Source organism: Pseudomonas sp. I2 (assembly GCF_040984075.1).
GTDB lineage: Bacteria > Pseudomonadota > Gammaproteobacteria > Pseudomonadales > Pseudomonadaceae > Aquipseudomonas > Aquipseudomonas guariconensis_B.
Genome location: NZ_JBCGFQ010000034.1, coordinates 1 through 55284, shown reverse-complemented (window position 1 = coordinate 55284; position 55284 = coordinate 1). Strand labels below are relative to the sequence as shown.

Sequence of the window (55284 nt, the reverse complement as noted above, 5' to 3'; positions counted from 1 at the left end):
GCCCTGATGGAAGACTCCCGACGTTCGCTCAAGGCGCTGGCACAGATCAGCGGCCTGTCCGCGCCCAGCGTCAGCGAACGCCTGCGCCGCCTGGAAGAACGCGGCGTGCTGCGCGGCTACACCGTGGACGTGGACCCACGCAGCTTCGGCTACCAGCTCCAGGCCATCGTGCGCATCCACCCGCTGCCCGGCCAGTTGCAGGAGGTCGAACGGCAGATCATCGCGATCCCGGAGTTCACCGAATGCGACAAGGTGACTGGCGAAGATTGCTTCATCGCGCGTATGCATGTGCGCTCCATGGAGCAACTCGACACCCTGCTCGACCGCCTCAACCTGCTGGCCGAGACCAATACCGCGATCGTCAAGAAGACACCGGTGAAACGGCGGCTGCCGCCGATGGATTGAGCACGGCGATAGCCTCAGCAGCCCCATTCAAAGGATGAAACGGTCGGCGATTTTTTGTACACAACATTGTCACCATAAGTGCCATTTTTGTGTGCACTTTCTACGGTAACGCCCTATTAAGTTACACACTTCCCGCCTAAAAATTTGACCAAATGATCAAGTAATCATCTACATCAAAAATAAAACCTGTTCATTTGGTCAATTTATATTCCACTTAATTCATCTACTTATCTTTCAACAAGATAGATTCAAAATAATGGCCACCGGACTGTTTGTTGTTCGCCTGGCATGGAACTCGCTTTTGTGTGTTCATGTTTTGTATACAACTTAAACAAAACATAAATACACAAGAACCCGCAGCGCCTGCCCTCACACAGGCCGTTGCGCCCAGAACCCAGTGATGCCAACGCTGCACCGACGAGATGGCGAGCCCGTGCGCATGCCCGCTCATCGCAGTCCACGCGCATCAGGAGCCTGCCGGAATGAGTACCAGCCTCGACCTTGCCCCTGAACTATCCGTTGCCAGCACCCACCCCACCCCACTCGCCGAGCGACTGCCAGAAGTTGAACTAAGCCCTCGCCTGCACAACCACGACCTCGCCCCGACCCGCCTCGAAGGCCGGCGCTGGGGGCGCTACAGCATCTTCGCCCTGTGGACCAACGATGTGCACAACATCGCCAACTATTCCTTCGCCATGGGGTTGTTCGCCCTCGGCCTGGGAGGCTGGCAGATCCTCCTGTCGCTGGCGATCGGCGCGGCGCTGGTGTACTTCTTCATGAACCTGTCCGGCTACATGGGGCAGAAGACCGGCGTACCCTTCCCGGTCATCAGCCGTATCGCCTTCGGCATCCACGGCGCGCAAATCCCGGCGCTGATCCGTGCAGTGATCGCCATCGCCTGGTTCGGCATCCAGACCTACCTGGCCTCGGTGGTGCTGCGGGTCCTGCTCACTGCGGTCTGGCCACAGGTGGCCGCCTATGACCAGGACAGCCTGCTGGGGCTGTCGACCCTGGGCTGGGTGTGCTTCGTGGCGATCTGGATGGTCCAGCTGGTGATCCTCGCCTACGGCATGGAAATGGTGCGCCGCTACGAAGCCTTCGCCGGCCCGGTGATCCTGCTGACCGTGGCCAGCCTGGCGGTGTGGATGTACTTCCAGGCCGACGCGCGCATCGCCTGGTCGGTGGCCGAACCCCTGACTGGCTACGAGATGTGGCGCAACATCTTCGCCGGTGGCGCCCTGTGGCTGGCGATCTACGGCACCCTGGTGCTGAACTTCTGCGACTTCGCCCGCTCCTCGCCGTGCCGCAAGACCATCCGCGTCGGCAACTTCTGGGGCCTGCCGGTGAACATCCTGGTCTTCGCCACCATCACCGTGGTGCTGTGCGGTGCGCAGTTCCAGATCAACGGCCAGGTGATCGACAGCCCGACCCAGATCGTCGCCACCATTCCCAACACGCCGTTCCTGGTGCTCGGCTGCCTGGCCTTCCTGATCGTCACCGTGGCGGTGAACATCATGGCCAACTTCGTCGCCCCGGCCTTCGTGCTCAGCAACCTGGCGCCACGCCATCTCAACTTCCGCCGCGCCGGGCTCATCAGCGCGACCCTGGCGGTGCTGATCCTGCCGTGGAACCTGTACAACAGCCCGCTGGTGATCGTGTACTTCCTCTCCGGCCTGGGCGCCCTGCTCGGCCCGCTGTACGGGGTGATCATGGCCGACTACTGGCTGCTGCGCAAAGGCCGCATCAACGTGCCGGAGCTGTACAGCGAGAACCCGGCCGGGGCCTATTTCTACAGCCGTGGCATCAACCTGCGGGCAGTGGCCGCCTTCATTCCCACCGCGCTGCTGGCCATCGTCCTGGCCCTGGTGCCCAACTTCCAGAGCGTCGCGCCGTTCTCCTGGCTGATCGGCGCCGGCACCGCCGCCGCCCTCTACCTGCTGCTCGCCCCACGCAACCGCCAATACCACGACGTCAGCGGCGAATGCATCGCCGTCGACTCCAGCAGCCACTGATCAAGGAGGACTGTCCATGCGTATTCTGATCGCCAACGTCAACACCACCGAAGCCATCACCGCAGCCATCGCCGAGCAGGCACGCAGCGTCGCGGCGCCCGGCACCGAGATCGTCGGCCTGACCCCCTGGTTCGGCGCCGAGTCGGTGGAGGGCAATTTCGAGAGCTACCTGGCAGCCATCGCCGTGATGGACCGGGTGCTGGCCTACGAGGAACCGTTCGATGCGGTGATCCAGGCCGGCTATGGCGAGCATGGCCGCGAAGGCCTGCAGGAGCTGCTCGACGTACCGGTGGTGGACATCACCGACGCCGCCGCCAGCACGGCCATGTACCTGGGCCACGCCTACTCGGTGGTGACCACCCTGGACCGCACGGTGCCGCTGATCGAGGACCGCCTCAAGCTCTCCGGCCTGTACGAGCGCTGCGCCTCGGTGCGCGCCAGCGGCCTGGCCGTGCTCGAGCTGGAGGCCGACCCGCGGCGTGCGGTGGAGGCCATCGTCGACCAGGCCGAACGGGCGGTGCGTGACGACAAGGCCGAGGTGATCTGCCTCGGCTGCGGCGGCATGGCCGGGCTCGACGAACAGATCCGCCAGCGCACCGGGGTACCGGTGGTGGATGGGGTGAGCGCGGCGGTGACCATCGCCGAGTCGCTGGTGCGGATGGGCTTGAGCACTTCCAAGGTGCGCACCTATGCCACGCCACGGGCGAAGAAGGTGGTGGGCTGGCCGATGCGCTTCGGGCGGTAGATCACACTGGGAGCCACGCCCACAGGCACGACGCTGAACGTCGGCATTGCGCGGTGTCTGTGGGAGCGGCCTTGCCGGGGCGCCGGACCGGTCGGAAAGGGCTGCAAAGCAGCCCCAATCGGCTCGATCACCCCAACATCCTGGCCAACCGCTCCCCACTGCCACAGGCCAGGGTGAAGCCCAGGGCCCCATGCCCCAGGTTCAGCCACACATTGCGATACGGCGTACCACCGATGATCGGCCCCCCCGTAGGCGTCGCCGGTCGCATCCCCGCCCACTCCACCGCCCGCTCATAGTCCGCCGCCCTCGGCAAGGTCTCGCCTGCCAGCCGGTGCATGCTGCGCAACCGCCGCGCGTCCACCGACTCGTCGAAACCGATGATGTCCACCATCGCCGCCACCCGCAGTTGCTGGTCCAGGCGCGCATAGACGATCTTGCGTTCGTAGTCGGTGATGCTCACCTGCGGCGCCAGATGCTCCGCCGTGATCGGCGCGGTCAGGCTGTAGCCCTTCAGCGGATAGATCGGCAGCTTCATCCCCGGCAACGCCAGGCCTGGGCTGCGATAGCCGGCACACAGCACCACCCGCTCCACGTCCAGTTGCTCGCTACCCAGCTCCAGCGCGAGCACTTCGTCATCGCGCCGTACCCAGCCCGTCACCGGCCGCCCCAGAAGCAACCGGCACAGCCCCGAGGCCTGCAACCGCTCGGCCAATCGCTGGCAGAAGCGGTGGCAGTCGGCGACCTCCTCATCCGGCGTGAACACGCCTCCAATGAAAGGCGCATCGGCCAATGCCGGCTCCAGCGCCTGCAACTCGGCCGCACCGAGCACCTGCTGGCTGTCCGGTTCGAGCAGGTGCTCCCGCCCATGGGCAAAGGCCCGCGCCGTGCGAAAGGCGACCAGCTTGCCGTTACGCCGCCAGGCGAAGCCCTGCAGGCCATCGTCCTCGCGCCAGCGCGCCAGGGTGGCCTGGCTGTGCAAGGCCAGCTCCAACAGCCAAGCGGCATTGCGGCGGTTGACCGTGTGCCGGCACGCCATCACGAAGGCCGCCAGCCAGCGCCACTGGGCCGGGTCCAGGCGCATGCGCAAGCGCAGGGGCGACTCGCCCTGGAGCAACCAGCCAAGCGCCTGCCATGGCACGCCGGCATCGGCCAACGGCGCCACGTAGCGATACGAAAGCTGCCCGCCATTGGCGAAGCTGGTGGCGCTGGCCAAACTGCCACGCGCCTCGACCAGGTCGACCGCCAGCCCCTCGCGCACCAGCGCGTAGGCCGTCGCCAGCCCGATCACCCCGCCACCGATCACCGTCACCCGCCGATTCATGCGCGCCTCCTGCGTCAGGCCTTGCAGCCTAGCAGGAAACCGTACGGATCAGCTCGGGCAGGTATGCACCCCATCGTCCAGCCCCTGGCGTACGTTACGGCTGAGCAGGCTCGCCTTGCCGTCGCGCCAGGTCAGGGTCAGCACGTACAGGGTGTCGAAATCATCACCGCTCCAGTCTTCGGTGATCACCCGCTCCTCGCCCAAGGCCTTGCCAGCCACGGCGTTGATCAGGTCGGGCAGGTAGCCATGCGACCAGGCGGTATAGACGGTGGCGTTGCGGTACTTGTCACGCATCAGCTCCTCGGCCAGGTCATCGGTGTCATTGGCACCGAAGTCGATGTTCACCGGCAGGCCCAGGCGGATGGCGCTGGGCGAGATGGTCATCAGCGGGCGAATATAGCTGTAGCTGCGGTCCTGACTGCCCTCCTCGACATGCCGCGAGGGGTTGGCGGCAAACACATAGTCGGCCTCGCCGAAACGCTCAGGCAGCAGCGTGGCCAGGTCCAAAGCACGGTTCAGGCCCTGGCAGTTCAGTTGCCCCAGGCCTTCGCCGGGCTTTTCGGCATGGCGCAGGAACACCAGCGTCTGGGTACCGTCGACCGGTTCGGCCCGGCCTTCGATCGCTTCCAGCGCCAGCGGCACTCCAATGGCGGTGAGCATCACGCCCAGCAACAGGTGACGGCGGCGTCGTAGAAAGAGGGGCAACTTCATCAAAAAGGCAGGCTCTCGTGGCAGAAAGAATGGGGGTTTACCCGCCACGTCGCCCTGCGGCCGAAGCCGCAGGGCATCCCTGTCATGACATCCTTCCGTGGATAGCGGGTGAGGGTCAGAGCGCCCTCGGCCCGTTTGGTTCCTCCCTGGATGCACGTGCCGTTCCGTCGACAAGGCCCAGGTTAAAGGCTGCATGTTGCCGAATCATGTCCACGGACGGCGAATCTCAGTCGTCGCGGGTCAGCACTTCCAGCAACTCGATCTCGAACGTCAGGTCCGAGTTGGGCGGGATCGAACCCATGCTGCGCTCGCCGTACCCCAGGTGCGCCGGCACCTGCAGCCGACGCTTGCCGCCGACACGCATGCCCATCAGGCCCTGGTCCCACCCCTTGATGACCCGCCCGGTACCGATCACGCACTGGAATGGCTTGCCACGCGACCAGGACGAGTCGAACTCGCTGCCGTCGGCCAGCCAGCCGGTGTACTGGGTGGTGATCAGGGCGCCCTTGACCACGGCCTTGCCGTCGCCTTCCTGGATATCGATGACCTGCAGTTCGCTGCTCATGCCTGTTTCCTCGAAGCGGTTTGCGTGGCCGCCCTTTTCTCAGGAATGCACGGGTTTGGCAAGTTCGCGCGGCGCTTCGTGCTGGCGCATCGACCAGAGCACGCCACCGATCACCAGGACGATCGCCGCGGCCTCCAGCACGCTCGGCCCGGTATGCCGCCAGAGGAAGGCGTAGAGCAGCGCGAACAAGGTCTCGAAGACGATCAACTGCCCACTCAGGGTCAGCGGCAGGCGCTTGGACGCCGCATTCCACAAGGCCATGGCCAACCACGAACCGAGCACCGCGCAGCCCAGGCTGCACGCCCAGAACAACCACCAGCGCGACATCGGCGCCTCTACCTGCAATGACTGCGGCTGCCACAACGCCAGCGCCGCGACCATCACCAGGCTGGCCAGCCCTGTCACCACCCCGCACAGCACCGACCACTGGTGGCTGTCGAAATGCCCGCACTGCTTGAGATAGCGGCTGTTCTGCGCGGCGTACCAGGTCCAGCAGGCCAGCGCGGCCAGGGCGTAGAACAGGCCCATGAGCTTGTCGCCCACGTCGCCCGGGGCGAAGGCGAATGTCTCCAGGTTGATGCACAGCATGCCGGCAAGGATCAGCGCCAGTGGGCCGACCAGCCGTGCCAGCGGCACCGCGCCGCTGTCGTTGCGCCCGTACAGGGTGATGGTCAGGGGCAGCACGCCGACGATCAGCGAGGCCGGTGCCACGCCCAGGCGCTGGATCGCCGCCACCAGGCAGATGAAGTACACCAGGTTGCCGATCACCGCCAGGCGCAACAGCATCCATGCATCGCCCAGGGTCAGCTGGCGCAGTTGCCGGGCCATGGGCAGCGCCAGCAACAGCGAGATCACGCCCACCATCAGGTAGCGCACACTGCTCAGCAGCATCGGGTTGAACTCCGGCAACAGCTCCGGAACCATCAGCACCATGCCCCACAATGCGCCGGCCATGCCGGCATACATCACACCGCGTCTCACCTGTCTGCTCCTGTTCGAAGATGCGCGCAGGCTACCTGCCAGGCCGGCACCGGGCAAAAGATCATTCCTCATGCAGCCATTCCCTGGAGGAATGGCTCGCGGCGCCCTATGCTGAGCGCACCCTTTCGCCACGCGACTCCGACATGAGCCGATACAGCCGTCACCTGCCCCCGCTGGATACCTTGATCGCCTTCGAGGCCGTGGCCCGCACCGGCAGCTTCACCCGTGCCGCCGGCGAGCTGTACCTGACCCAGAGCGCGGTGAGCAAGCAGATCCGCCTGTTGGAGGATCACCTCGCCACCCAGCTGTTCGAACGGCGTGCCCGCGGCATCAGCCTGACCAGCGCCGGCGAGCATTTCCATGGCTTCGTCGAGCCCATGCTCGACAAGCTGCTGGCCAACGTGCAGCGCCTCAAGAGCGGCCATGGCGACCGCCATGTCAGTGTCATCTGCACCCATGCCGTGGCGCAGTACTGGTTGTTTCCACGGCTGCTGCGCTTCAACGAGCAGCATCCGGGGCTGACGGTGAACATCCATGCCAGCAACGACATCAACGAGAGCCTGATCGCCGACTACGACTTCGGCATTCTCTATGGGCATGGCCGCTGGCGCTCGTTGCAGGCGAGCAAGCTGTTCGACGAGGTGATCTTCCCCATCGCCAGCACCCGCCAGGACCTGGGCAGCATCGACAGCCTCGCCGACCTGCAGGCGCTGCCACTGATCCAGCTCGACGCCTCGGCCTGGAACTGCCTGGACTGGCACGACTGGTTCGGCCATTTCGGCGTGCGCTACCAGGCACCGGCCGACGCCCTGACCTTCAACCAGGTCAACCTGGTGTTCGATGCGGTGATGCAGGGCATGGGCGTGGGGCTGGGCTGGGAGTCGATGGCTCGCGAGCGCATCAACGCCGGCCTGATCCGGCCGGTGTCGGACTTCGTGGTGCGCACGGGCCAGGCCGACTACCTGGTGCACGACCGCCAGACACTGCCCTCGCCCGCCGCCCAGGTGTTCGCCGAATGGCTGCTGCAGGCCTGAAGCAGAACGCCTAGCCGAGCTGGTCGAAGGCTTGCTGCCCGGTCAGCTCCTGGGTCTGGTTGGCGAAGCAGTACCAGGCGGGTTTCTCCTCGACGAAGATCTGCAGGTCGAAGTCCCAGGCTTGCTCGCCGTCCAGCAAGCCGACCGGGACGGCATAGAAGTCGTTGGCCTTGAGGCGGTAGTACAGGTGCGTGCCGCACTGGCCGCAGAAGCCGCGCTGGGCCCAGTCGGAGGAGTCGTAGACGCTCGGGGCACGGCCTTGGATCGTCGGCGGCTGGCTGCAGTGCACCACCAGCAGGGGGCCGCCGGTCCACTTGCGGCACATGCTACAGTGGCAGGCGCTGATGTGGGTGTTGTCCACGGTGACGCTCAGTTGGGTGGCGCCGCAAAGGCAGGTGCCTTGTTTTTCCAGAGGCATGGCGTGGGCTCCTGTGCGAGGGGTCAGGGATTGGCAAGTATAGCGGTGGCGGTGCCGCCCCCTTCGCGGCGGTCAGAGAAACACGGTCCCCCGCAGGTACAGCGCCCCACGCCCGCTGATGATCACCCGCCCATTGCCCGGCACCTCGCACTGCAACTGCCCCTTGCGTGCCCCGCCCTGCTCGCAGCTCAGGCTGCGCTTGCCCAGGCGCTCGGCCCAGTAGGGCGCCAGCGAGGTGTGCGCCGATCCCGTCACTGGGTCTTCGTTCACGCCCACGCGCGGCCCGAACCAGCGGGTGACGAAGTCGAAGCCACGGACCGGCGCGGTCACGGCGATGCCACGCACATCGAAGGCCGCCAGCGCGGCGAAGTCCGGCGCCAGGGTTTCGATCAACGCGGCGTCGTCGATCACCAGCACATAGTCGTCCGTACGGTACAGCGCGCGCGCCTCGCTCAGGCCCAGCGCCTCCAGCAGCTGGGCGGGGATGTCCACCGCCTGCGGTTGCTTGGCCGGGAAATCCATGGCCAGCAGGCCATCGGCACCACGGCTCACGCGCAGCTCGCCACTGCGGGTATTGAAGCGCAGCACCTGGGCCTGCTCGCCCAGTTGCTCGAACAGTACCCAGGCCGCAGCCAGGGTGGCGTGGCCGCACAGGTCCACCTCCACCGCCGGCGTGAACCAGCGCAGGTCGAAGGTTTCACCATTGCGCACGATGTAGGCGGTTTCGGAAAGGTTGTTCTCTTCGGCGATGCGCTGCAGGAGCGCGTCCGGCAGCCAGCTTTGCAGCGGGATCACAGCGGCCGGGTTGCCGCCGAAGGGTTTGGCCGAGAAGGCGTCGACCTGGAACATCTCGAGTTGCATGCAAAAGCTCCTGATGCTGAAAGAGGGCTCAGTGACGCACGGGGGTCAAAACCGGCTCGCCGGCGAAGAACGCCTGCAGGTTGCGCAGAACCAAGGTCACGGTGTCGCGTGCCGCTTCTGGCGACTGGCCGGCCACATGCGGCGTGAGCACGGTGTTGCCGAGGGATTTCAACGCGTCGGGAACCGCAGGCTCGTCATCGAACACATCCAGCGCCGCCCCGGCGATCACCCCCTGGCGCAGCGCCTCGACCAAGGCCTGGGTATCGACCACGCTGGCCCGCGCGATATTGACCAGGTATCCCTCGGCGCCCAGGGCCTCGAGCACCTGCCCATCGACCAGGTGGTGGGTGCCGGCACCGCCTGGCGTGGCCACCACCAGGATGTCCACGGCCTCGGCCAGGTGCAGCGCGGTGTCGTACCAGGTGTACGGGACATCCTGGCGCGGGGTGCGGCTATGGTAGCTGACGTTCATGTCGAAGCCTTGGGCCGCTCGCTTGGCGATGGCCAGGCCGACCGCACCGAGACCGAGGATGCCCAGGCGCTTGCCGCTCACCGAGGGGCTGATGACCCGGTTCCACTCGCCCCGGCGGGTACTGGCATCGGCCCGCGGGATGTCGCGCAGCAGCGCCAGCAGGATGGCCATGGCGTGGTCGGCCACCGCCGGCGCGTTGGCACCGGCGCCGTTGGTCACCGTGATGCCACGGGCAGCGGCGGCAGCCAGGTCGACCTGCTCGTAGCCAGCACCGATCACGCAGATGATCTGCAACTTCGGCAAGGCCTCGATCTCGGCAGCGGTCAGGCCCAGCGGCCCACGGGTGAGCACGGCGTCGATCTCGCCGGCGTGGCGGACGATGGCGTCGGCGCGCAGTTGCGGTGAGGGTGCGCGGATCAGGCGATAACCGGCCTGCTCCAGCAGCGGTAGGTAGTCGTCGACGGTTTCCACCAGCACCAGGACGGTCTTGCTCATGCCACCTCCGGATCAATACGAAGGGGCATTATGCGCGGGCGCTGTGTTGGGGGCTAGTTGATCTGGGGCCGCTTCGCGGCCCCTGCGAAAGTGAAGCTGACGAGCCCTATTGCGCAAACGCTCGCCCAAGGCCGCCCGGCACGCCACTGCTGTCGGTCTCCTGCCAGGGCCCGTCCGGGCTCAGCGACCAGCTCCAGCCGTTGTTCCAGCGGTAGTAGGTACGCTGGCGGTAGAAGGTGTTGGGCTTCTTCTCCAGCACATAGACCCCCAACCTTGGATCCCAGTGGCTGGCACCGCCCGGTGGCGGGGCGAAGCTGGCGGAGGTGCGCGGCATGGGCTTGGGAATGGCCGCCGGCTTGTCCGGCTGGGGCGCCGGTTGCCCGCCCGGCAGCGGCTTGACCACCGGCCCCTGGCGCGGCGGCACGGTCTCGATCGGGGGCGCCGGTCGCTCGACAGGCTCGCGCACCGTACACGCGGACAGCCCCAGGGCCAGGGTGATCAGGGTCAGGCGGACGGTGCTGTTCATGGATCGCTCTCTTACGAATCAGGGCTGTCGATGGTCAGGTGCTGGGCGGCCTGGGTACGGGTAGACAACGGCGCGCTCTGGCCGATCCACTCGCCCCGGGTCGGTTGGCCGGCGCGCGAGACGCGCGCCACCAGTTGGACTTCGGCGAAGTCCGACAGTTTCATCTGCGGCATCATCGCATCGGCATCGGAGAGCTCCACCTCGATCGGCAACTGGGCCACGGTCACCCGCTTGGCCGCCACCGGCATGGGCGGGCCGTTGCTGGCCCGCGCGAAGATGAACACCGTGTCGTCAGGCTTGACCTTGTCCTTGAGGGCCGCCGCCAGTTCCACCCGCACCTTCAGGCGTGCGGCCACTGGCGCGGAGGCGGGCTTGCCAGCGGCGACCTCGAGCCTCTCGGCGGCGCGGTCGATGCCCCCCTGCAGGGCGGCGCGCGAGGCATCGCCCTCGGGCAACTGGGCCAGCAGGCGCTGCCAGAAGTCGATCGCTTCCTGGTAGCGCTCCCCCTCGAAGGCAGCGATGCCGCGCAGGCCGAGGCTGGTGACCTCCTTGGGGTCGGCTGCGAGGGCTTCGTCGGTCAGCGCCTGCAACTGCGGGCTCCACTGCTTGCCGGCGGCGAAATACAGGGCCTGGGCCCACTGCCCGAGCAACTCGGGCTGGCGCCCGGCCAGGGCCACCGCGCGCTCGAAGGCCTTGGCCGCGTCCGCCGGGCGCTGCTCGGACATATAGGCACGGCCTAGGAAGTACAGCCCCTCGGCCGAGTCCGGTTGGGCCTGGACGGCGCGCTCCAGGCGCGTGGTCATTTCTTCCATCGACTGCGGCGCCTGGGCGAACTCGCGGGTGAGCTCGACCTTGTCGGCGGCACCGAAGTGCAGGTACAGCCCCAGGGCCATGACTGGCACCAGCACCGCCGCCAGCAGCGGCAGGGTCTTGCCCAGGTGCCCCTGGCGCGGCGCCTCGGCACCCTCGGTATCGGCCAGCAGTTCGCGCGCCGCCTCGTCGCGGCCCTTGGCCAATTGCTCGGCATCCAGCACACCCGCTTCCTGCTGGGCGGTGAGCTCGGCGATGCGCTCCTGGTACAGGGCGACGTTGAGGGCGGTGCGGTCTTCTTCCTCCTGCTGGCGACGACGCCCGCGCAGGATAGGGATCAGCAAGAAACCGAGGGCAGCGAGCAGCAGCAGGCCCGCGCTAAGCCAGAAATCAATCATGGGTATTTTCTTTATCCAGCAATTTGGCGAGACGCTCGCGTTCTTCGGCAGACAGCTCCTCGGTGCCGCCCCCCCCCTGGGCGCGACGACGGCGCACGATCAGCGCCAGCACCACGAAACCACCGGCCAGCAGGATGCCCGGGCCGAACCACAGCAACCAGGTGCGCCCGCTGAGCGCCGGCTTGTAGCGCACGAAGTCACCGTAGCGGTCGACCATGAAATCGACGATCTGCTGGTTGCTCTTGCCTTCGCCGAGCATGCGGAAGATCTCCCGGCGCAGGTCGGCGGCGATCGGCGCGTTGGAGTCGGCGATGTCCTGGTTCTGGCACTTCGGGCAGCGCAGCTCCTTGGTCAGTTGCTGGTAGCGCTCGCGCTCGGCGTCGTCGCGGAACTGGTAGGTGTCGATGGCCGCCTGGGCCATGCCGGCCAGGCTCACGCCCAGCACGGCGGCTGCCAGCCAGCGCCTCATGGCCTGGCCTCGTCGACCAGCCCCTGGTACAGCGGCGCCAGTTGCTCGCGCCACACCGTGGCGTCGACGATACCCACGTGCTTGTAGCGGATGATGCCCTTGGCATCGATCAAGAAGGTCTCCGGCGCGCCGTACACGCCCAGGTCCACGCCCAGGGTGCCCTGCTCGTCGCGGATGTCCAGCTGGTAGGGGTTGTGGAACTCGGCCAGCCATTTCAGCGCGGCGGCGTTGTCGTCCTTGTAGTTGACCCCATGGATCACCACGCCCTGCTCGGCCAACTGGTTCAGGTACGGGTGCTCGACCTTGCACGAAGGGCACCAGGTGCCCCAGACGTTGACCAGCGCCGGGCGGCCCAGCAGGTCGGCCTGGGTCAGGGTGCGGTCGCCCTGCACCGAAGCCAGGGAGAACGCCGGGAACGGCTTGCCGATCATCGCCGAGGGCAGCTCGTCGGGTTTGAGGAACAAGCCCTTGTAGAGAAACACCGCCACCAGCAGGAACAGCGCCAGCGGCAACACCATGATCCAACGCTTCATGCAGTCGCTCCAGACATGCCCAGGACATCACGTACCCGGGCCTTGACCTTGACGCGATAGCGCCGGTCGAAGGCCGCCAGGAAGCCGCCCAGCGCGGTCAGCAGACCGCCCAGCCAGATCCAGCGGACATAAGGCTTGATATGCACCCGTACCGCCCAGGCGCCGTTCTCCAGGGGCTCGCCCAGGGCGACGTAGAGGTCGCGGGTGAAACCGGCATCGATGCCGGCCTCGGTCATCATCGATTGCTGCACGGTGTACAGGCGCTTCTCCGGGTGCAGCGTGGTCACCTCGCGCCCCTCGCGGGAGACGACGATGGTGCCCTTGTCGGAGATGAAGTTGGGGCCCTCGAAGTGCTTGGCGCCTTCGAACAGGAAGTGGTACCCGCCCAGCTCCACGCTCTCGCCCGGGGCCATGCGCAGGTCGCGCTCGGCACTGTTGTTGCTCGACAGCACCACGCCCAGGGCGCATACCGCCAGGCCCAGGTGCGCCAGGTGCATGCCCCAGTAGCTGCGCGACAGGCCACGCAAGCCCTTGGCCAGGCCCTTGTGGCGGGTCTTGTCGAGGATGTCGCGCAAGCCGCCGAACACCACCCAGGCAGCCAGGGCGAAGACCGTCAGGGCCGGCCAGTCGAAGTCGTCGACGATCAGCCCGGCGACTGGCGCCAGGATCGCGCTGCCGATCAGTACCGGGGTCAGCATGCCCAGCAGCCACTTGCCAGGGGTGTCCTTCCAGCGCACCAGCACGCCGATGCCCAGCACCACCATCAGCAGTGCCATCAGCGGCAGGAACAGGGCATCGAAGTAAGGCGGGCCGACCGACAGCTTGGCGCCGGTCAGGGCATCGAGCACCAGCGGGTAGAGGGTGCCCAGCAGGATCATCGAGGCGGCCACCACCAGCACCAGGTTGTTGGCCAGCAGCAGCGTCTCCCGCGACCACAGGGCGAAGCCCACCTGGCTCTTGACCACCGGTGCGCGCAGGGCGAACAGGGTCAGCGAACCGCCGACCACGAACAGCAGGAAGATCAGGATGAACACCCCGCGCGAGGGGTCGGAGGCAAAGGCATGCACCGAGGTCAGCACCCCGGAACGGACCAGGAAGGTGCCCAGCAGGCTCAGGGAGAACGCGGCGATGGCCAGCAGCACCGTCCAGCTCTTGAACACCCCGCGCTTCTCGGTGACCGCCAGCGAGTGGATCAGCGCCGTGCCCACCAGCCAGGGCATGAACGAGGCGTTCTCCACCGGGTCCCAGAACCACCAGCCCCCCCAGCCCAGCTCGTAGTAGGCCCACCAGGAGCCCAGGGTGATGCCCACGCCGAGGAAGGCCCAGGCGACGATGGTCCAGGGCCGCGACCAGCGTGCCCAGGCCGCGTCCAAACGCCCGCCCAGCAGCGCGGCGATGGCGAAGGCGAAGGCCACCGAGAAGCCCACGTAGCCCATGTACAGCATGGGCGGGTGGACGATCAGGCCGAAGTCCTGCAGCAATGGGTTGAGGTCGCGCCCATCGGTGGGCACCTGGGGCAGCAAGCGCGCGAAGGGGTTGGAGGTGATGATCAGGAACGACAGGAAGCCCACGCTGATCATGCCCATCACCGCCAGCACGCGGGCCAGCATCACCTGCGGCAACTGGCGCGAGAACACCGAGACGGCCAGGGTCCAGCCGCCGAGGATCAATGCCCAGAGCAGCAACGAGCCCTCGTGGGCGCCCCATACGGCGCTGAACTTGTAGTACCAGGGCAAGGCACTGTTGGAGTTGCTGGCGACGTAGTCGACCGAGAAGTTGTCGGTCAGGAAGGCGTGGGTCAGGCAGGCGAAGGCAAAGGCGAGGAAGGTGAACTGCCCCCACGCCGCCGGCCGCGCCAGGCCCATCCACAGGCGGTCGCCGCGCCAGGCGCCGAGCAGCGGCACGGACGCCTGGACCACGGCGAAGCAGATCGCCAGGATCAGCGCCAGCTGACCCAGTTCGGGAATCACCAGGGCCGCGTTCATGGCTTGGCCTCCCCACCGGCAGCGGCCTGGCCGCTTTCCTTCAGCGCCTTGGTGACCTCCGGCGGCATGTACTTCTCATCGTGCTTGGCCAGGACCTCATCGGCCACCACCACGCCGTCGGCGTTGAGCTTGCCCAGGGCGACGATGCCCTGCCCTTCGCGGAACAGGTCCGGCAGGATGCCACGGTAGGTGATCGGCACCGACTTGTTGAAGTCGGTGACCACGAAGCGCACGTCCAGCGAGTCGGCCGAGCGCTGCACCGAGCCCTGCTCGACCATGCCGCCGGCGCGGATGCGGGTGTCCAGCGGCGCCTCGCCGTTGGCGATCTGGGTCGGGGTGTAGAACAGGTTGATGTTCTGCTGCAGGGCGCTCAGGGCGAAACCGACGGCGACGGCGACACCGACCATCAGGCCGAGGATGAGCAACAGGCGTTTCTTGCGCTGCGGATTCACTGGTTGTTCTCCCGGCGCAGACGGCGCGCCTCTTCTTGCAGGTAGCGACGGCGGGCCAGCAGGGGCGTGGCGACATTGAGCGCCAGCACCGCCAGGCAGATGCCATAGGCCGACCAGACGTACAGGCCATGGTGGCCCATGGCGAGAAAATCCCCGAAGGACGCGAAACTCATTGCGCGGCCCTCCGCCCCAGGCTGTTCAACACTTCCTCCCTGACCCAACTGGCGCGCGCCTCGCGCTTGAGCACCTCGAGGCGCATGCGCAGCAGCAGCACGGCACCGAAGAAGCAGTAGAAACCCAATACCGTCAGCAACAGCGGCAGCCACATCTCGGCGGGCATGGCCGGCTTCTCGGTGAGGGTGAAGGTGGCACCCTGGTGCAGGGTGTTCCACCACTCCACCGAGTACTTGATGATCGGGATGTTCACCACGCCGACGATCGCCAGCACCGCACAGGCCTTGGCCGCGCTGTCGCGGTTGCTGATCGCCTGGCCCAGGGCGATGATGCCGAAGTACAGGAACAGCAGGATGAGCATGGAGGTCAGGCGGGCATCCCAGACCCACCAGCTGCCCCAGGTCGGCTTGCCCCAGATCGCCCCGGTGACCAGCGCCACCGCGGTCATCCAGGCGCCGATGGGCGCCGCGCATTGCAGGGCGACGTCGGCCAGTTTCATCTTCCACACCAGGCCGACGATGCCGGCCACCGCCAGCAGCACATAGCAGGATTGCGCCAGCATGGCCGCCGGCACATGGATGTAGATGATGCGGAAGCTGTTGCCCTGCTGGTAGTCCTGGGGCGCGAAGGCCAGCCCCCAGGCGATGCCGACCAGCAGCAGGACAATGGCGGAGACGGTCAGCCATGGCAGCATGCGGCCGCTGATGGCATAGAACCATTTGGGGGAACCCAGCTTGTGGAACCACGTCCAGCTTATTTTCATCAGGGTACATCCAGGGTATTTGCCGGGCTTGGAAGCCCGGGACTCGTTATTCGCCGACGCTGATCTTCAGGCCGGCCGCTATCGCAAAAGGTGCCAATGTCACCGCCAGGGCAGCCAGGCTGGCGAGCCAGAGCAGGTGGCCGGTGGCCGGCATATTCTGCAACGCCGCTTGCAAGGCGCCACTGCCCAGGATCAATACCGGGATATACAGCGGCAGGATCAGCAACGCCAGCAACAGGCCACCGCGCTTGAGGCCGACCGTCAGTGCCGCCCCTACCGCGCCCAACAGGCTCAGCACCGGCGTACCCAGCAGCAGCGAGCCCAGCAGCACCGGCAGGCAGTGGGCCGGCAGGCCGAGCATCAGCGCCAGCAGTGGTGCCAACAATACCAGCGCCAGCCCGGAAAAGATCCAGTGCGCCAGCACCTTGGCCAGCACCAGCAACGCCAGCGGGTGCGGCGACAGTACCCACTGCTCCAGCGAGCCGTCCTCGAAATCGCTGCGAAACAGGCCGTCCAGCGAGAGCAGCACGGCCAAGAGCGCCGCGACCCAGACCAGCCCCGGCGACAAGGTTTGCAACAATTGTGTCTCAGGACCGACCGCCAGTGGAAACAAGGCGACGACGATCGCGAAGAACACCAAGGGATTGGCCAGCTCCGCCGGCCGGCGACACAGCAGGCGCGCCTCGCGCCGCACCAACAAGACGAATACGCTCATGCCGCCCACTGCCCCAGGTTCAGTTCACGGTAACCCGATGGCTTGCACTCGAGGTGGTGATGGGTGGTCAGTACCACCGTCCCGCCCTGCTCGCAGTGAGCGGCCAGGTGCGCCTCGAGCTGGGCCACGCCTTGCTTGTCGAGGGCAGTGAAGGGTTCGTCGAGTATCCACAGCGGCGGGCTGTCCAGGTACAACCGGGCCAATGCCACGCGGCGCTGCTGCCCGGCGGACAGGGTATGGCACGGCACATCCTCGAAACCGCGCAAGCCCACGGCGGCGAGTGCCTGCCAGATGGCCTCGGCAGTCGCCGGCCGGTGCAAGGCGCACAGCCAGGCGAGGTTTTCCTCGGCGGTGAGCAGGTCCTTGATGCCGGCGGCGTGGCCGATCCACAGGAGGATGCTGGCCAGGGCATGGCGCTGTTCGGCCAGGGGCTGGCCACCGAGCAGGATCTGCCCGGCGGTGGGCTGCATCAGCCCGGCCAGCAGGCGCAGCAGGCTGGTCTTGCCGCTGCCGTTGGGGCCGCTGACCTGCAGCATGTCGCCGGGGCCCAGCTCGAAGTGCAGGTGCTCGAAGAGCAGGCGCCAGTCGCGCTCGCAGGCCAGGCCCGCGGCTTGGAGGTGAAGGGGCACGGTTTCGCCTTATTCAGTGTGGGGGCCATGATCGGTGTCGTCTGGCTTCGCGGACAAGCCCGCTCCCACAGGGTCTGCACTGTATCCTGTAGGAACGGGCTTGCCCGCGAAGCAGGCGGCACCGGCCGAAGCCTTTGTCTCAAGTCGCTTCCGGCCCTGCCGTTATAGTGGCAATGGCAGGCAGCGTGGCCGGCATTATTACATGCGATGTCCCGCTGCCAAGAGGGCCAGGCCCACAGGTTGTATACAATCATGACTGAAATCAATAGTCTCGGCGCACAAACAGCGGTAGGCCTGCAAGCAGGCAAAGCCGCCATGACCGGCGAACTGCTGCGCCTGCTGCAACCGCAGCCAGGCCTGCTGGCGCCAGGCGAGACCGCCAGGGCCGAGGTGATGGCCCTGCGCCAGGTGGGCCAGGACTTCCAACTGTTGCTGCGCCTGATCCAGGCCAATGGCAGCCAGGTGCAACTGCAAGCCACTGCCAGCCAGCCGCTGCCCCAGGGCAGCCTGGTGACCGTCAGCCAGACCGAGAGCAACCGCCTCGCCGTCATGGTGCAACAGGTCAATGCCAACAACGTCGCCACCCTCACCCGCCTGGATAACACCCAGGTCCCCGTCGGTACCCTGCTGCAAGGCAAGGTCCTGACCAGCCAGGCACTTGCGCAGCTCCCGGGCGAGGCCGCCAGCTTTCGCTCCCTGGTCACGTTGCTCAACAGCAGCCAGGCCGGCGCCACCCTGACCATCGACAGCCCACGCGCGTTGCCGGTGGGCAGCCTGCTCAGCGCCGTGGTACAGGGCGACCAGTCGCTGCGCTTCGTGCCTTTGAGCGGCCGCCAGGAGCAACTGAGCATCGTGCAGCAACTGATCAGCCAACAAGGCCGGCAAGCGTCGTTGCCGGGGCTGCTCAATGCCCTGCAACAGGTCGCCCTCGACCCAGGCGGCGTTGGAACGCTGCGCGCCACTGCCGAACAGCTGCTGGCCAGCCTGCCCGATGCGCGCCAACTCGGTGAAGCCAAGGCCGTTGCCCAGGCACTGAACAACAGTGGCGCCTTTCTCGAGGCCAAGCTGCTCGGCGGCCTCTCCACCGAACTGGCCACGGACCTGAAGGCGCAATTGCTCCGCTTGATGGCTCAAGCATCGGGGAATGGGCCCTTCCTCGCCTCGACGAGTGCCTCGACATTGGCCCAAGTCATGCCCGCCATGGCCCGAGGCGCCCTGGGCATGCTCGAACGGGTCGGCCCAAGGCAGCAACCTGGGACGTTTCCGCTCCCTTCCCGGCTGTTGCAGGCCATGGAAAACGAAGGCGACCTGCAGCAGTTGCTGCGCCTGGCCGCCGCCGCTATCGCGCGCCTGCAGAGCCATGCCTTGAGCAGCCTGCAGCAAAGCGCAACCTTGGAAAACGGCAACCTGCAAACCACCTGGCAAACCGAAATCCCCATCCGCCATGGCCAGGAGTTCATCCCCTTGCAGGCCAAGTTGCAGCGCGAGGAAACGCCGCAACAACACGCCGACCGCCAGCGGGAGCCGCAGGATCCGCTGCAAGCGTTGTGGCGTATCGAACTGGCCTTCGACCTTGCCCCCTTGGGGCCCTTGCAGGTCCAGGCGCAACTGAGCCAAGGCCGGCTGTCTGGCCAGTTGTGGGCAGAACGCGAGCAGACCGCGAAGTTGATCGACAGCCAGCTCGGCGGACTGCGCGAACGCCTGCTGGCCCGCGGGCTGGATGTCGGCGACCTGGAATGCCACCCCGGCATCCCGCCACAGGGGCCCCGTACACGGGTGGAACAACGCTGGGTGGACGAGACCGCATGAGCAGCACACAACCCCGTCAGGCCATCGCCCTGAGCTACGACGGCCAAGAAGCCCCGACCCTGAGCGCCAAGGGCGAGGACGAACTGGCCGAAGCCATCCTCGCCATCGCCCGCGAGCACGAAGTCCCCATCTACGAAAATGCCGAACTGGTACGCCTGCTGGCACGCCTGGAACTGGGCGAGCATATCCCCGAGGCGCTGTACCTGACCATCGCCGAGATCATCGCCTTCGCCTGGCAGTTGCGGGGCAAGGTTCCGGACGGTTTCAGCGACCAGGCGCCCTCGCCCCGTGACGTGACGCCGCCAACGCTGACACTGCCAGTTGATTGAAGCTGCATCCGCAAGAACAACCTCGATCACAGGCACTGCCCGTCATCGATCGAACCGGGCGACATAGGTAATTACCGCCCCACCCTCCTGCTACCGGGACATGCTCGCGCCTCCTTGACCCACACAGGTGCTCCCCATGTCCCTACCTTACGTAAATGCCAGCGGCGTCCAGTTCGTGCGCAACCACCTGCAACACATCCCAAGGCCCGATCGGCACGCGGCCGAGGCGATCCGTGACTGGGCATCCCAACAGGGCTTCCCACTCGATCCGGACCAGACAGAGGTGGTAACCCTGCACTACCGTGGCCAGCAGGCCGTGATCATCGACCGTCAGCCCCTCACCCACGCGGTGCTCTCGAACTGGCAGGGCGAAACCAGCAAGGACCTGGTCGGGCAACTGTTGCCAGGGCACTGGGCAGGTACCTTGCCCCAAGGCCCATTGCAACTGGTCGATGAGTTACCCAAGCCTGGCCCGCTGGACAACAGTGCGCCCTACAGCGTGTTCAACGGCTTGTTTCGCGTGACCTCCCCCGCTCGCTATGACGCCACCACCCACCTGCCAGTCGACGTAGAGGCCATGCAGAAGTTCATCTGGTCGTTGGACTTCCATGCTCGCTACAAATCGATGCTGGACGATTACTGGACGCATGCCCTGAAGAGCCACCCGGTCGCGGCACGCATCAACTTCATCGCGGCCTGCAACAAACAGGTGCTGCAGGGCTCCTTGAGCGAAGCCGGGCGCAAGCTGGCCTGGCAGGCGGCCGACCTGATGCCACGCACGCCTGGGTTACGCGTCCGACCGCTGAATGTGTATGGCTACACCGCCACCGACATACTCTGCATCACCGACAGGGCCAGCCCTGAAGCCCTGCTGTACCTGCCAGGCAACGCCTTCCCGCTGCATGAATTCAGCACCCGGGCCGCCCTGCAAGACTGGTTCGGCCGACAATGCCAGAGCGACGAGAAACGCCAGATACTGCGCCAGCACTTCGCCCTGGCCGATACACCAGACGGGTTGGACTTCAGCGGCCTGGACACCGCATTGGCGGGCCTGGGAGCGTACCCCGCGCTTCATTGGCGCTCACCCAATCGTCCAGGCTTCACCACCGATGGCCCCTGGTCGCCTGGTGACTTCGTCAATTACCGAGCGACCAAATACAGCCCTCCGATCAAGGGCGACCTGTTCGAAGCGCTCACTGAACGCCAGCGCCAGCGCAGCTATGCCGATGCCGACTTCATCATCACCAGCGACAGCGAGGTGACCAAGGCCAAGTGGCGAAGCTACCTGACCGCCTCGATCAATCTGCTGGCCCCCTTGGCGCTAGTGGTACCGGAACTGGCCCCCCTGTTCGCCTTGGGTGGGATGGCCCAGTTCGGTCTGGGGCTCGACCAGGCCATCAATGGCAAATCGCTCGAGGACAAGGCCGATGGCGTGCAGAACATCGAGTTTGGCCTGATGAACGCAGCGCCCCTGGTCCTCACTGGCCTTTCCAAGGCCCAGCAGCTCTTCCCACCCAAGCGCGACGGTTTTGTATTCCCCACGCGGGTCAACGGGCAACTGGGCTACCCCTTGAGCCCCATGATGCCGCCACACCTGCCCGAACCTACCCTGCAGTTCTTCAAATCGGCGGTAGAGCCACTGCCTGGCGGCGATCTCACCACTGCACGCTGGGTGGTCAGGCTCCCGCTGACCGAGGATGGCCCAGGACAACTGCAGAGCATGCTCGACGGCTACAACACGGATGTGCTCTACAGCGCCGAATACGATGCGTTCATTTCCGGCAGGGCCCTCAATGACGTGGACCCCACCTATTACCAGGTGTCCGATAGCCATCGCGGGTTGGTGCGGATCGACATCGGAGAACGGCCGGTAACCGACCAGATGCGCATGAACAGCCTGCGGGCCATGGGTGTGGATCTGCAGTTACCCATCGCGCTGCCCTCAGTCGAGGCGCAGATGCTGCAGCCCATCCCGAAGCACATCCTCAGCATCTGGGTAGGCGACAAGGTGATCCCTTCCGAGCTGCTCGCTACGCTGGCCAGCAACAGTCGCCGCCTGACATCCAGCCAGTACCAGCTGAAGCTATTGCTGTCGAACGCAAGCCCGGCCGCGTTCGAGGAGAATCTACAACTGCTGGGCACACAGGCACCGAATATCCGCGTTCTGCCTCTGGAGGAGCAGCCGTTCTACCGTAGCTTCAGCCAAAGCCCGAATTTCGCTCAATACCAGCACGCACTCAACGGCAGCGGTGCCAATTTCTCCTCGGCCTCGGACGTGTTGCGCTACCCGCTGCTCGAGCACGAAGGCGGCCTGTACCTGGACGTCGACGACGTCCTGCTGCCAGCCCCCTCTGCACCTGATGACCCTGAACAAGCCGCCCTCGACAGCCTGACATTGGCCACGTCCCCCGACGGCTTGCTGCTCGGTATACCGGCGAGCAACGAGACGTTGGGCATGCACTGCCAGTACAACACCAACATGCTCGGTAGCCATCCCAACAACCCGACGCTGCAGGCCATTTCGCAGGAGATACATGCACGCTACCAAGCCGATCGAGCCTTCTACGACAGCAAGCCCCAAGCAGACGACGCTGCCTTCGAGCGCTATGCCTTGCGCCTGAGCGACCTGACCGGGCCTGGCGTGTTCAATCACGTGGTCGACCAGCGACTGCCACGGTTGCGGATAATCCGCCAGATCGCCAACTTGCGCACCCTGCCTCAGAGCGACCCGAACTATCTGCTACTGAATGTCGACGCCGACCTTCGCCAGGCGATGATCACCGACCTGCCACTGACCGGTGTCGCGCAGATCGGCAACTATCATTCCTGGAGCCGCCCCTGATACACCGAGGGCGACTTTCGTCGCCCCCGATCCTCTCATTCGCCGCGATGCAACTTGCTCATCAGCTCCGCCTCGGCCTGGGTCAGGCCGCAGCTCTGGGTCAGCTCCTCGACACTGGCCCCCATCCCCACCAGCTTGGCCGCCTGGGTGAAGGTCACGCTGCTGGGGTCGCGCTGCTCCAGTTGCTGGAGCCTGTCGGGCAAAGGCGCGACCACCGCACGCAGTTCATGGATGGCTTCGCCCATGCGCACGCTGCCGTTCTGGTAGTCGTCCAGGCGCTTGGCCAGGTCCTTGATGCGCTGGTCGCGCAGCGCATCGCCCTGGGCCTGCTGGGCGGCCAGCTCACGCTGGCGCTTGCTGTAGTTGAGGAAGAACCACAGGCTCAGCGCCCAGAGCAGCGCCAGGAAGATGACAGCAACCTCGAAGATCAACTCAGATGTTCTCCAGCTCGGACCACTCTTCCTCGGTCATCATCTTGTCGAGCTCGACCAGGATCAGCAGTTCGCCGTTCTTGTTGCACACGCCCTGGATGAACTTGGCCGATTCCTCGTTGCCAACGTTGGGCGCGGTCTCGATCTCCGACTGACGCAGGTAGACCACCTCGGCCACGCTGTCGACCAGGATGCCGACCACCTGCTTGTCTGCCTCGATGATCACGATGCGGGTGTTGTCGGTGACCTCGGTCGGCATCAGGCCGAAACGCTGGCGGGTGTCGATCACCGTGACCACGTTGCCACGCAGGTTGATGATGCCCAGCACGTAGCTCGGCGCGCCCGGCACCGGGGCGATCTCGGTGTAGCGCAGGACTTCCTGCACCTGCATGACGTTGATGCCATAGGACTCGTTGTCCAGGCGGAAGGTTACCCACTGCAGGATCGGATCTTCGGAACCTTGTGCAGACGACTTTTTCATTCCCCTACCCCTCAAAATCCGCCATCGGCGGTGTGCTCGGTATCGCCGCGGCAGTGGCGGCGTTCATTCATTGCGGTTTGGCATGCAACTGCTTGACGGCGCCGCTGGCGATCAGCTCGGCCAGTTCGGCGACGTCGAGCAAGGCGCACATGTGTTCGATCACCGTGCCGGCCAGCCACGGGCGCTGGCCACGCTGGCTGCGCCACTTGATCTCGGCCGGGTCCAGGCGCAGGGAGCGGCTGACCTGGTGCACGGCCAGACCCCATTCATAGCCCTGGACGGAAATCACGTACTGCAAGCCCTGACGGAAGTCTTCGCGATAGCGCTCGGGCATGACCCAGCGTGCGGTGTCCAGGACCTTGAGGTTGCCCGCCTGGCAACTGAGGATGCCGAGGAACCAGTCCGGCTGGCCGAACAACGGTGTCAGCTCCTGGCCGGCCAGGCTGTAGATCGAGCCCAGGCACACCAGCGGCACCGCCAGGGTCAGGCCGGCGACATCGAACAGCAGGCATTCGAACGGCTCCGCCGCCCAGGCTGGGCGGCCATCCACGGTGGCCGGCGGGCGTGGCGCCCCCGGCGCAGGCAGGTGCACATCGACCAGTGGCGCTACCGGCTCGGCAGCCGGGGCCTGGGGCACTATCGGAGGGCTGGCCGGGGCCATCGCCTCGGACATGACAACGCTGAGTACCGGCTGCGGGGCGGGCGCCGCCTGTTGTCGCTGGGCGTCACGGGCCTGTTCCTCGCGCACCGCCGCGGCGAACCCGTCGTCGGTGGCGGCCGGCTCGTCGACCGGTGCTGGTGCGGCCTCGACGGCCTCGAACGTTTCGGTGGCCTCCTGCAACAGGCCATCGAGATAGGACTGCAGGGCCAGTTGCGGCTTGCTGGTAATCGGCCGGGCTGGGTTCATCAGGCCACCTGCAACGCGGATGTGGAGGTCAGCAGGTGCTTGAGCAGCGCCCGGTAAGCAGTCACCCCACGGCTCTTGCCGTCGAACTGCGAGGGCGTGACGCCGGCCCGGCTGGCATCGCGCAGGCGCGTGTCGACTGGGATGTAACCCTGCCAGACCTGTTCGCCATAGCTGTCGCGCAGCACCTTGAGGGTGCCCAGGGAGGCCTGGGTGCGGCGGTCGAACAGGGTCGGCACGATCACGTACGGCAGCGCCTGGCGCCGCGAGCGGTTGACCATCGCCAGGGTCCCGACCATGCGCTCCAGGCCCTTGACCGCGAGGAACTCAGTCTGCACTGGGATCACCAGTTGCTGGCTGGCGGCCAGGGCATTGACCATCAGCACACCGAGCAGCGGTGGGCTGTCGATCAGGGCGAAGTCGAAATCCTGCCACAGCTGCGCCAGACTCTTGGCGATCACCAGGCCCAGCCCGCTCTGCCCTGGCGACTGGCGCTCCAGCACCGCCAAGGCAGTGCTCGAAGGCAGCAGGGAGATGCGTTGGTCGCTGGTGGGTAGCAGCAATTGCCCGGGCAGCCCCTCGGGTACCACGCCCTTGTGCAGGAACAGGTCGTAGCAGCTGTGCTCCAGGGCATCGGGATCGTGCCCGAAGTAGCTGGTCATCGAGCCGTGCGGGTCGAGGTCGACCACGACCACGCGCTTGCCCGCCTGGGCCAGCAGGCCGGCCAGGGCGATGGTGGTGGTGGTCTTGCCGACACCACCTTTTTGATTGGCTACTGCCCAGACTCTCATCGTGCGTCGCTTCCTCCCGGTGTGGCCGCCTGCCCTGCCGGGAACGGTGTGAAAAATCGGTGACGGGGAATTGACGGGATCAGCCCCCCGCCGTCGCTGCAGGCGTTGTTGGTGCACTTTGTGTGCCAGCCCGCCGCAAGGCCGCGTCCGGCGTGGCATTGGCGCTGCCGGAGCCGGTCAGGCTGCGGCGTACTTCGAGGTTGCGGGAAATCACCAGCACCACCCGGCGGTTGCGCGCCCGGCCCTCGGCGCTGTCGTTGCTCGCCACCGGCTGGTACTCGCCATAGCCCACCGAGGCCATGCGCGCCGGGTCGACCCCGTTCATCGCCAGCAGGCGCACGATGCTCGCCGCCCGCGCCGACGACAGCTCCCAGTTGGTCGGGTACTGGGCGGTGCGGATCGGCAGGTTGTCGGTGAAGCCCTCCACGTGCACCGGGTTGGCGAACGGCTTGAGGATCTTCGCCACCTTCTCGACGATCTCGAAGGCGACATCGCTGGGCATGGCATCGCCGCTGCCGAACAGCAGCGCCGAGTTGAGCTCGATCTCCACCCACAGCTCGTTACCGCGCACGGTCATCTGGTCGGACTTGATCAGATCGCCAAAGGCATCGCGGACATCCTCGGAGATACTCTGCAACGGATCGACGCTGCTCTGCGCCAGGCCCGCGTCGGTTTGCTCGCTGTCCTTGACCAGCGGCTCGGCCGGCCTGACGCTGAGCGGGCGCTCCTCGCCGATAGGGATCGGCTTCATGCTCCGCTCGGGGTCGTTGAACACCCCGAGCAGGGCCTGGGAGATCACCTTGTACTTGCCCTCGTTGATCGAGGAGATCGAATACATGACCACGAAGAAGGCGAACAGCAGGGTGATGAAGTCGGCGTACGACACCAACCAACGTTCGTGGTTCTCGTGTTCCTCGGTATGGCGACGGCGCGGCATGGCTTACTCCATGAAGCCTTGCAGCTTCAGCTCGATCGAGCGTGGGTTCTCCCCTTCGGCGATCGACAGCAGGCCTTCCAGGAGCATCTCCCGGTAGCGCGACTGGCGCAGGACGATGGCCTTGAGCTTGTTGGCGACCGGCAGCAGGATCAGGTTGGCGCTGGCCACGCCGTAGATGGTGGCGACGAACGCCACGGCGATGCCGTTGCCCAGTTGCGAAGGGTCGGCCAGGTTGCCCATCACGTGGATCAGGCCCATCACCGCACCGATGATACCGATGGTCGGCGCATAGCCGCCCATGCTCTCGAACACCTTGGCGGCCTGGATGTCGCGGCTCTCCTGGGTCAGGAAGTCGACCTCGAGGATGCTGCGGATGGACTCGGGCTCAGCGCCGTCGACCAGCAGTTGCAGGCCCTTGCGCGCATACGGGTCCGGCTCGGCATCGGCCACCCCCTCCAGGCCCAGCAGGCCTTCCTTGCGCGCGGTCAGGCTCCAGTTGACCACCCGGTCGATACCGCTGGCCAGGTCCACCCGCGGCGGAAAGAAGATCCAGCGAATGATCTGCAGGGAGCGCTTGAACGCCGACAGCGGCGACTGCAACAGCGCTGCCGCCAGGGTGCCGCCCAGCACGATCAGGGCCGCCGGGCCATTGACCAGCGCTCCGACGTGGCCGCCCTCGAGCAGGTTGCCGCCGACGATGGCGACGAAGGCGAGGATCAGGCCGATCAGGCTCAGGACATCCATCAGACGCAGGCCTCGACCAGGTGCTTGCCGATCTCGTCCAGGCTGTACACCGCATCGGCCAGGTTGGCCTTGACGATGGCCATGGGCATGCCATAGATCACGCAACTGGCTTCATCCTGGGCCCACACGGTGCTGCCGCCCTGCTTGAGCAGGCGCGCGCCCTCGCGCCCATCGGCGCCCATGCCGGTGAGCACCACCGAGAGCACCTTGTCGCCATAGGACTTGGCGGCCGAACCGAAGGTGATGTCCACGCACGGCTTGTAGTTCAGGCGCTCGTCCCCCGGCAGGATCTTCACCGTGCCACGGCCATCGATCATCATCTGCTTGCCACCAGGGGCCAGCAGGGCCAGGCCGGGGCGCAGCACGTCGCCATCCTCGGCTTCCTTGACGCTGATCCTGCACAGCTTGTCCAGGCGTTCGGCGAACGCCTTGGTGAAGGCCGCGGGCATGTGCTGGACCAGCACGATCGGCGCCGGGAAGCTGGCGGGCAGTTGGGTCAGCACCCGTTGCAGCGCCACCGGGCCGCCGGTGGAGGTGCCGATGGCCACCAGCTTGTAGGGCTTGCGCTTGGGCGCTGGCGCATGGGAAGCGGCTGCGGCGGCAGGACGGCTGGCCGGCGTCGGGGCAGCCGCGCGGGCCGGCGCAGGGCTTGCCGGGCTGCCGAGCGGCGCATGGCTGGTCGGTGCCACGGCGGCTGCCGGCGTGGCGAAGCCGCCGAAACGACGGTTGCTGCGCGACAGGGTGTGGACCTTCTCGCACAGCAGTTGCTTGACCTTCTCCGGGTTGCGCGAGATGTCCTCGAAGTTCTTCGGCAGGTAGTCCACCGCGCCGGCATCCAGGGCGTCGAGGGTGACGCGGGCGCCTTCGTGGGTCAGCGAGGAGAACATCAGTACCGGCGTCGGGCAGCGCTGCATGATGTGCCGCACGGCGGTGATGCCATCCATCATGGGCATCTCGTAGTCCATGGTGATGACATCGGGCTTGAGCGCCAGCGCCTGGTCGATCGCCTCCCTGCCATTGGTCGCGGTACCCACGACCTGGATCGTCGAGTCTGCCGAGAGAATTTCCGAGACACGGCGGCGGAAGAAACCGGAATCATCCACCACCAGGACCTTGACTGCCATAAACACTCCATTAGGCGGCGCAACCGCCAGGGCGCGCCGCCGAAATCAAATACGCCGGGCGGCGTAACGCTTGAGCATGCTCGGTACGTCGAGGATCAGCGCGATGCGACCGTCGCCGGTGATGGTGGCGCCGGACATGCCCGGGGTGCCCTGGAGCATCTTGCCCAGCGGCTTGATCACCACCTCCTCCTGGCCCACCAGTTGGTCGACCACGAAGCCGATGCGCTGGGTGCCGACCGAGAGAATCACCACATGCCCCTCGCGCTGCTCCTCGTGCACCTGGCCCTGGACCAGCCAGCGCTTGAGGTAGAACAGCGGCAGCGCCTTGTCGCGGACGATCACCACCTCCTGGCCGTCGACCACGTTGGTGCGCGACAGGTCCAGGTGGAAGATCTCGTTGACGTTGACCAGCGGGAAGGCGAACGCCTGGTTGCCCAGCATCACCATCAAAGTCGGCATGATCGCCAGGGTCAGCGGCACCTTGATGACGATCTTCGAGCCCTGACCCTTGGCCGAGAAGATGTTGATCGAGCCGTTGAGCTGGGAAATCTTGGTCTTCACCACATCCATGCCCACACCACGGCCGGAGACGTCGGAAATCTCGGTCTTGGTCGAAAAGCCCGGGGCGAAGATCAGGTTGTAGCAGTCCGACTCGCTCAGGCGCTCGGCGGCGTCCCTGTCCATCAGGCCCTTCTCCACGGCCTTGGCACGCAGGACGTTGGGGTCCATGCCCTTGCCGTCGTCGGAGATCGACAACAGGATGTGGTCGCCCTCCTGCTCGGCCGACAGCACCACCCGGCCGGTGCGCGCCTTGCCGGCGGCCTCGCGTTCGTCGGGCATCTCCACGCCATGGTCGACGGCGTTGCGCACCAGGTGCACCAGCGGGTCGGCCAGGGCTTCGACGAGGTTCTTGTCCAGGTCGGTCTCTTCGCCGACCAGCTCCAGGTTGATCTCCTTCTTGAGCTGGCGGGCCAGGTCGCGAACCAGGCGCGGGAAGCGGCCGAAGACCTTCTTGATCGGCTGCATGCGGGTCTTCATGACCGCGGTCTGCAGGTCGGCGGTGACCACGTCGAGGTTGGACACGGCCTTGGACATGGCCTCGTCACCGCTGTTCAGGCCCAAGCGGACCAGGCGGTTACGCACCAGCACCAGCTCGCCGACCATGTTCATGATCTCGTCCAGGCGGGCGGTATCGACCCGCACGGTGGTTTCCGCCTCGCTGACCGCGTGCTTGTCGGCAGCCGGCGCCGGGGCACGGGCCGGGGCCGCAGGCTTGTTGGCAGCAGGCGCGGCGGCGGCAGGCTTGACGGCGGCAGGCTTGACGGCCGGTGCCGGCTTGGCAGCGGGCTTGCTTTCGGCCTTGGGCGCACTGGTCGCCGGCGCAGCCGCCACGGCGGCAGGTGCCTCGCCAGCCACTGCGTCGCTGGAGAATTTGCCCTTGCCATGCAACTGGTCGAGCAACGCTTCGAATTCGTGCTCGGAAATGTGCTCGCCGTCGCCCGCCGCCGGGGCAGCGCTGGCCACGGGCGCAGCGGCGCCAGGCAGCGCATCGGCGGCGAAGGTGCCCTTGCCGTGCAACTGGTCGAGCAACGCCTCGAACTCGGCGTCGGTGATCTCGTCGCCCGCCGGTGCCGCGGCAGAGTCCTGCGGCGCAGTGGCGACGGCTTCCGGGGAGAACTGCCCCTTGCCGTGCAACTGGTCCAGCAGCGACTCGAACTCGGCATCGGTGATCTCGTCGCCTTCGCCGCCGACCGCCTCGCCCTGCCTCTGCTCGGCAGCCTCGGCCTGGGCCTTGACCGCGTCGAGGGAGTCGAGCAGTTGTTCGAATTCGCTATCGGTGATGTCCGCCTCGGCAGCCGGCGCTTCGGCGACCGCTGCCGGCGCCTGCTCAGGGGCCGGCGCCTCGGCCTCGGCTGCGGCAGGCTCTGCCAGGCGCGACAGGGCCGCCAGCAGCTCGGGCGTGGCCGGGGTGACGTCGCTGCGCTCGCGCACCTGGCCGAACATGCCATTGACCGTGTCCAGCGCCTCGAGGACCACGTCCATCAGCTCTGCGTCGACCCGGCGCTCCCCTTTGCGCAAGACGTCGAACACGTTCTCGGCGATATGGCAGCACTCCACCAGCTCGTTGAGCTGGAGGAAGCCGGCGCCCCCTTTAACAGTGTGAAAACCGCGAAAGATCGCATTGAGCAGGTCCGCGTCGTCGGGCCGGCTTTCCAGCTCGACCAGTTGCTCGGACAGTTGCTCGAGAATTTCGCCGGCTTCTACCAGGAAATCCTGGAGGATTTCTTCATCGGCGCCGAAGCTCATTGAACGTGCTCCCTAAAAACCCAGGCTGGACAGCAGATCGTCGACATCGTCCTGACCGGACACGACGTCTTCACGCTTATCGGCATGAATCTGCGGACCTTCACCCCGGGCCGGATGTTTTTCTTGATCTTTTTCAGCGCGCAGCTGCTGGTGGTCATGTTCGATACCGGCAAAACGGTCGACCTGGCTTGCCATCAGCACGAGCTTGAGCAGATTGCTTTCGACTTCGGTGACCAACGCGGTCACGCGCTTGATCACCTGGCCGGTCAGGTCTTGATAGTCCTGGGCCAGGAGAATGTCGTTGAGATGGCCTGCGACCTTGCGGTTACCCTCGACGCTGTGCGTCAGGAAACTGTCGACGCGCTTGACCAGCTCGCGAAACTCCGGCGCGGCGACCTCGCGGCGCATGAAGCGCTGCCAGTCGGCACTCAGGTTCTGGGCTTCGGCGGCCAGGTCGTTGAGCACCGGGGTGCCCGCTTCCACCAGGTCCATGGTGCGGTTGGCGGCGCCCTCGGTGAGCTTGACCACATAGGCCAGGCGCTCGGTGGCGTCGGTGATCTGCGACATTTCCTCGGCCTGCGGCATGCGCGGGTCGATCTGGAAACTGACGATCGCGCTGTGCAACTCGCGGGTGAGCTTGCCGACTTCCTGGTACAGGCCGCGGTCGCGGGTCTGGTTCAGTTGGTGGATCAACTGCACCGCCTCGCCGAACCGGCCGTGCTCAAGGCTCTCGACCAGTTCCTGGGCATGTTTCTTCAGGGTCGATTCGAACTCACCCAGCGACGTGTTTTTCTGCTCCATGGCGCCCCCTGACGTGACTCAACCGTTGACGCGTTCGAAGATCTTCTCGATCTTCTCCTTGAGCACCTGGGCGGTAAAAGGCTTGACCACATAGCCGTTGACCCCGGCCTGGGCCGCTTCGATGATCTGGTCGCGCTTGGCCTCGGCAGTCACCATCAGCACCGGCATGTGTTTGAGGCGGTCATGGGCGCGGACCTTGCGCAGCAGGTCGATGCCGGACATGCCGGGCATGTTCCAGTCGGTCACCAGGAAATCGTAATGGCCGTTTTCCAGCATCGGCAGCGCCGTGGTGCCGTCGTCGGCCTCGTCGGTGTTGGTGAAGCCCAGGTCACGCAACAGGTTCTTGATGATCCGCCGCATCGTCGAAAAGTCGTCAACGATGAGGATTTTCATGTCTTTGTTCAATTAGACCTCCAAGCAGTCCTAGACGCGCTCGGCCCCGAGCACGCATTCAATCAATTGGGCATCATTTACAACGACTGCGGCGAACCTGGCTTCAGCGCGCCCGCCATTCCCCCAGGCGGCTGCGCAGGCGCGCCGCGCACTGGCTGTGCAACTGGCTGACACGCGACTCGCTGACCCCCAGTACCTCACCGATCTCCTTGAGGTTCAGCTCTTCGTCGTAGTACAGCGCCAGCACCAGGCGCTCACGCTCCGGCAGGTTGGCGATCGCATCGGCCAGCGCGGCCTGGAAGCGCTCGTCCTCCAGGTCGCGCGAGGGCTCCTGCTGGCCACTGGCGCCATCCTCGTGCAGCCCCTCGTGCTCGCCGTCCTGCAACAGGTCGTCGAAGCTGAACAGGCGGCTGCCCAAGGTATCGTTCAGGATCCCGTAGTAATCATCGAGACTCAATTGGAGTTCGGCAGCAACTTCATGATCTTTAGCGTCACGGCCGGTACGCGCCTCGACGGCACGTATCGCGTCACTGACCATACGGGTGTTGCGGTGCACCGAGCGCGGCGCCCAGTCGCCCTTGCGGACCTCGTCGAGCATGGCGCCACGGATGCGGATACCGGCGTAGGTCTCGAAGCTGGCGCCCTTGCTGGCATCGTACTTGTTGGCCACTTCCAGCAGGCCGATCATGCCGGACTGGATCAGGTCCTCGACCTGCACGCTGGCCGGCAGGCGCGCCAGCAGGTGATAGGCGATGCGCTTGACCAGCGGGGCGTAGCGTTCGACCAGTTCGTACTGGGCATCGCGCGACGCCTTGCTGTACATCTTGAAACCGCTCGCGTTCATAGCACCGGCCCTGCGCTGGTGGGCTGCACCAGGCGCTCGACGAAAAACTCCAGGTGCCCGCGCGGGTTGGCCGGCAACGGCCAGCTGTCGACCTTCTGCGCGATGGCCTTGAACGCCAGCGCACACTTGGACCGCGGGAAAGCCTCGTAGACCGCCCGCTGCTTCTGCACCGCCTTGCGCACGCATTCGTCGTAGGGCACGGCGCCGACATACTGCAGCGCGACATCGAGGAAACGATCGGTGACCTTGGTCAACTTGGCGAACAGGTTGCGGCCCTCCTGCGGGCTCTGCGCCATGTTGGCCAGCACGCGAAAACGGTTCATGCCGTAGTCGCGGTTGAGCAGCTTGATCAGGGCGTAGGCGTCGGTGATCGAGGTCGGCTCGTCGCACACCACCAGCAGCACTTCCTGGGCCGCGCGGACGAAGCTGACCACCGAGTCGCCGATGCCGGCGGCGGTGTCGATCACCAGCACGTCGAGGTTGTCGCCGATCTCGCTGAACGCCTGGATCAGGCCGGCATGCTGGGCAGGCGCCAGGTGCACCATGCTCTGGGTGCCAGAGGCGGCCGGGACGATGCGCACGCCACCGGGCCCCTGCAACAGCACGTCGCGCAGTTCGCAGCGGCCTTCGATGACATCGGCCAGGGTGTGCTTGGGCGTGAGGCCCAGCAGGACGTCGACGTTCGCCAGGCCCAGGTCGGCGTCCAGCAGCATGACCCGCCGGCCCAGCTCGGCCAGTGCCAGGGACAGGTTCACTGAAACGTTAGTCTTGCCGACGCCACCTTTGCCACCGGTTACGGCGATCACCTGTACGGGATGCATGCTACCCATGTTCGTTCTTTACCTTGTCTCGCTTGGACCCAGGCCACATGAGGGGCTGAACTCGACCCCCTGATGTAGGTACTTTGCGCTGCACATTCATCAACCCGCGCGCTTGCCAGGGTTGTGATAGAGATCAGCGAACATGTCGGCCATCGCCTCTTCGCTGGGCTCGTCCTGCATTTGCACACTGACTGCGCGGCTGACCAACTGGTGCTTGCGCGGCAGGTGCAGGTCGTCGGGAATGCGCGGCCCATCGGTAAGATAGGCCACCGGCAATTCATGACTGATGGCCAGGCTCAGCACTTCACCGAGGCTGGCCGTTTCATCGAGCTTGGTCAGGATACATCCGGCCAGGCCACAGCGCTTGTAGCTGTGGTAGGCGGCGGTCAGCACCTGCTTCTGGCTGGTGGTTGCCAGCACCAGGTAATTCTTGGCGGCAATGCCGCGCCCGGCAAGGGTTTCCAGTTGCATGCGCAGGGCCGGGTCGCTGGCTTGCAGGCCAGCGGTATCGATCAGCACCACGCGCTTGCGCAGCAACGGCTCCAGCGCCTGGGCCAAGGACTGGCCCGGATCGACGTAGGTCACCGGTACGTTGAGGATGCGCCCCAGTGTCTTGAGCTGCTCCTGGGCACCGATACGGAAGCTGTCCATGCTCACCAGCGCCAGGTTATGCGCGCCGTACTTGAGCACGTAGCGCGCCGCCAGCTTGGCCAGGGTGGTGGTCTTGCCCATGCCGGCCGGGCCGACCATGGCGATCACCCCGCCCTCCTCGATCGGCTCCACCTCTGGAACCTCGATCATCCGCGCCAGGTGCGCCAGGACCATGCGCCAGGCATGCCGTGGTTCGCCGATCTCGGCGGTCAGGTCGAGCAGTTCGCGGGCGATCGGGCCGGACAGGCCGATGCGCTGCAGGCGGCGCCAGAGGTTGGCCTGCTGCGGCTTGCTGCCCTGCAACTGGCTCCAGGCCAGGGAGCCGAGCTGCACTTCGAGCAGCTCGCGCAGCCCCGACAGCTCCGAGCGCATGGCATCGAACAGACGCGGGTCGACGGCAGCCGGAGCCTGCGCGGCGGCAGGCGGCGGCAGGTCGACATGGGGCTCGACCAACGGCTCCGAGGCGGTCAGCGGCAGGCCGGCGAACAATTGGCGGTTGCCTTCGTCGGTGTCGTTGCGGCTGCCCAGCTCGGCCTGGGCGGTGGCGATGCGCGACTGGGTCTTGCGCAGTTCGTCCTCGAGCTCGGCATTGGGCACACGTGGGGCCAGGGCGGACAGCTTGTAGTCCAGCGCGGCCGTCAACTCGACACCGCCGGCGATGCGCCGGTTGCCGATGATGGCGGCATCGGCGCCCAGCTCATCGCGAACCAGCTTCATGGCCTGGCGCATATCGGCGGCGAAAAAACGCTTAACTTGCATAACCCACTACCTCAGCCATTGGGGCCCACGGTGGCAACGATGGTGACTTGCTTGTTGTCAGGTATTTCCTGATACGCCAGAACATGCAAATTCGGTACAGCCAGGCGGCCGAATCGCGACAGCATCGCGCGGATCGGGCCCGCTACCAGCAGGATAGCCGGATGACCCTGCATTTCCTGGCGCTGGGCCGCCTCGATCAACGAACGTTGCAGCTTCTCGGCCATGCTCGGCTCCAGGAGAACACCGTCTTCCTGGCCTTGCCCGGCCCTTTGCAGACTATTGAGCAAAATCTGTTCCAACCTGGGCTCCAGGGTGATCACAGGCAGCTCGGACTCAGTGCCGACAATGCTTTGCACGATAGCGCGACACAATCCGACGCGCACCGCCGCCACCAGCGCGGCGGTATCTTGACTCTTGCCCGCATTGTTGGCGATCGCCTCGGCAATGCTGCGGATATCGCGCACCGGTACCTGCTCGGCGAGCAGGGCCTGCAAGACCTTGAGCAACCCCGACAAGGAAATGACGCCCGGCACCAGCTCCTCGGCCAGCTTGGGCGATGCCTTGGACAGGACCTGCAGCAACTGCTGGACCTCTTCGTGGCCGATCAGTTCGTGGCAGTGCTTCTGCAGGATCTGGTTGAGGTGGGTGGCGACCACGGTGCTGGCGTCCACCACGGTGTAGCCCAGCGACTGGGCCTGGGCGCGCTGGCCGACATCGATCCACACCGCCTCCAGGCCAAAGGCCGGGTCGCGCGCGGCGATGCCGTTGAGCGTACCGAAGACCTGGCCGGGGTTGATCGCCAGTTCCCGGTCTGGGTAGATCTCCGCCTCGGCCAGGATCACCCCCATCAGGGTCAGGCGGTAGGCGCTGGGCTGCAGGTCGAGGTTGTCGCGGATGTGCACGGTAGGCATGAGAAAGCCCAGGTCCTGGGACAGCTTCTTGCGCACCCCCTTGATCCGCGCCAGCAACTGGCCACCCTGGTTGCGGTCGACCAGCGGGATCAGGCGGTAGCCGACCTCCAGGCCGATCATGTCGATCGGTGTCACGTCGTCCCAGCCCAGTTCCTTGGTTTCCAGGGCACGCTGGGGCGATGGCAGCAGATCCTGCTGGCGCTGCGCCTCTTCCTGGGCCTTGACCTTGGCCTGTTGCTGCTTGCGCCAGACCAGGTAGGCTGCGCCCGCAGCCAGCCCGCCCAGGCCGAGGAAGGCAACGTGGGGCATGCCCGGGACCAGGCCGATGACGATCATCAGCGCGGCGGACACCGCCAGGGCCTTGGGCGAATCGAACATCTGCCGGTTGATCAGCTTGCCCATGTCCTCGGAGCTGGAGGCCCGGGTGACCATGATCGCCGCGGCGGTGGAGAGCAGCAGCGACGGCAACTGCGCCACCAATCCGTCACCGATGGTCAGCAGCGCGTAGACCTTGCCCGCCTCGCCGAACGGCATGCCGTGCTGCAGCATGCCGATCAGCATGCCGCCGATCAGGTTGATGAACAGGATCAGCAGGCCGGCGATGGCATCGCCCCGCACGAACTTGCTGGCACCGTCCATCGAGCCGTAGAACTCGGCCTCCTGGGCCACCTCGGCACGGCGCGCCTTGGCCTGGGCCTGGTCGATCAATCCCGCGTTGAGGTCGGCGTCGATGGCCATCTGCTTGCCGGGCATGGCGTCCAGGGTGAAACGCGCGCTCACCTCGGAGATACGCCCGGCCCCCTTGGTCACCACCACGAAGTTGATGATCATGAGGATGGCGAAGACCACCGCGCCGACCACGTAGTTGCCGCCGATCACCACTTCGCCGAAGGCCTGGATCACCTTGCCCGCGGCCTCGTGCCCCTCATGGCCGTGGAGCATCACCACACGGGTCGAGGCGACGTTCAGCGCCAGGCGCAGCAGCGTGGCCACCAGCAGGATGGTGGGAAAGGCGGCGAAGTCCAGCGGGCGCAAGGCATACACGCAGACCAGCAGGACCACGATCGACAGGGCGATGTTGAAGGTGAAGAACACATCGAGCAGGAACGGCGGGATCGGCAACATCATCATTGCCATCATCACCAGCAACAGCAGCGGCACGCCGAGGTTGCCCCGACCGAGGCCGGCCAGGTTGTGTCGGGCGCTGTTGATTAACTGAGTGCGATCCACCGCGAGTCCTCTTCAAGCAAAAACTTTGACGCCTGGAGGGCGCCTCGCGCTGCCTTTGCAAGAAACCTTCCAACTCTTCTAGCGGCAAGCTAATCGCGGCGGCCCATTGAGCGTCGACGGACTCGCATCAGGCGGGGCGCACAGACTGCTTTTTCTTGCGGCTTGTAGCTTGCAGCTCTCAAGAGTCCCGACGCAAATCCGGCGGAATCGGCAAGTCTGGCTTGAGCGGTTCTGGCGCCTTGCCCTTGCCCGCCCGGTACTGGCGGATCTGGAAGACGTAGGCCAGTACCTGGGCCACCGCCAGGTACAGCCCCGCCGGGATTTCCTGCTCGAGCTCCGTGGAGTAGTAGATCGCTCGCGCCAAGGCCGGCGATTCGAGGATCTGCACCTTGTGCTCCATGCCGATCTCGCGGATCTTCAGGGCGATGAAGTCAGTACCCTTGGCCAGCAGCAACGGCGCCGTACCGCCCTTCTCGGGGTCGTACTTGAGCGCCACAGCGTAATGGGTCGGGTTGGTGATGATCACGTCGGCCTCCGGCACCGCGGCCATCATGCGCCGCTGCGACACTTCGCGCTGCAACTGGCGGATGCGCTGCTTGACCTCCGGCTTGCCCTCGGTGTCCTTGTACTCGTCGCGCACCTCCTGCTTGGTCATCTTCAGCTTCTTGTGCGCCTGCCAGAGCTGGAAGGGCACGTCCACCGCCGCGATCAACAGCAGCCCCGCAGCCATCCACAAGGCGCTCCAGCCCACCACCTGGACACTGTGGATGATCGCCTGCTCCAGCGGCTCGTTGGCGATCGCCAGCAGCGCCTGGCGGTCGTTGGCCAGCACCACCAGCGCCACCACGAGGATCACGAAGAACTTGGCGATGGCCTTGAGCAGCTCGGTCAAGGCGTTCAAGGAGAACATGCGCTTGATCCCCGACAATGGGTTCATGCGGCTGAACTTCGGTTGCAGCAGGCTTCCGGAGAACAGGAAGCCGCCCAGGGCGATGGGGGCGATGAAGGCGATCACGAACAGCAGGATCAGCACCGGCTGCACCGCCCACAACGCCATCTTGCCCGAGGCGAGCAAAAAGGCGCCCATGGCCCGCTCGTCCACCAGCACCTCACGCGGCAGGTTGAAGTTCAGGCGCATCAACTCCATCAGGGTCTCGCCCAGGTAGCCACCGAACGCCAGCAGGCCGCCAGCGCCGGCCAGGGTCACCGCCACCGTGTTGAGCTCCTTGGAGCGGGCGATCTCGCCTTTCTCGCGCGCGTCGCGCTTGCGCTTGTCGGTGGGCTCTTCTGTCTTGTCCTGACCGCTTTCGCTCTCTGCCATGCTCAGCGCGCCCGTGCCAGTTCACGCAGCCATTGCAGCGCTTCGCTGGCCAATGCCTGGTAGTGGGAAAGGATGTCGGCCAGCCCGACCCAGAAGATGCCCATGCCCAGCACCAGGGTCAGCGGGAAGCCGATGGAGAAGATATTCAGCTGCGGCGCGGCACGGGTCATCACGCCGAAGGCGATGTTGACCACCAGCAATGCGGCGATCGCTGGCAGGATCAACAGCAGCCCGGCGCCGAGCACCCAGCTCAGGCGCCCGGCCATTTCCCAGAAGTGGCCGACCACCAGGGCGTTGCCCACCGGCAAGGTGGTGAAACTTTCGGTCAGCACCTCGAACACCACCAGGTGGCCGTTCATCACCAGGAACAGGATGCTCACCAGCATGGTCATGAACTGGCTGACCACCGCCACGTTGACGCCGTTGGCCGGGTCGACCATGGAGGCGAAGGCCATGCCCATCTGCACGGCGATGATCTGCCCAGCCACCACGAAGGCCTGGAACAGCATCTGCAACGACAGGCCGAACAGCACGCCGACGATGATCTGCTCACCGCACAGCAGCACCCCGCGCAGGCTCAACGGGTCGATCTCAGGCAACGGTGGCAGGCCCGGCACGATCACCACGGTGATGGCCAGGGCGGCGTACAGCCGGATGCGCGCCGGCAGCATGCGCGTACCGAAGATCGGCATGGTCATCAGCAGCGCGGTCACCCTGAACAGCGGCAGGATGAAGGTGGCGACCCAGGTGCCGATCTGCGTGTCGGTCAGCTCCAGCATGGCCGTTTCAACCGATCAACTGGGGAATGCTGGTGTACAGGCCGATGAAATACTCCATGAACTTCTGCACCAGCCAGGGCCCGGCGAGGATCAGGGTCACCAGCATCACCAGCAGGCGCGGCAGGAAGCTCAGGGTCTGTTCGTTGATCTGCGTGGCGGCCTGGAACATGGCCACCACCAGCCCCACCAGCAGGCTCGGCACCACCAGGATTGCGACCATCAGGGTGGTCAGCCACAAGGCATCGCGGAACAGGTCTACGGCGACTTCAGGTGTCATGCAAGGCTCTCCTTGATGGCGTCAGACGCCACCGAAACTGCCGGCCAGGGTACCCATGATCAGCGCCCAGCCATCGACCAGGACGAACAGCATGATCTTGAACGGCAGCGAGATGATCAGCGGCGACAGCATCATCATGCCCATGGCCATCAGCACGCTGGCGACCACCATGTCGATGATCAGGAACGGGATGAAGATCATGAAGCCGATCTGGAACGCGGTCTTGAGCTCCGAGGTGACGAAGGCCGGGACCAGGATGGTCAGCGGCGTCTGCTCGGCGCTGGCGATGTCGGTGCGCTTGGACAGGCGCACGAACAGGTCCAGGTCGTTCTGCCGGGTCTGCGCCAGCATGAAGTCTTTCAACGGCCCCTGGGCCTTGTCGATGGCCTGCTGGGCGGTCAGTTGCTCGTTCAGGTAGGGCTGGATGGCATCCTGGTTCACCCGGTCGAACACCGGCGCCATGATGAACAGGGTCAGGAACAGCGCCATGCCGGTGAGCACCTGGTTCGACGGCGTCTGCTGCAGGCCCAGGGCCTGGCGCAGGATGGAGAAGACAATGATGATGCGGGTGAAGCTGGTCATCAGGATGACGAACGCCGGGATGAAGCTCAGCGCCGTCATGATCAGCAGGATCTGCAGGCTGACCGAGTATTCCTGCTGCCCGTCCGGACCGCTGGACAGGGTGATGGCCGGCACCGACAACGGGTCGGCGGCCAGGACCGACGGCGCGGCCAGTAGCAGCGCGATTGGCAGCAAGGTGCTCAACAGGGTGCGCAGGGCGCCACTCATCACTTCTTGTCCTTCTGATCCTTGCCCATCAGCTCCAACAGCCGCTGGGCGAATTCCGGCGTGGCCGGGCGGGCGCCAGCCGGCACCTCCACGGGCTCGGCCAGCACGTGCAACGCCTCGATGCTGCCAGGGGTATGGCCGATGAGGATCTGCTCCTTGCCCACCTGCACCAGCAACAACCTGTCGCGCGGGCCGATGGCCCGGCTGCCGACGATCTCGATCACTTGCGCGCCACGCGGCGCGGCGCCCTGCAAGCGGCGCAGCAGCCAGGCCAGGAAGAAGATCAGGCCGACCACCAGCAGCAGGCCCAGGACCATCTGCGCCAGTTGCCCGCCCAGGCTGCCCGGGGTGGCAGGCGCCGGCGCTACCGGCTGGGCGGCGGCGATCACCGCCTCGCTGGCCAACAGCGCGCCAAGGGCCATCGCGGCCCGAATCCGGCCTTTCACTCAGCGCAGCTTCTTGATGCGTTCGCTGGGGCTGATCACGTCAGTCAGGCGGATGCCGAACTTCTCGTTGACCACCACCACCTCGCCATGGGCGATCAGGGTGCCGTTGACCAGTACGTCCAGTGGCTCGCCGGCCAGGCGGTCGAGCTCGATCACCGAGCCCTGGTTGAGCTGCAGCAGGTTGCGGATGCTGATCTCGGTGCTGCCCACTTCCATGGAGATGTTCACCGGGATGTCCAGGATCACGTCCAGGTTCGGGCCTTCGAGGCTGACGTTTTCGTTCGGCTTGGGCGAGCTAGGGAACTCTTCCATCGGCAGGCGGCCGGTGCCGGCGGACGGCTTGCCAGCATCGGCGGCCAGCAGCGCGTCGATATCGGCCTGGCCGGCATCGCCGGTTTCTTGCAGGGCTGCGGCCCACTCGTCGGCCAGGGCCTGATCCTCCGGGGAGGTGATTTCGTTTTCGTTAGCCATAGTGTCCTCGACTGGCATTCGATTCGGGATTGCGACCGGCACGCCGTCAGCGGCGTTCGATCGGGTCGATGATCTGCAGCGACAGGGTGCCCTTGTGCGAGCCCAGCCGCGCCTTGAACGACGGTACGCCATTGGCGCGCAGCACCAGGTGCTCGGGCAGCTCCACCGGGATCACGTCGCCCGGCTGCATGTGCAGGATGTCGCGCAGCTTCAGTTGGCGACGGGCCACGGTGGCCGAGAGCGGCACGCTGACATCCAGCACGTCCTCGCGCAGGGCCTTGACCCAGCGCTCGTCCTGGTCGTCCAGGTCGGACTGGAAACCGGCGTCGAGCATTTCCCGCACCGGCTCGATCATCGAGTACGGCATGGTCACGTGCAGATCGCCACCACCACCGTCGAGTTCGATGTGGAAGGTCGACACCACCACCGCCTCGCTCGGCCCGACGATGTTAGCCATGGCCGGGTTGACCTCGGAATTGATGTACTCGAAGTTGACCGGCATGATCGCCTGCCAGGCTTCCTTGAGGTCGACGAAGGCCTGGTCCAGCACCATGCGCACCACGCGCAGCTCGGTGGGGGTGAATTCGCGACCCTCGATCTTGGCGTGGCGGCCATCGCCGCCGAAGAAGTTGTCCACCAGCTTGAACACCAGCTTGGCGTCGAGGATGAACAACGAGGTACCGCGCAACGGCTTGATCTTGACCAGGTTCAGGCTGGTGGGCACGTACAACGAGTGCACGTACTCGCCGAACTTCATCACCTGCACGCCCCCGACCGCCACGTCGGCGGAGCGGCGCAACAGGTTGAACATGCTGATGCGGGTGTAGCGGGCGAAGCGCTCGTTGATCATCTCCAGGGTCGGCATGCGACCGCGCACGATCCGATCCTGGCTGGTCAGGTCGTAGCTCTTGACGCTGCCGGGCTCGACAACGCTTTCGGTCTGTACCAGCCCATCGTCGACCCCGTGCAACAGGGCATCGATCTCATCTTGGGACAGCAGGTCCTGCACGGCCATTTCGGGCTCCTACTGCAATACGAAATTGGTGAACAGCAGCTGGTCGACGACCGGCCTGCCGACTTCCTTCTGCGCCACTTCCTGGACCACCGCGGTGGCCTTCTGGCGCAGCATCTCCTGCCCCACCGCGCTGCTGGCCAGGGTGTCGAAGCCCTGGCCTGAGAACATCATGACCAGGTTGTTGCGGATGACCGGCATGTGCACCTTGAGCGCGTCCAGATCGGCCTGGTTGCGCCCTTGCAGGGTGATGCTCACCTGCATGTAGCGCTGCCGGCCGTTCTGGTTGAAGTTGACCACGAAGGCGGGGGCCAGGGGCTCGTAGATCGCCGCTGGCTTGGCATTGGTCTGGGCCGGGTCGGCGGCGGGTGCCGACTCGCTTTTGTGCATGACGAACCAGGTGGCACCCACCGACAGGCCGACCGCCAGCAACAGGGCCAGCACCAGCAGCAGGATCAGTTTGAGTTTGCCTTTGGTGGCGGGGTCTTTGACTGCTTCGCTCTTGGCCATGCCAATAATCCGTCGTCCATTGGGGTTTCACAGGAGAATGACGTGGCTTGAGCAAGTGTTATGCCAGATTTATCGCAGGGGGTGTCGACCAACCGGGAGCTTGCCCCGCAGACGGATCGCCGCAATCGATTCAAGCGTAGTAATCGACCGCACTGTCACCGACGACCACCTGCCGCTCCACCGGCCGCGTGGCATCGGCCAGCTCGTCGGCCTCCCCACCGGCCTCGGCGGCCCGGCGCGCGGCGACGCCGGACAGGCTCGAGCTCTCCTGCTGCCCCTGCTGTTGCTGCTGGCCACGGGACTGGTCGGCGACGTTGACGTCAGGCTGGGCCAGGCCCTGCTGGGCGAACAGCTCGCGCAGGCGGTGCACCTGGCTGTCGAGGGCATCGCGCACGCCGGCATGACCGCTGATGAAGGTCACCTGGGTGGTCTGGTCCGTCGCCACGTTGACGCGGATATCGAGGCGCCCGAGTTCGGCGGGCTCGAGCTGGATGTCGGCCGACTTGAGGTTCTGGCTGGACAGGTACATGACCCGGTTGACCAACCCCTCGGCCCAGGCGTTCTGGTTCATCGGCAGCGGCTGGTGCAGGGGGTTGGCCGGCATGGCGTTGGTGGTCTTCGGCGTGGCGGCCTGGGTCAGGCTGGCCAGGCGGTTGGCGAAATCGTCGACGCGGGTGTCGCTGCTGGCGCTCTTGAGGTCCTTGAGGCCATCGTCGAGCAGGTTGTCGAATGCCTTGCCGCCCGGCTCCGACTCTCCAGCTTCATCGACCAGGTTCGCCAAGGTATTGACGGCTCCCCGGCCATCGTCGGCCTGGGCCTGGCGCTCGTCAGCCCGGCTGGCATGGGCGCAGGTGGTGCCCTTGGCCTGGGCATTCTGCTCCAGGGCCAGGCGCAGGGCTGGCAGGTCGGCCAAGGGGTCAGCCTGCGGGTCGAAATCTTCGGACGCCTGCTCGGTAGCCGTCGATGCGTCTGCTGGCTGGGCCGCCTGCAGGGCAGGCGCCACGGCCTCGGCCTGGGCCTGAATCAGCTGCGCGCCGGGTTGCGCATCGGTGACCTGGCCCGCCACCAGGCGAGCATCGAGCGAGCCCGGGCCATCGGCTTCAGCGGTTTCGCCAGCCTGGTCGGTGGCCGGCAAGTTCTTGCCGCCTTTGGCAACGGCTGCCCCCTTGCCATCATCCTGCTTGCCGCCCGACGCCGCCTCGGGCCTGTCCTTCGGCTTGGCCTGGACGGGCTTGTCGTCACGCCCCTGGCGGGCCATGACCTGGTCGAAGCCAGTGCCCTGCCCGCCCGCGCCCTGCTGCGGCTTGTCCACCACGCTGGCAGCCGAGCGCGACGGCTTGTCCATGACACTGGCTTGCAACAAAGGATTGGGTGCGACAGGCATTGAAAGGTCTCCGCGCCGGAAATCGTGAAATCGTCCGGGCAAAGACAGGCAAGACTCGCGCCAGGTTTCCCTCAGCTGGCGGAAATCCGTTCTCGCTCGTCGCGGTAGAAGCGCTGGACCTCCTGATATTCCTGGTCGATGCGGTTGACCAGGTCCTCGATGCCATACAGCGGCCGCTGCCGCGCCCGCTCCTCGAGCTGGCGGCACAGTTCGGCCAGGCCAACGGCGCCCATGTTGCTGCTGCTGCCCTTGAAGCTGTGCGCGGCAAGGCCCAGCTCATCGGCGTTCCTGGCTTCGTGCAACTGGCTCAGGCGCCGCTCGGAATCCTCGAGGAAGGTTTCCAGCAATTGCAGGTAGCCGTCTTCCATGACCTCCTGCAGGTCGGTGAGCACCTTGTGATCGATATGCATGTCCACGTACTTGTTCACTCCTTGATCAAGCTTGATTATGCCCCAGCCTGCGTGGCAGTTCGCCACCCATTCACCAGAAAAACATCACCCGTGCGCAACGGCCACCGTCGAGCCACTCGGCCCCCTGGCTAAGGCGCCGGACCATGTTCAGGCCGCGGCCGCTGAGCCTGTGCGCCGTCATCGAGCGCGCCAGTTCCCGCGCCACGTCGAAGCCGGCACCACTGTCGCCGACCTCGATCGTCAGACGCCCGCCACAGGGCTGTGGTTCCACCTTCATGACGATCTGCACGAACCCCTCGGCCAGTTGCGCCAGGCGCCGGTCGCGCTCGCGATAGTAATCGGCAAAACCCTGGGCGTCGCACTTGAGCCGCGAGTCCAGGCCCAGCACCCCGTGCTCCAAGGCATTGGCGTACAGTTCGCTGAGCACGCTGTGCAGCGCCCCACCATGCGATCGCAACCCCTGGACTTCCTGCAGCAGTTGCACAAGGTAGGGCACCGGGTTGAACCGTTTCAAGCTGTCGGCACGCAATTCGAAGCGCATCGACCACGCCAGCGGGCCGGAGTGCCCACCACCGCCAGGGGCCACGGCCAGCGGGGTCGGCGGTACTGGCTCGCTCATGCGGATATCGCACAGGCTGATATCGTCCCGGGGGCGCCCGCCGAACCGCTCCAGGGCCAGCATCACCTCGTCGAACAGCCGGGCCGGATCCCGGTTGTCGGCCAGCACCTGGCGCAGGCGCTGCACGCCGAACAGCCGCTCCTGCGCGTCAGCGGTATCGACGACACCGTCGGACAACAGGAACAAGCGTTCGCCCACCGCCAGCGGCAGCACTTCGGTACTGTCGTCGAAGCGCTCGGGGGCCAGGATCCCCAGCGGCAGATGGCGGGAAACCAGCGTCGAAAGCACCTCGCCAGCCGCGGACAAGCGGTAGCCGTCAGGCATGCCGCCGTTCCACACCTGCACCGTGCCGCGCTGGAAACTCAGTTCGAGCAACAGCGCGCAGCAGAACATGTCCACCGGCAGCGTGCGCTTGAGCCGGGCGTTCATCTCCCGCAGCATCTCGCCCAGGCCATAGCCTTTGGCTGTCATGCCATGGAACACCTCGGCCAGGGGCATGGCCCCGACCGCGGCAGGCAGGCCATGGCCGGTGAAATCGCCGAGCAGCACGTGCATGTCGCCACAAGGGGTGTAGGCCGCCAGCAGCAGGTCGCCGTTGAACAGGGCGTAGGGCGATTGCAGGTAGCGGATGTTCGGCGCCTGCAGGCAGCCGGAATGGGCCACCTTGTCGAACACGGCCTTGGCCACGCGCTGCTCGTTGAGCAGGTGGTGATGGTGGCGGGCGATCTGGTCCCGTTGCTCCAGCACCGTGGCCTGCAGCCGGCGCAAGCGGTCCATGGCACGGATCTTGGCGCCGAGGATCACCGCACTGTAGGGCTTGGCCATGAAATCGTCGCCGCCAGCCTCCAGGCAGCGCACCAGAGCCTGTTCTTCGTTCAGCGACGTAAGGAAGATGATCGGCACCAGCGCTTCGCCGGCCAGCGCCTTGATCTGCCGCGCAGCCTCGAAGCCGTCCATCACCGGCATCAGCGCGTCGAGCAGCACCAGTTGCGGGCGCCGCTCGGCGAACAGCGCCACGGCCTGCTCGCCGTTTTCCGCGGTGAACACCTCATGGCCCTGGCGCCGGACGATCTGCGCGAGCAGCATGCGGTCTGCCGCCCCGTCCTCGGCAACCAGCACGCTCAGCGCCCGTTCGGCCGGCATGTCGATACTCAACTGATGTCGAACAGCTTTTCGAAATTGGAAATGGCCAGGATCTTGCGCACGTCGGGGCTGGTGTTGATCACGCTGATGCAGGAGTCATCACCGCCTTCGTGGTCGCGCAGCAGCAGCAACATGCCCAGCGCCGAGCTGTCCAGGTAGGTGGCGTCCTTGAGGTCGACCACGACCGAGTTGGGCCGTACCGGTTGCCTTTCGTAGGCATTGCGAAATTCCTGGTGCCTGCCGAAATCGAAGCGGCCCTTGACCTTGATCGTCAGCTTTTTATCGTCCTGGGAGAAATCGGATTCGACAGCCATGCCAGCGATTCCTTCGATGATGGCGAATACGACTTTTGAAGGTTTAGCAGGCATGGAGCGGGGTCGCAAGGCAGGGGCAGGACCGTTCGTGAGGTTCGTTGCCGGGCGGGTTTCAGAGAGGTCTCAGGGGCTTGCCGGCGATGGGGCGCGAAGCGGCCCCAGATGCTCACGGCTACAGATGCCTCTGGCGCGGCAGGCGCTGGGACAGCTCGTCGAGCAGCTTCTGCTCGCGCTTGTCCTCGGCACGCCGGGCCTCGTCCCTATAGCGCTGCACCAGCTTGCGCAGGCCTTCGACCCGGGCATAGGCCTGCTGCCAGGTGTCGCGGGCACCGTTGAGGTTGTTCTGGTGCCAGGTCAGGCTCTGCCGCTGCTGGGTCATGGCCGCCTCCAGTTGCCCCAGGAAGCGCTGGTAGTTGACCAGCCAGCTGCCGTTGACCCCCTGCCCGCCACGGTTGATCCATTGCTGCTGGTAGTCCTCGCGAAAACGCTCAAGCTCGGCCAGCTTGGCCTGGGCCTGCACCACCTGCTGCTGGAAATGCCCCAGGCGCTGGGCAGCCTTGCGCTCGGCCTCCTCGGCCATTTCCACCACCGGCGCCAGGCGTGCCGCTCTGCTGGGCAAGGCCATGGGCTATCAACCGCCCGCCGGCGCGGCGAAGATACCGCCCAGCTGTTCGCGGCTCTGGGCCATGCCGACATTCTCGTCCAGCCCCTGGCGCAAGAAGCCCACCAGCTTGGACTGCAAGGCGATGGCCTGGTCCGTCTCTGGATCGCCGCCAGCCACGTAGGCGCCGACGCTGATCAGGTCGCGGCTCTGCGACAGGCGCGACCACAGCTGCTTGAACTTCTGCGCCTGGCGCAGGTGATCGGCATCGACCACCTGGGGCATGACCCGGCTGATCGAAGCCTCGATATCGATGGCCGGATAGTGCCCTTCCTCGGCCAGGCGCCGGGACAGCACGAAGTGGCCATCCAGCACGCCCCGCGCCGAGTCGGCGATCGGGTCCTGCTGGTCGTCGCCTTCCGAGAGCACGGTATAGAACGCCGTGATCGAACCGCCTCCCGGCTCGCCATTGCCCGCCCGCTCCACCAGCTTGGGCAGCTTGGCGAAGACCGAAGGCGGATAGCCCCGGGTCGCCGGCGGTTCGCCGATGGCCAGGGCGATCTCGCGCTGGGCCTGGGCGAAACGGGTCAGCGAGTCCATCAGCAACAAGACGTTCTTGCCCTTGTCGCGGAAGTACTCGGCGATGCGCGTGCAATACATGGCCGCGCGCAAGCGCATCAGCGGCGCGTCGTCGGCTGGCGAGGCCACCACCACCGAGCGCTTTAGCCCCTCCTCGCCGAGGATGTGCTCGATGAACTCCTTGACCTCCCGGCCCCGTTCGCCGATCAGCCCGACCACGATGATCTCGGCCTCGGTGAAGCGGGTCATCATGCCCAGCAGCACCGACTTGCCCACGCCGGTACCGGCGAACAGGCCCAGGCGCTGGCCCCGGCCGACGGTGAGCAACCCATTGATGCTGCGGATGCCCACGTCGAGCGGCTGGCTGATGGGGTCGCGGTTGAGCGGGTTGATGACCGGCCCGTCCATCGGCACCCAGTCCTCGGCCTTCATCCCGCCCTTGCCGTCCAGCGCACGGCCGGCACCGTCGAGCACCCGGCCAAGCATGCTCATGCCCATGGGCAGGCGGCCGCTGTCGTCCAGCGGTACCACCCGCGCGCCCGGGGCGATGCCGGCGATGCTGCCGACCGGCATGAGGAACACCTTGCTACCGGAAAAGCCCATCACCTCAGCCTCCACCTGCACCGGGTGGTAGCTATCGTCGTTGATCACCAGGCAGCGGCTGCCCACCGCCGCCCGTAGCCCCTCGGCTTCCAGGGTCAGGCCGACCATGCGCAGCAGGCGGCCCTCGACCAGCGGTTGCGCAGGCAACTTCACCGCCCCGGCATAGCTGCCCAGGCGCTTGCCGAAGCTGGTGCGGTCAAGGCGCATCGGGATTATCCAGTTCGATCGACAGGTCCGGCGCAGCCGGGTGCAGGGCCTGGTCGTGGAGCTGGTCGAACAGTTGCGCCACGGCCTTCTCGATTCGCGTTTCCATGGTCGCGTCGATGCGGCTGTGGGCGGTCTCGATACGGCAGCCCCCCGGCAGCAGCGATTCGTCTTCGAGCAGCTTCCAGCGTTCCTCGTGGCGTTCGCGCAGGGCCTTGGCCAGCTCGAAGTCCTGGGGATTGAGGTGGATACGGATATTGTCGGCGCCCATCGGCAGCAGCTTGAGCGCCTCGCGCAGCACGTGGGTGATCTGGCTGGAGTCGCTGCGCAGCTCGCGGCCGATCACCTGCCGGGTCACGTGGGCGACCAGGTGCACCAGGGACTTCTCGATCTGCGTGTCCTGTTCGGCGATGGGCTCAAGCAGGTGGCCCATCAACCGCTCCAGGCTGTCCAGCTTGGCCGCCAGGGCGACCTCGGCCTCCTGGCGCACCTTCAACTGGGTGCTGTGGAAACCTTCGCGCTCACCGGTGGCGAAGCCTTCGTTATAGGCCTCCTGGCGGATGGCCTCGAGCTCCTCGAGGGTCAGCGGCTGGACCTCGTCCAGCGGCACCTCCTCGACTTCGTCCTCGACGACCTCAGGCACAGGTTCCGGCTCAGGTTCGGGCTCCGGCTCCGGATCGAAGCTGGGCAGCGGCCAGACATCGACGCCTTCGAGGTCACGAGCGCGGATCAGGTCGCTGGGATGTTCTTTGGTGGACATGCAAATGCCTGCTGGTGGAATCGGTTTTAGCGGCGCGCGTCAAGCTGCAAGCAAGAGCGGCAGCATGCGATCTGCTTTTTCTTGCCGCTTGAAGCGCGCCGCTTGGCTTAGATCATCTCCTCGGCACCCTTGCCGCCGAGCACGATCTCGCCGGCCTCGGCCATGCGCCGGGCGATGGTGAGGATTTCCTTCTGCGCCGCTTCCACGTCGCTGACCCGCACCGGGCCCTTGGCCTCCAGGTCGTCGCGCAGCAGCTCCGAGGCACGCTTGGACATGTTCTTGAAGATCTTGTCCTTGACTTTTTCGTCGGCGCCCTTGAGCGACACCACCAGCACGTCCGAGGACACCTCGCGCAGCAGCGCCTGGATGCCGCGGTCGTCGACGTCGGCCAGGTTGTTGAAGACGAACATCAGGTCTTCGATCTGCTCCGACAGGTCGTTGTCGATCTCGCGGATCGAGTCCATCAGTTGGCCTTCGACCGAGCTGTCGAGGAAGTTCATGATGTCGGCAGCACGCTTGATACCGCCCAGGGTGGTGCGCGCGGCATTGGAGTTGCCGGAGAACTGCTTCTCGAGGATCTGGTTCAGCTCCTTGAGCGCCGCAGGCTGCACGGTATTGAGCGACGACACGCGCAGGATGATGTCCAGGCGCACCTTGTGGTCGAAGTTGCTCAGCACCTCGCCGGCCTGGTCCGGATCGAGGTAGGCGACCACGATGGCCTGAATCTGCGGGTGCTCGTAGCGGATCACATCGGCCACGGCGCGTGGCTCCATCCACTTGAGGCTGTCCAGGCCGCTGGTGTTGCCACCGAGCAGGATGCGGTCGATCAGGCCGTTGGCCTTGTCCTCGCCGAGGGCCTGGTTGAGCATCTTGCGGATGTAGCCGTCGGAGCCCACGCCCAGGCTGGTCTGGTCGCCGACGATCTCGACGAACTCGCTCATCACCTGCTCGACCTGCTCGCGGTGGACGTTGCCCATCTGCGCCATGGCCACGCCGACCCGCTGCACTTCCTTGGGGCCCATGTGCCGCAACACCTGGGCGGCATCGGTCTCGCCCAGGGAGAGCAGCAGGATCGCCGCCTTGTCGACACGGCTCAGCTTGGCGGTAACGGCTCGGTTGTCACTCATCGGCGTTGATCCACTCTTTCACGACCTGGGCCACGCGGCCCGGATCCTCGGCCACCAGGCCCTTGATTGCGTTCAGCTGCGCCTCGTAGCCCTCGTTCGGGCTCGGCAACAGGATGCTTGTCGGGCCACCCAGGGTGACGCGGTCGTTGGCCAGCTCGCCATCCAGACCCATCATCCCGCCCAGTTCCATGTCGCTGTCGGCAGCGGCCTGCTTGCCACCGCCGGTGATGTTGTTGAGCACCGGCCGCAGCACGCCGAACACCAGCACCAGGATGAACAGCACGCCGAGCACCTGCTTGACGATGTCCCAGAACCACGGCTGCGAGTAGAACGGAATGTCGGCCAGCACCTCGCCCCGGTCGGCGGCGAACGGCACGTTGATCACGGTCACGCTGTCGCCACGGCTGGCGTCGAAGCCCACCGCATCCTGCACCAGGCGGGTGAAGCGTGCCAGGTCCTCGGCGCCCCAGGGCGCGCGGACGGCCTCGCCGGTGGCGGCGTCGAGCTTGACCTGGTCGTCCACCACCACCGCCACCGACAGGCGGGTCAGGCGCCCCTGCTGCTGGCGGGTGTGGCTGATGGAGCGGTCCAGCTCGAAGTTGCGAGTGGTCTGCAGGCGCTTATCGGCCGGATACGGCGCGAGCATCGGCTGGCCGGTGGCCGGGTCCATGATCTGCTGGCCGTTGGCGTCCACCAGCGGCTGGCCAGGCTGCACGGCACCGGCTGCCGGCGCGGCAGCGGTAGCATTTTCCGGCGCGGCGGCGCCGGCCGGCGGCTGGTTGCTCAGGGCGCCTGGCACGCCTTGCGGCGGCTGGCTGCTGGCGCGCTGCTCATTGACCGACTGCTCGCTGCGCAGGGCCGGCTGGTCGGGGTTGAACTGCTCGGAGGTGGACTCCACTGCGCTGAAATCGATGTCGGCGGACACCTCGGCCTTGTAGCGGTCATTGCCCAGCACCGGCTCGAGGATGTTGTGCACGCGCTGGGTGAGCATGCCTTCCATGCGGCGGCTGTAGTCGAACTGCTTGCCGGCCATGGTCAGGGCGGTGTCTTGCAATTGGTCGGAGAGCAGGTTGCCTTTCTGGTCGACCACGGTGACCTGGGACTTGTCCAGCTCGGGCACGCTGGTGGCCACCAGGTTGACGATCGCCATCACCTGGCCGGCTTCCAGGGCGCGGCCGGGATACAGCTCCACCAGCACCGACGCGCTGGGCTTGCGCTCGTCACGCACGAATACCGAGCTCTTGGGGATCGCCAGGTGCACACGTGCGGCCTTGACGTTGTTCAGGCTGGCGACGGTGCGGGCCAGTTCACCCTCCAGACCACGACGATAGCGGGTGGCTTCCATGAACTGGCTGGTGCCCAAGCCCTGGTCCTTGTCGAGGATCTCGAAACCGACATTGCCATCGCTCGGCGCCACGCCGGCGGCGGCCAGTTTCAGGCGCGCACGGGAAAGATCGTCGGCCTTGACCAGCAGCGCGCCGGAGTTGGGTTCGACGCGGTAGCCGATGTCAGCGGCCGACAAGGTCTCCATGACCTGCTTGGTGTCCATGCCCGCGAGGCTGCCGTACAGCGGCCGGTAGTCCGGCTGCTGCGACCAGAGCACCACGGCGAAGCCGATCGCCACGCTCGCCGCCAGGCCGACCAACAGGCCGACCTGCCGCAGCATGGGCATCTGCGAGATGTTTTCCAGGAACGCCATGCCGAACAGCGGCGGCTTGGCCGCTGGCGGGCCGCTCTTGGCGGGGGCGTTATCGACGACTGCTTCGGCCATGGCTCACTCTGTCCTCAAACCGGCATCTGCATGATGTCCTGGTACGCCTGGACCAGCTTGTTGCGCACCTGGGTCAGGGCCTGGAACGACACGGAAGCCTTCTGCGAAGCGATCATCACGTCGGTCAGGTCGACACCGCTCTTGCCGATCTCGAAGGCGTTGGCCAGTTGGTTGGAGGCCTGCTGGGTGTCATGCACCTTGTTGATGGCCTGGCCGAGCATGTCGGCGAAGCTGCTCTGCCCTGGCGCCAGCTCGGGGGCGGCAGAGGCCTTGGGCAGGGACATGGCATCGGCCTGCATGGCGCGCATGTCCAACATCAGACGATTGAATTCAACACCTTGGTTCATGAACTTCTCTCTCCGGCGGCCGCATTTTTTTGACGCTCATGCGGCGAATGCCTGGGTAAAGCAACAAGAGTGCCAGCCTGGGCTGGATTCGAGCGGCGAGCTTCAAGCGGCAAGCAAGAGCGGGCGTGCGCCGGACTGCTGTTGCTTGTAGCTGATAGCTCGTTGTCGCTTCAGCCGAACAGGCTGGCTTCGACGTCCAGGCCGGCATCGCGCATCTGGGCCAGCTTGTAGCGCAGGGTGCGCGGGCTGATGCCCAGGCGTTCGGCGGCTTCCTTGCGGCGGCCGCGCTCGGCGCGCAGGGTGTCGATGATCATCTGGAATTCGTGGCGGCGCATGTCGTCGCCCAGGGCGCCGACTTGCTGCGCCTCGACCGCCTGTGGCGTGACGGCCATTGGCGCGGGGGCCGACAAGGCAACGGCACCGCCCAGACAGAAATCCGCCGCTTCGATCACCCCGCCCTGCTGCAGGATCAGCGCCCGTTGCAGGGCGTTGTCGAGCTCGCGCACGTTGCCCGGCCAGGCATGGCTTACCAGGCATGCGCGGGCGTCGGCAGACAGGCGCACTGGCGCGTGCTTCATCTTCGCCACATGGCGCGCCAGCAGGCGCTCGGCCAGCGGCAGGATATCGGCGCTGCGTTCGCGCAGCGGGCGCCAGGCCAGGGGGAAGACCGACAGGCGATAGTACAGGTCTTCGCGGAAACGCCCGGCCGCCACTTCGCCCGCCAGGTCGCGGTTGGTAGTGGCCAGCACGCGGATGTCCAGGGCGATCGGCTTGCGCCCGCCGACCCGCTCCACTTCCCGTTCCTGCAGCACGCGCAGGAGCTTGGCCTGCAGGCCAAGGGGCATCTCGGAGATCTCGTCGAGCAGCAGGGTGCCACCGTCGGCCTGCTCGAACTTGCCTTCCTGGGCGGCGATGGCGCCAGTGAAGGCGCCCTTCTCGTGGCCGAACAGCGTGGCTTCGAGCATGTTGTCGGGGATCGCCGCGCAGTTGATCGCCACGAAAGGCTGCGCTGCCCGTGGCGACTGCTGGTGGATGTAGCGTGCCAGAACTTCCTTGCCGGTGCCAGACTCACCGGAGATGAGCACGGTCGAGTCGCTGCGTGCCACCCGCGCCGCCAGCTCGAGCAATTGCCGGCTGGCCGGCTCGCAAGCCACCGGCCCCTCCTCGTCGGCACCGCCCATGCGCCCAGCGGCATGCCGCTCCACCAGGCTGAGCAGGGCCTTGGGCTCGAACGGCTTGACCAAATAATCGACGGCGCCCTGGCGCATGGCCTCCACGGCACGTTCCACCGCCGCATGGGCGGTCATCAGCAGCACCGGCAACTGCGGGTGATGGCGGCGCAATTGGGCCAGCAACTGGTGGCCGTCCATCCCCGGCATGTTCACATCGCTGACCACCAGGCTGAAGGACTCGCCAGCCACCGCTTCGAGCGCCGCCTCGGCGCTGCCCACGGCGTGGTAGGAGAAACCACCGATCTCCAGGGTATCGGCCAGGGCCTGACGCAGGACGCGATCGTCTTCGACCAGCAACACCTTGATGGCCATCACACGCCCCCCGCCCGATCAGCGCCGATCAACGGCAGCTCCACCCGCACGCAGGTGCCACGACCCACCTTCGAGCGCACCTGCAGACTGCCCTGGTGCGCGCGCACCACAGCCTTGACTACCGCCAGCCCCAGGCCGGTGCCGGTGGCCTTGGTGGTCAGGAACGGCTCGCCCAGGCGCGCCAGCAATTCGGCGTCGATGCCGCAGCCGGCATCGCTGACGCACAGGTGCAGCGACTGCTCCCGGCGGTACAGGTGCACCTTGAGCCGCGCCGCCCCCTGGCTGGCCTGCAGGGCATTCTCGATCAGGTTGAGCAAGGCACCCACCAGGGTGTCGCGGTTGCACAGCAACTCGCCCAGGTGACTGTCGCACTGCCAACGCACCGCATGCCCCTGGACATGGGCCTGGGCCGCTTGCTGCAGGGCCTGGAACAATGCCTTCGGGCTCACCCGGTCGCCCAGCGGCAGCTCGCCACGGGCGAACACCAGCATGTCGCGGACCTGGTGCTCCAGCTCGTGCAGGCGCTCCTTGAGGTTGCCGGCGAACCGTTGGCGGGTTTCCTTCGGCAGGTCGTTTTCGCTATCGGCCAGGTGGCTGGCGTAGAGCATGGCCGCCGACAAGGGGGTACGGATCTGGTGGGCCAGGGAGGCGACCATGCGCCCCAGGGACGACAGGCGCTCGTGGCGCGCCAGCTGGTCTTGCAGGCGGCGGGTTTCGGTCAGGTCGTTGAGCAGCACCAGTTGCCCGGGCTCGGCGTCCAGCGAGCGCGTGGCGATGGACAGGCGTCGGCCGTCGCGCAGGGACACTTCGTGGCCATCGTCCTTGCGCGGGGCGAAGCTGCGGGCGATCACCTGGCGCCACAGTTCGCCGACCAAGGGTTCGCCAAGCAGCTCGCACGCGGCGGGGTTGGCTTCGCGCACATAGCCTTGGCCATCGATCACGGTCACGCCGCCTGGAAGCAGGTCCAGCAGGTTCTGCAGGCGGTTGGCCAGGCGTTCCTTCTCGCCCAGCTCGGCCATGCGCTGGGCGCTGACCACCGCCAGCTCGCCCTTGAGCTCGCTGACCCGCGCCTCGAGCATGCTGTAGGACGCGTTGAGCTGGCTGGACACCTGGTTGAACAGGGCGAACGCCTGCTCGAGGCCCTGTCGGCTTTCCTGCTCGACCAGGGTTCGGCCCTGCGGATCGGGGATTCGGGAAATGTGGGCGGCCTGGGGCATCGTGCTTTCTCGCGTGGCTGACCGTCATAAAACCGGTATGGTGCCAGCGGTGTAGCAATAGCCGTGCCGGGTGGGGGAGCGGGGGAACTTTCGGCTGACGGAGGAGCATGGATGTGTGGGCTGCTTTACCAATTACGCCTCTGACGGCCTCGGGGCAACACCGAACCCTGAGCGGGCTTGTCCGCGAATAGGCCACCTCATTCCACTGGCAGAGCTGTGCAATCCCTGGCACTACATTATTGGGATGGTGTGAATATCCATTCGCGGCGGCGATGCCACTGGCGCTTTTCGCCTTTACGGCGACCTACTTTTGCTCGCGGGCAAAAGTAGGCATGGACCTGTCCCGTGACCGCCGGCGCCCACTAACCAGACGGAGTTAGGGATGTGTGGCGCCGCTGGGACCCCGACCGGGCCGCCAAAAACCCCCGCCGCCACCAAACCCCCCCAACCGCGCCCCCCCGGGGACCCCCCCC

58 protein-coding genes (1 of these 58 only partly in view) are annotated in these 55284 nt (G+C 66.0%); 7 read left to right on the top strand and 51 right to left on the bottom strand.

The genetic code is table 11. The features are described 5' to 3' along the window. The 3 genes from WCE05_RS17850 to WCE05_RS17840 all read left to right on the top strand — a co-directional run. Positions 1–405 carry the 3' portion of an Lrp/AsnC family transcriptional regulator gene (locus WCE05_RS17850; RefSeq protein ID WP_225789254.1) on the top strand. Its footprint begins 33 nt before the window's first position, so only the last 405 of its 438 coding nucleotides appear in the window; its start codon lies beyond the left edge, outside the window; the stop codon is at positions 403–405. Between the two features lie 482 nt (positions 406–887). Next, positions 888–2417 carry an NCS1 family nucleobase:cation symporter-1 gene (locus tag WCE05_RS17845; RefSeq protein ID WP_253081457.1) on the top strand — a complete coding sequence of 510 codons (1530 nt, stop codon included), beginning with the start codon at positions 888–890 and terminating at the stop codon, positions 2415–2417. A 16-nt stretch (positions 2418–2433) separates the two neighbouring features. Next, positions 2434–3162, top strand: coding sequence for an aspartate/glutamate racemase family protein (locus tag WCE05_RS17840; RefSeq protein ID WP_225789256.1), 729 nt, complete (start codon positions 2434–2436; stop codon positions 3160–3162). 127 nt (positions 3163–3289) lie between these two features. On the opposite strand, the gene WCE05_RS17835 is transcribed toward WCE05_RS17840, so the two are convergent. The 4 genes from WCE05_RS17835 to WCE05_RS17820 form a co-directional block, all read right to left on the bottom strand. After that, entirely contained in the window at positions 3290–4483 is a 1194-nt protein-coding gene (locus WCE05_RS17835) for a D-amino acid dehydrogenase (RefSeq protein WP_368816245.1), read from the bottom strand. Between the two features lie 48 nt (positions 4484–4531). Next, positions 4532–5194 carry a histidine phosphatase family protein gene (locus WCE05_RS17830; protein ID WP_225789258.1) on the bottom strand — a complete coding sequence of 221 codons (663 nt, stop codon included), beginning with the start codon at positions 5192–5194 and terminating at the stop codon, positions 4532–4534. 226 nt (positions 5195–5420) lie between these two features. After that, positions 5421–5759, bottom strand: a complete 339-nt coding sequence (locus WCE05_RS17825; protein ID WP_253081455.1) for an FKBP-type peptidyl-prolyl cis-trans isomerase — start codon at positions 5757–5759, stop codon at positions 5421–5423. A 39-nt stretch (positions 5760–5798) separates the two neighbouring features. Next, positions 5799–6740: a DMT family transporter gene (locus tag WCE05_RS17820; protein ID WP_253103732.1), complete on the bottom strand. Its 942-nt coding sequence runs from the start codon at positions 6738–6740 to the stop codon at positions 5799–5801. Between the two features lie 143 nt (positions 6741–6883). On the opposite strand from WCE05_RS17820, the gene WCE05_RS17815 reads away from it, so the two are divergent. After that, positions 6884–7774 carry a LysR substrate-binding domain-containing protein gene (locus WCE05_RS17815; RefSeq protein WP_225789261.1) on the top strand — a complete coding sequence of 297 codons (891 nt, stop codon included), beginning with the start codon at positions 6884–6886 and terminating at the stop codon, positions 7772–7774. Positions 7775–7784: 10 nt separating this feature from the next. Here WCE05_RS17815 and WCE05_RS17810 read toward each other — a convergent pair whose 3' ends face one another. The 13 genes from WCE05_RS17810 to ccmA form a co-directional block, all read right to left on the bottom strand. After that, a complete protein-coding gene (locus tag WCE05_RS17810) occupies positions 7785–8192 on the bottom strand; it encodes a GFA family protein (RefSeq protein WP_253081454.1) in 408 nt (135 codons plus the stop codon). A 72-nt stretch (positions 8193–8264) separates the two neighbouring features. Further along, positions 8265–9053 carry a PhzF family phenazine biosynthesis protein gene (locus WCE05_RS17805; RefSeq protein WP_368816244.1) on the bottom strand — a complete coding sequence of 263 codons (789 nt, stop codon included), beginning with the start codon at positions 9051–9053 and terminating at the stop codon, positions 8265–8267. Between the two features lie 28 nt (positions 9054–9081). Next, entirely contained in the window at positions 9082–10020 is a 939-nt protein-coding gene (locus WCE05_RS17800) for a 2-hydroxyacid dehydrogenase (protein ID WP_253081453.1), read from the bottom strand. Positions 10021–10126: 106 nt separating this feature from the next. After that, positions 10127–10546: a hypothetical protein gene (locus WCE05_RS17795; RefSeq protein WP_368816243.1), complete on the bottom strand. Its 420-nt coding sequence runs from the start codon at positions 10544–10546 to the stop codon at positions 10127–10129. Between the two features lie 11 nt (positions 10547–10557). Beyond that, positions 10558–11754: a c-type cytochrome biogenesis protein CcmI gene (ccmI, locus tag WCE05_RS17790; protein WP_253081452.1), complete on the bottom strand. Its 1197-nt coding sequence runs from the start codon at positions 11752–11754 to the stop codon at positions 10558–10560. After that, positions 11747–12223, bottom strand: a complete 477-nt coding sequence (locus tag WCE05_RS17785) for a cytochrome c-type biogenesis protein (protein WP_225789267.1) — start codon at positions 12221–12223, stop codon at positions 11747–11749. Before WCE05_RS17785 ends, ccmI begins: the two co-directional genes overlap by 8 nt. Further along, positions 12220–12756, bottom strand: a complete 537-nt coding sequence (locus tag WCE05_RS17780) for a DsbE family thiol:disulfide interchange protein (RefSeq protein WP_225789268.1) — start codon at positions 12754–12756, stop codon at positions 12220–12222. The genes WCE05_RS17785 and WCE05_RS17780 overlap by 4 nt, the downstream gene beginning before the upstream one ends. After that, the gene (locus WCE05_RS17775) at positions 12753–14726 is read right to left on the bottom strand and encodes a heme lyase CcmF/NrfE family subunit (RefSeq protein ID WP_253081463.1); all 1974 of its coding nucleotides are present in this window, start codon (positions 14724–14726) and stop codon (positions 12753–12755) included. Before WCE05_RS17775 ends, WCE05_RS17780 begins: the two co-directional genes overlap by 4 nt. Before the next feature lie 11 nt (positions 14727–14737). Beyond that, positions 14738–15193: a cytochrome c maturation protein CcmE gene (gene ccmE, locus WCE05_RS17770; RefSeq protein WP_225789269.1), complete on the bottom strand. Its 456-nt coding sequence runs from the start codon at positions 15191–15193 to the stop codon at positions 14738–14740. Beyond that, positions 15190–15366, bottom strand: coding sequence for a heme exporter protein CcmD (gene ccmD / locus WCE05_RS17765; RefSeq protein WP_225789270.1), 177 nt, complete (start codon positions 15364–15366; stop codon positions 15190–15192). Before ccmD ends, ccmE begins: the two co-directional genes overlap by 4 nt. Continuing rightward, positions 15363–16130 carry a heme ABC transporter permease gene (locus WCE05_RS17760; RefSeq protein WP_225789271.1) on the bottom strand — a complete coding sequence of 256 codons (768 nt, stop codon included), beginning with the start codon at positions 16128–16130 and terminating at the stop codon, positions 15363–15365. The genes ccmD and WCE05_RS17760 overlap by 4 nt, the downstream gene beginning before the upstream one ends. A gap of 46 nt (positions 16131–16176) precedes the next feature. Continuing rightward, positions 16177–16845 carry a heme exporter protein CcmB gene (gene ccmB, locus WCE05_RS17755; protein ID WP_225789272.1) on the bottom strand — a complete coding sequence of 223 codons (669 nt, stop codon included), beginning with the start codon at positions 16843–16845 and terminating at the stop codon, positions 16177–16179. Continuing rightward, positions 16842–17474: a cytochrome c biogenesis heme-transporting ATPase CcmA gene (ccmA, locus tag WCE05_RS17750; RefSeq protein WP_225789273.1), complete on the bottom strand. Its 633-nt coding sequence runs from the start codon at positions 17472–17474 to the stop codon at positions 16842–16844. Before ccmA ends, ccmB begins: the two co-directional genes overlap by 4 nt. 252 nt (positions 17475–17726) lie before the next feature. On the opposite strand from ccmA, the gene WCE05_RS17745 reads away from it, so the two are divergent. From WCE05_RS17745 to WCE05_RS17735, 3 genes are all read left to right on the top strand, one after another. Next, complete coding sequence (locus tag WCE05_RS17745; RefSeq protein ID WP_368816242.1) at positions 17727–19283, top strand: flagellar hook-length control protein FliK; 1557 nt, start codon at positions 17727–17729, stop codon at positions 19281–19283. After that, a complete protein-coding gene (locus tag WCE05_RS17740; RefSeq protein WP_368816241.1) occupies positions 19280–19612 on the top strand; it encodes an EscU/YscU/HrcU family type III secretion system export apparatus switch protein in 333 nt (110 codons plus the stop codon). The genes WCE05_RS17745 and WCE05_RS17740 overlap by 4 nt, the downstream gene beginning before the upstream one ends. A 136-nt stretch (positions 19613–19748) precedes the next feature. Further along, entirely contained in the window at positions 19749–22454 is a 2706-nt protein-coding gene (locus WCE05_RS17735) for a DUF6543 domain-containing protein (RefSeq protein WP_368816240.1), read from the top strand. A 35-nt stretch (positions 22455–22489) separates the two neighbouring features. On the opposite strand, the gene WCE05_RS17730 is transcribed toward WCE05_RS17735, so the two are convergent. The 34 genes from WCE05_RS17730 to WCE05_RS17565 form a co-directional block, all read right to left on the bottom strand. Then, positions 22490–22885, bottom strand: coding sequence for a DUF2802 domain-containing protein (locus WCE05_RS17730; protein WP_225789277.1), 396 nt, complete (start codon positions 22883–22885; stop codon positions 22490–22492). 1 nt (position 22886) lies between these two features. Next, positions 22887–23366: a chemotaxis protein CheW gene (locus tag WCE05_RS17725; protein WP_003254393.1), complete on the bottom strand. Its 480-nt coding sequence runs from the start codon at positions 23364–23366 to the stop codon at positions 22887–22889. A 67-nt stretch (positions 23367–23433) separates the two neighbouring features. Continuing rightward, positions 23434–24273, bottom strand: coding sequence for a CheW domain-containing protein (locus tag WCE05_RS17720; protein ID WP_225789278.1), 840 nt, complete (start codon positions 24271–24273; stop codon positions 23434–23436). Then, a complete protein-coding gene (locus tag WCE05_RS17715; protein ID WP_225789279.1) occupies positions 24273–25061 on the bottom strand; it encodes a ParA family protein in 789 nt (262 codons plus the stop codon). Before WCE05_RS17715 ends, WCE05_RS17720 begins: the two co-directional genes overlap by 1 nt. Before the next feature lie 79 nt (positions 25062–25140). Further along, positions 25141–25998: a flagellar motor protein MotD gene (motD, locus tag WCE05_RS17710; protein WP_225789280.1), complete on the bottom strand. Its 858-nt coding sequence runs from the start codon at positions 25996–25998 to the stop codon at positions 25141–25143. Between the two features lie 3 nt (positions 25999–26001). Beyond that, positions 26002–26742 carry a flagellar motor protein gene (locus WCE05_RS17705; protein ID WP_225789281.1) on the bottom strand — a complete coding sequence of 247 codons (741 nt, stop codon included), beginning with the start codon at positions 26740–26742 and terminating at the stop codon, positions 26002–26004. Then, the gene (locus tag WCE05_RS17700) at positions 26742–27866 is read right to left on the bottom strand and encodes a chemotaxis response regulator protein-glutamate methylesterase (protein WP_368816239.1); all 1125 of its coding nucleotides are present in this window, start codon (positions 27864–27866) and stop codon (positions 26742–26744) included. Before WCE05_RS17700 ends, WCE05_RS17705 begins: the two co-directional genes overlap by 1 nt. A 45-nt stretch (positions 27867–27911) precedes the next feature. Further along, positions 27912–30173: a chemotaxis protein CheA gene (locus WCE05_RS17695; protein ID WP_368816238.1), complete on the bottom strand. Its 2262-nt coding sequence runs from the start codon at positions 30171–30173 to the stop codon at positions 27912–27914. Between the two features lie 12 nt (positions 30174–30185). Then, the gene (locus tag WCE05_RS17690; RefSeq protein ID WP_225789284.1) at positions 30186–30974 is read right to left on the bottom strand and encodes a protein phosphatase CheZ; all 789 of its coding nucleotides are present in this window, start codon (positions 30972–30974) and stop codon (positions 30186–30188) included. Between the two features lie 18 nt (positions 30975–30992). Further along, the gene (locus WCE05_RS17685) at positions 30993–31367 is read right to left on the bottom strand and encodes a chemotaxis response regulator CheY (protein ID WP_225789285.1); all 375 of its coding nucleotides are present in this window, start codon (positions 31365–31367) and stop codon (positions 30993–30995) included. 103 nt (positions 31368–31470) lie between these two features. Then, positions 31471–32211 (bottom strand): RNA polymerase sigma factor FliA, encoded by a 741-nt coding sequence (gene fliA / locus WCE05_RS17680; RefSeq protein ID WP_368816237.1) that lies wholly within the window; start codon positions 32209–32211, stop codon positions 31471–31473. After that, a complete protein-coding gene (fleN, locus tag WCE05_RS17675) occupies positions 32208–33041 on the bottom strand; it encodes a flagellar synthesis regulator FleN (protein ID WP_011534890.1) in 834 nt (277 codons plus the stop codon). Before fleN ends, fliA begins: the two co-directional genes overlap by 4 nt. A 90-nt stretch (positions 33042–33131) precedes the next feature. After that, the gene (gene flhF / locus WCE05_RS17670) at positions 33132–34442 is read right to left on the bottom strand and encodes a flagellar biosynthesis protein FlhF (protein ID WP_225789287.1); all 1311 of its coding nucleotides are present in this window, start codon (positions 34440–34442) and stop codon (positions 33132–33134) included. A gap of 11 nt (positions 34443–34453) precedes the next feature. Then, complete coding sequence (flhA, locus tag WCE05_RS17665; protein WP_225789288.1) at positions 34454–36583, bottom strand: flagellar biosynthesis protein FlhA; 2130 nt, start codon at positions 36581–36583, stop codon at positions 34454–34456. A gap of 178 nt (positions 36584–36761) precedes the next feature. Next, positions 36762–37904, bottom strand: coding sequence for a flagellar biosynthesis protein FlhB (gene flhB, locus WCE05_RS17660; protein ID WP_225789289.1), 1143 nt, complete (start codon positions 37902–37904; stop codon positions 36762–36764). A 2-nt stretch (positions 37905–37906) separates the two neighbouring features. Next, on the bottom strand, positions 37907–38683 hold the full coding sequence (fliR, locus tag WCE05_RS17655; protein WP_225789290.1) for a flagellar biosynthetic protein FliR: 777 nt from the start codon (positions 38681–38683) through the stop codon (positions 37907–37909). 7 nt (positions 38684–38690) lie between these two features. Beyond that, positions 38691–38960, bottom strand: a complete 270-nt coding sequence (gene fliQ, locus WCE05_RS17650) for a flagellar biosynthesis protein FliQ (protein WP_368816236.1) — start codon at positions 38958–38960, stop codon at positions 38691–38693. A gap of 21 nt (positions 38961–38981) precedes the next feature. Then, positions 38982–39749 (bottom strand): flagellar type III secretion system pore protein FliP, encoded by a 768-nt coding sequence (gene fliP / locus WCE05_RS17645; RefSeq protein ID WP_225789292.1) that lies wholly within the window; start codon positions 39747–39749, stop codon positions 38982–38984. Then, a complete protein-coding gene (fliO, locus tag WCE05_RS17640; RefSeq protein WP_225789293.1) occupies positions 39749–40195 on the bottom strand; it encodes a flagellar biosynthetic protein FliO in 447 nt (148 codons plus the stop codon). The genes fliP and fliO overlap by 1 nt, the downstream gene beginning before the upstream one ends. After that, complete coding sequence (gene fliN / locus WCE05_RS17635; RefSeq protein ID WP_225789294.1) at positions 40196–40666, bottom strand: flagellar motor switch protein FliN; 471 nt, start codon at positions 40664–40666, stop codon at positions 40196–40198. It lies immediately after the preceding gene. 46 nt (positions 40667–40712) lie between these two features. Next, entirely contained in the window at positions 40713–41681 is a 969-nt protein-coding gene (fliM, locus tag WCE05_RS17630) for a flagellar motor switch protein FliM (RefSeq protein WP_225789295.1), read from the bottom strand. 9 nt (positions 41682–41690) lie between these two features. Beyond that, positions 41691–42188, bottom strand: a complete 498-nt coding sequence (fliL, locus tag WCE05_RS17625; protein WP_225789296.1) for a flagellar basal body-associated protein FliL — start codon at positions 42186–42188, stop codon at positions 41691–41693. A gap of 130 nt (positions 42189–42318) precedes the next feature. Then, positions 42319–43572: a flagellar hook-length control protein FliK gene (locus WCE05_RS17620; protein WP_225789297.1), complete on the bottom strand. Its 1254-nt coding sequence runs from the start codon at positions 43570–43572 to the stop codon at positions 42319–42321. 71 nt (positions 43573–43643) lie between these two features. Next, positions 43644–43982 carry an Hpt domain-containing protein gene (locus tag WCE05_RS17615; protein WP_253104454.1) on the bottom strand — a complete coding sequence of 113 codons (339 nt, stop codon included), beginning with the start codon at positions 43980–43982 and terminating at the stop codon, positions 43644–43646. A 70-nt stretch (positions 43983–44052) separates the two neighbouring features. Next, positions 44053–45744, bottom strand: a complete 1692-nt coding sequence (locus tag WCE05_RS17610) for a fused response regulator/phosphatase (RefSeq protein ID WP_225789299.1) — start codon at positions 45742–45744, stop codon at positions 44053–44055. Positions 45745–45752: 8 nt separating this feature from the next. Beyond that, positions 45753–46058, bottom strand: a complete 306-nt coding sequence (locus WCE05_RS17605) for an STAS domain-containing protein (protein WP_225789300.1) — start codon at positions 46056–46058, stop codon at positions 45753–45755. Between the two features lie 172 nt (positions 46059–46230). After that, positions 46231–46683: a flagellar export protein FliJ gene (gene fliJ, locus WCE05_RS17600; protein WP_368816235.1), complete on the bottom strand. Its 453-nt coding sequence runs from the start codon at positions 46681–46683 to the stop codon at positions 46231–46233. 6 nt (positions 46684–46689) lie between these two features. Continuing rightward, on the bottom strand, positions 46690–48048 hold the full coding sequence (gene fliI / locus WCE05_RS17595; protein ID WP_225789302.1) for a flagellar protein export ATPase FliI: 1359 nt from the start codon (positions 48046–48048) through the stop codon (positions 46690–46692). Then, entirely contained in the window at positions 48038–48805 is a 768-nt protein-coding gene (gene fliH / locus WCE05_RS17590; protein ID WP_225789303.1) for a flagellar assembly protein FliH, read from the bottom strand. Before fliH ends, fliI begins: the two co-directional genes overlap by 11 nt. Before the next feature lie 107 nt (positions 48806–48912). Further along, positions 48913–49932, bottom strand: a complete 1020-nt coding sequence (gene fliG, locus WCE05_RS17585; protein ID WP_225789304.1) for a flagellar motor switch protein FliG — start codon at positions 49930–49932, stop codon at positions 48913–48915. Next, positions 49925–51703 carry a flagellar basal-body MS-ring/collar protein FliF gene (gene fliF / locus WCE05_RS17580; protein ID WP_225789305.1) on the bottom strand — a complete coding sequence of 593 codons (1779 nt, stop codon included), beginning with the start codon at positions 51701–51703 and terminating at the stop codon, positions 49925–49927. The genes fliG and fliF overlap by 8 nt, the downstream gene beginning before the upstream one ends. Positions 51704–51717: 14 nt before the next feature. Then, on the bottom strand, positions 51718–52050 hold the full coding sequence (gene fliE, locus WCE05_RS17575; protein ID WP_225789306.1) for a flagellar hook-basal body complex protein FliE: 333 nt from the start codon (positions 52048–52050) through the stop codon (positions 51718–51720). Between the two features lie 170 nt (positions 52051–52220). Next, the gene (locus tag WCE05_RS17570; RefSeq protein ID WP_253081039.1) at positions 52221–53594 is read right to left on the bottom strand and encodes a sigma-54 dependent transcriptional regulator; all 1374 of its coding nucleotides are present in this window, start codon (positions 53592–53594) and stop codon (positions 52221–52223) included. Next, complete coding sequence (locus WCE05_RS17565; protein ID WP_368816234.1) at positions 53594–54811, bottom strand: PAS domain-containing sensor histidine kinase; 1218 nt, start codon at positions 54809–54811, stop codon at positions 53594–53596. The genes WCE05_RS17570 and WCE05_RS17565 overlap by 1 nt, the downstream gene beginning before the upstream one ends. Positions 54812–55284: the final 473 nt, after the last annotated feature.

Excerpts from the sequence above, each read along its gene's own strand:
- fliG (WP_225789304.1), bottom strand. The coding sequence starts at position 49,932 with ATGAGTGACAACCGAGCCGTTACCGCCAAGCTGAGCCGTGTCGACAAG.
- WCE05_RS17690 (WP_225789284.1), bottom strand. The coding sequence starts at position 30,974 with ATGGAGCAGAAAAACACGTCGCTGGGTGAGTTCGAATCGACCCTGAAG.
- WCE05_RS17685 (WP_225789285.1), bottom strand. The coding sequence starts at position 31,367 with ATGAAAATCCTCATCGTTGACGACTTTTCGACGATGCGGCGGATCATC.
- fliQ (WP_368816236.1), bottom strand. The coding sequence starts at position 38,960 with ATGACACCTGAAGTCGCCGTAGACCTGTTCCGCGATGCCTTGTGGCTG.
- WCE05_RS17570 (WP_253081039.1), bottom strand. The coding sequence starts at position 53,594 with ATGGCCATCAAGGTGTTGCTGGTCGAAGACGATCGCGTCCTGCGTCAG.
- WCE05_RS17830 (WP_225789258.1), bottom strand. The coding sequence starts at position 5,194 with ATGAAGTTGCCCCTCTTTCTACGACGCCGCCGTCACCTGTTGCTGGGC.
- WCE05_RS17805 (WP_368816244.1), bottom strand. The coding sequence starts at position 9,053 with ATGCAACTCGAGATGTTCCAGGTCGACGCCTTCTCGGCCAAACCCTTC.
- fliH (WP_225789303.1), bottom strand. The coding sequence starts at position 48,805 with ATGTCCACCAAAGAACATCCCAGCGACCTGATCCGCGCTCGTGACCTC.
- WCE05_RS17795 (WP_368816243.1), bottom strand. The coding sequence starts at position 10,546 with ATGAACAGCACCGTCCGCCTGACCCTGATCACCCTGGCCCTGGGGCTG.
- WCE05_RS17565 (WP_368816234.1), bottom strand. The coding sequence starts at position 54,811 with ATGCCCCAGGCCGCCCACATTTCCCGAATCCCCGATCCGCAGGGCCGA.
- fleN (WP_011534890.1), bottom strand. The coding sequence starts at position 33,041 with ATGGGTAGCATGCATCCCGTACAGGTGATCGCCGTAACCGGTGGCAAA.
- fliR (WP_225789290.1), bottom strand. The coding sequence starts at position 38,683 with ATGCTGGAGCTGACCGACACGCAGATCGGCACCTGGGTCGCCACCTTC.
- WCE05_RS17810 (WP_253081454.1), bottom strand. The coding sequence starts at position 8,192 with ATGCCTCTGGAAAAACAAGGCACCTGCCTTTGCGGCGCCACCCAACTG.
- fliN (WP_225789294.1), bottom strand. The coding sequence starts at position 40,666 with ATGGCTAACGAAAACGAAATCACCTCCCCGGAGGATCAGGCCCTGGCC.
- flhB (WP_225789289.1), bottom strand. The coding sequence starts at position 37,904 with ATGGCAGAGAGCGAAAGCGGTCAGGACAAGACAGAAGAGCCCACCGAC.
- WCE05_RS17785 (WP_225789267.1), bottom strand. The coding sequence starts at position 12,223 with ATGAGGCGCTGGCTGGCAGCCGCCGTGCTGGGCGTGAGCCTGGCCGGC.
- WCE05_RS17605 (WP_225789300.1), bottom strand. The coding sequence starts at position 46,058 with ATGGCTGTCGAATCCGATTTCTCCCAGGACGATAAAAAGCTGACGATC.
- motD (WP_225789280.1), bottom strand. The coding sequence starts at position 25,998 with ATGCCGCGCCGTCGCCATACCGAGGAACACGAGAACCACGAACGTTGG.
- fliM (WP_225789295.1), bottom strand. The coding sequence starts at position 41,681 with ATGGCCGTGCAGGACCTGCTGTCCCAAGATGAGATCGATGCCCTGTTG.
- ccmB (WP_225789272.1), bottom strand. The coding sequence starts at position 16,845 with ATGAGCGTATTCGTCTTGTTGGTGCGGCGCGAGGCGCGCCTGCTGTGT.
- fliI (WP_225789302.1), bottom strand. The coding sequence starts at position 48,048 with ATGCGCCTTGACCGCACCAGCTTCGGCAAGCGCCTGGGCAGCTATGCC.
- WCE05_RS17695 (WP_368816238.1), bottom strand. The coding sequence starts at position 30,173 with ATGAGCTTCGGCGCCGATGAAGAAATCCTCCAGGATTTCCTGGTAGAA.
- ccmD (WP_225789270.1), bottom strand. The coding sequence starts at position 15,366 with ATGAGTTTCGCGTCCTTCGGGGATTTTCTCGCCATGGGCCACCATGGC.
- WCE05_RS17700 (WP_368816239.1), bottom strand. The coding sequence starts at position 27,866 with ATGGCAGTCAAGGTCCTGGTGGTGGATGATTCCGGTTTCTTCCGCCGC.
- WCE05_RS17725 (WP_003254393.1), bottom strand. The coding sequence starts at position 23,366 with ATGAAAAAGTCGTCTGCACAAGGTTCCGAAGATCCGATCCTGCAGTGG.
- WCE05_RS17620 (WP_225789297.1), bottom strand. The coding sequence starts at position 43,572 with ATGCCTGTCGCACCCAATCCTTTGTTGCAAGCCAGTGTCATGGACAAG.
- fliA (WP_368816237.1), bottom strand. The coding sequence starts at position 32,211 with ATGAACGCGAGCGGTTTCAAGATGTACAGCAAGGCGTCGCGCGATGCC.
- fliL (WP_225789296.1), bottom strand. The coding sequence starts at position 42,188 with ATGGCCAAGAGCGAAGCAGTCAAAGACCCCGCCACCAAAGGCAAACTC.
- WCE05_RS17715 (WP_225789279.1), bottom strand. The coding sequence starts at position 25,061 with ATGAGAGTCTGGGCAGTAGCCAATCAAAAAGGTGGTGTCGGCAAGACC.
- fliE (WP_225789306.1), bottom strand. The coding sequence starts at position 52,050 with ATGAACCAAGGTGTTGAATTCAATCGTCTGATGTTGGACATGCGCGCC.
- WCE05_RS17800 (WP_253081453.1), bottom strand. The coding sequence starts at position 10,020 with ATGAGCAAGACCGTCCTGGTGCTGGTGGAAACCGTCGACGACTACCTA.
- WCE05_RS17610 (WP_225789299.1), bottom strand. The coding sequence starts at position 45,744 with ATGCCGGCCGAACGGGCGCTGAGCGTGCTGGTTGCCGAGGACGGGGCG.
- WCE05_RS17745 (WP_368816242.1), top strand. The coding sequence starts at position 17,727 with ATGACTGAAATCAATAGTCTCGGCGCACAAACAGCGGTAGGCCTGCAA.
- WCE05_RS17835 (WP_368816245.1), bottom strand. The coding sequence starts at position 4,483 with ATGAATCGGCGGGTGACGGTGATCGGTGGCGGGGTGATCGGGCTGGCG.
- WCE05_RS17780 (WP_225789268.1), bottom strand. The coding sequence starts at position 12,756 with ATGAAGCGTTGGATCATGGTGTTGCCGCTGGCGCTGTTCCTGCTGGTG.
- WCE05_RS17840 (WP_225789256.1), top strand. The coding sequence starts at position 2,434 with ATGCGTATTCTGATCGCCAACGTCAACACCACCGAAGCCATCACCGCA.
- WCE05_RS17845 (WP_253081457.1), top strand. The coding sequence starts at position 888 with ATGAGTACCAGCCTCGACCTTGCCCCTGAACTATCCGTTGCCAGCACC.
- WCE05_RS17735 (WP_368816240.1), top strand. The coding sequence starts at position 19,749 with ATGTCCCTACCTTACGTAAATGCCAGCGGCGTCCAGTTCGTGCGCAAC.
- WCE05_RS17760 (WP_225789271.1), bottom strand. The coding sequence starts at position 16,130 with ATGAAAATAAGCTGGACGTGGTTCCACAAGCTGGGTTCCCCCAAATGG.
- WCE05_RS17720 (WP_225789278.1), bottom strand. The coding sequence starts at position 24,273 with ATGAACCCAGCCCGGCCGATTACCAGCAAGCCGCAACTGGCCCTGCAG.
- fliP (WP_225789292.1), bottom strand. The coding sequence starts at position 39,749 with ATGAGTGGCGCCCTGCGCACCCTGTTGAGCACCTTGCTGCCAATCGCG.
- WCE05_RS17825 (WP_253081455.1), bottom strand. The coding sequence starts at position 5,759 with ATGAGCAGCGAACTGCAGGTCATCGATATCCAGGAAGGCGACGGCAAG.
- ccmI (WP_253081452.1), bottom strand. The coding sequence starts at position 11,754 with ATGATTGATTTCTGGCTTAGCGCGGGCCTGCTGCTGCTCGCTGCCCTC.
- flhF (WP_225789287.1), bottom strand. The coding sequence starts at position 34,442 with ATGCAAGTTAAGCGTTTTTTCGCCGCCGATATGCGCCAGGCCATGAAG.
- WCE05_RS17705 (WP_225789281.1), bottom strand. The coding sequence starts at position 26,742 with ATGGATGTCCTGAGCCTGATCGGCCTGATCCTCGCCTTCGTCGCCATC.
- WCE05_RS17815 (WP_225789261.1), top strand. The coding sequence starts at position 6,884 with ATGAGCCGATACAGCCGTCACCTGCCCCCGCTGGATACCTTGATCGCC.
- fliJ (WP_368816235.1), bottom strand. The coding sequence starts at position 46,683 with ATGGCCTTGCCCAGCAGAGCGGCACGCCTGGCGCCGGTGGTGGAAATG.
- WCE05_RS17740 (WP_368816241.1), top strand. The coding sequence starts at position 19,280 with ATGAGCAGCACACAACCCCGTCAGGCCATCGCCCTGAGCTACGACGGC.
- fliF (WP_225789305.1), bottom strand. The coding sequence starts at position 51,703 with ATGGCCGAAGCAGTCGTCGATAACGCCCCCGCCAAGAGCGGCCCGCCA.
- WCE05_RS17615 (WP_253104454.1), bottom strand. The coding sequence starts at position 43,982 with ATGCATATCGATCACAAGGTGCTCACCGACCTGCAGGAGGTCATGGAA.